Origin of the sequence: Achromobacter sp. ES-001 (assembly GCF_019448355.1) — a bacterium.
Taxonomy (GTDB): domain Bacteria; phylum Pseudomonadota; class Gammaproteobacteria; order Burkholderiales; family Burkholderiaceae_B; genus Achromobacter; species Achromobacter spanius_B.
Genome location: NZ_CP079940.1, coordinates 1,718,445 through 1,774,320 on the forward strand (window position 1 = coordinate 1,718,445; position 55,876 = coordinate 1,774,320).

At 64.4% G+C, this 55,876-nt stretch carries 56 protein-coding genes and 1 tRNA gene (1 of these 57 running past the window's edge); 39 read left to right on the forward strand and 18 right to left on the reverse strand.

Annotation, left to right across the window (positions count from 1 at the left end):
* From nusA to typA, 5 genes are all read left to right on the forward strand, one after another.
* Positions 1–1,221 carry the 3' portion of a transcription termination factor NusA gene (nusA, locus tag KYT87_RS07655; RefSeq protein ID WP_006218270.1) on the forward strand. Its footprint begins 258 nt before the window's first position, so the window shows 1,221 of its 1,479 coding nt (coding positions 259–1,479); its start codon lies beyond the left edge, outside the window; the stop codon is at positions 1,219–1,221.
* 95 nt (positions 1,222–1,316) lie between these two features.
* A complete protein-coding gene (gene infB / locus KYT87_RS07660; RefSeq protein WP_219991956.1) occupies positions 1,317–4,370 on the forward strand; it encodes a translation initiation factor IF-2 in 3,054 nt (1,017 codons plus the stop codon).
* A gap of 23 nt (positions 4,371–4,393) precedes the next feature.
* Positions 4,394–4,795, forward strand: coding sequence for a 30S ribosome-binding factor RbfA (gene rbfA / locus KYT87_RS07665; RefSeq protein ID WP_006218273.1), 402 nt, complete (start codon positions 4,394–4,396; stop codon positions 4,793–4,795).
* Between the two features lie 38 nt (positions 4,796–4,833).
* Positions 4,834–5,586 (forward strand): tRNA pseudouridine(55) synthase TruB, encoded by a 753-nt coding sequence (truB, locus tag KYT87_RS07670; protein WP_046802776.1) that lies wholly within the window; start codon positions 4,834–4,836, stop codon positions 5,584–5,586.
* On the forward strand, positions 5,583–7,406 hold the full coding sequence (gene typA, locus KYT87_RS07675) for a translational GTPase TypA (protein ID WP_046802777.1): 1,824 nt from the start codon (positions 5,583–5,585) through the stop codon (positions 7,404–7,406). The genes truB and typA overlap by 4 nt, the downstream gene beginning before the upstream one ends.
* Positions 7,407–7,523: 117 nt before the next feature.
* On the opposite strand, the gene KYT87_RS07680 is transcribed toward typA, so the two are convergent.
* On the reverse strand, positions 7,524–7,922 hold the full coding sequence (locus tag KYT87_RS07680; protein WP_046802778.1) for a 4-oxalocrotonate tautomerase: 399 nt from the start codon (positions 7,920–7,922) through the stop codon (positions 7,524–7,526).
* A gap of 106 nt (positions 7,923–8,028) precedes the next feature.
* Here KYT87_RS07680 and KYT87_RS07685 point away from each other — a divergent pair, with 106 nt between their 5' ends.
* On the forward strand, positions 8,029–8,892 hold the full coding sequence (locus KYT87_RS07685; protein WP_046802779.1) for a LysR family transcriptional regulator: 864 nt from the start codon (positions 8,029–8,031) through the stop codon (positions 8,890–8,892).
* Between the two features lie 134 nt (positions 8,893–9,026).
* Here the strand turns inward: KYT87_RS07685 and KYT87_RS07690 are convergent, their stop codons facing one another.
* Entirely contained in the window at positions 9,027–9,653 is a 627-nt protein-coding gene (locus KYT87_RS07690; RefSeq protein ID WP_046802883.1) for a TIGR00730 family Rossman fold protein, read from the reverse strand.
* A 52-nt stretch (positions 9,654–9,705) separates the two neighbouring features.
* Here KYT87_RS07690 and polA point away from each other — a divergent pair, with 52 nt between their 5' ends.
* From polA to KYT87_RS07705, 3 genes are all read left to right on the forward strand, one after another.
* Positions 9,706–12,423, forward strand: a complete 2,718-nt coding sequence (gene polA, locus KYT87_RS07695) for a DNA polymerase I (RefSeq protein WP_219991957.1) — start codon at positions 9,706–9,708, stop codon at positions 12,421–12,423.
* Positions 12,424–12,540: 117 nt separating this feature from the next.
* Positions 12,541–13,380: a ZIP family metal transporter gene (locus KYT87_RS07700; RefSeq protein ID WP_046802781.1), complete on the forward strand. Its 840-nt coding sequence runs from the start codon at positions 12,541–12,543 to the stop codon at positions 13,378–13,380.
* 64 nt (positions 13,381–13,444) lie between these two features.
* Positions 13,445–14,233, forward strand: a complete 789-nt coding sequence (locus KYT87_RS07705; RefSeq protein WP_104143184.1) for a dienelactone hydrolase family protein — start codon at positions 13,445–13,447, stop codon at positions 14,231–14,233.
* 159 nt (positions 14,234–14,392) lie between these two features.
* On the opposite strand, the gene KYT87_RS07710 is transcribed toward KYT87_RS07705, so the two are convergent.
* Complete coding sequence (locus tag KYT87_RS07710) at positions 14,393–16,054, reverse strand: Na/Pi cotransporter family protein (RefSeq protein ID WP_046802783.1); 1,662 nt, start codon at positions 16,052–16,054, stop codon at positions 14,393–14,395.
* A gap of 175 nt (positions 16,055–16,229) precedes the next feature.
* Between KYT87_RS07710 and KYT87_RS07715 the strand changes: the two genes are divergently transcribed.
* The gene (locus tag KYT87_RS07715; RefSeq protein ID WP_046802884.1) at positions 16,230–17,621 is read left to right on the forward strand and encodes an L-serine ammonia-lyase; all 1,392 of its coding nucleotides are present in this window, start codon (positions 16,230–16,232) and stop codon (positions 17,619–17,621) included.
* Between the two features lie 88 nt (positions 17,622–17,709).
* Here KYT87_RS07715 and htpX read toward each other — a convergent pair whose 3' ends face one another.
* Positions 17,710–18,591 (reverse strand): protease HtpX, encoded by an 882-nt coding sequence (gene htpX / locus KYT87_RS07720; protein ID WP_046802784.1) that lies wholly within the window; start codon positions 18,589–18,591, stop codon positions 17,710–17,712.
* 153 nt (positions 18,592–18,744) lie between these two features.
* Between htpX and KYT87_RS07725 the strand changes: the two genes are divergently transcribed.
* Positions 18,745–19,599 carry a DMT family transporter gene (locus tag KYT87_RS07725; RefSeq protein WP_046802785.1) on the forward strand — a complete coding sequence of 285 codons (855 nt, stop codon included), beginning with the start codon at positions 18,745–18,747 and terminating at the stop codon, positions 19,597–19,599.
* Positions 19,600–19,628: 29 nt separating this feature from the next.
* Positions 19,629–20,480 (forward strand): sulfurtransferase, encoded by an 852-nt coding sequence (locus tag KYT87_RS07730; protein ID WP_219991958.1) that lies wholly within the window; start codon positions 19,629–19,631, stop codon positions 20,478–20,480.
* An 84-nt stretch (positions 20,481–20,564) separates the two neighbouring features.
* Here KYT87_RS07730 and KYT87_RS07735 read toward each other — a convergent pair whose 3' ends face one another.
* Both KYT87_RS07735 and KYT87_RS07740 read right to left on the reverse strand, forming a co-directional pair.
* Positions 20,565–21,134 carry a phosphonate degradation HD-domain oxygenase gene (locus KYT87_RS07735; RefSeq protein ID WP_006218288.1) on the reverse strand — a complete coding sequence of 190 codons (570 nt, stop codon included), beginning with the start codon at positions 21,132–21,134 and terminating at the stop codon, positions 20,565–20,567.
* Positions 21,135–21,188: 54 nt separating this feature from the next.
* Positions 21,189–22,052: a LysR family transcriptional regulator gene (locus KYT87_RS07740; protein ID WP_046802885.1), complete on the reverse strand. Its 864-nt coding sequence runs from the start codon at positions 22,050–22,052 to the stop codon at positions 21,189–21,191.
* Between the two features lie 148 nt (positions 22,053–22,200).
* On the opposite strand from KYT87_RS07740, the gene KYT87_RS07745 reads away from it, so the two are divergent.
* The 5 genes from KYT87_RS07745 to KYT87_RS07765 all read left to right on the forward strand — a co-directional run bounded on the left by KYT87_RS07745 (position 22,201) and on the right by KYT87_RS07765 (position 28,266).
* A complete protein-coding gene (locus KYT87_RS07745) occupies positions 22,201–23,355 on the forward strand; it encodes a putative 2-aminoethylphosphonate ABC transporter ATP-binding protein (protein ID WP_255593999.1) in 1,155 nt (384 codons plus the stop codon).
* Positions 23,356–23,362: 7 nt separating this feature from the next.
* Positions 23,363–25,117: a putative 2-aminoethylphosphonate ABC transporter permease subunit gene (locus tag KYT87_RS07750; RefSeq protein WP_370638754.1), complete on the forward strand. Its 1,755-nt coding sequence runs from the start codon at positions 23,363–23,365 to the stop codon at positions 25,115–25,117.
* Positions 25,118–25,132: 15 nt separating this feature from the next.
* The gene (phnX, locus tag KYT87_RS07755) at positions 25,133–25,963 is read left to right on the forward strand and encodes a phosphonoacetaldehyde hydrolase (RefSeq protein WP_120154468.1); all 831 of its coding nucleotides are present in this window, start codon (positions 25,133–25,135) and stop codon (positions 25,961–25,963) included.
* Positions 25,964–26,099: 136 nt separating this feature from the next.
* Positions 26,100–27,122, forward strand: a complete 1,023-nt coding sequence (locus KYT87_RS07760; protein ID WP_219991960.1) for a putative 2-aminoethylphosphonate ABC transporter substrate-binding protein — start codon at positions 26,100–26,102, stop codon at positions 27,120–27,122.
* 13 nt (positions 27,123–27,135) lie between these two features.
* Positions 27,136–28,266, forward strand: coding sequence for a TIGR03364 family FAD-dependent oxidoreductase (locus KYT87_RS07765; protein ID WP_219991961.1), 1,131 nt, complete (start codon positions 27,136–27,138; stop codon positions 28,264–28,266).
* A gap of 160 nt (positions 28,267–28,426) precedes the next feature.
* Here KYT87_RS07765 and KYT87_RS07770 read toward each other — a convergent pair whose 3' ends face one another.
* The 3 genes from KYT87_RS07770 to KYT87_RS07780 form a co-directional block, all read right to left on the reverse strand.
* Positions 28,427–29,572, reverse strand: coding sequence for an aromatic ring-hydroxylating dioxygenase subunit alpha (locus tag KYT87_RS07770; protein ID WP_046802791.1), 1,146 nt, complete (start codon positions 29,570–29,572; stop codon positions 28,427–28,429).
* A gap of 318 nt (positions 29,573–29,890) precedes the next feature.
* Positions 29,891–30,901 (reverse strand): acyltransferase, encoded by a 1,011-nt coding sequence (locus KYT87_RS07775; RefSeq protein ID WP_219991962.1) that lies wholly within the window; start codon positions 30,899–30,901, stop codon positions 29,891–29,893.
* Positions 30,902–31,130: 229 nt separating this feature from the next.
* Positions 31,131–32,099, reverse strand: a complete 969-nt coding sequence (locus KYT87_RS07780) for a tripartite tricarboxylate transporter substrate binding protein (protein WP_046802794.1) — start codon at positions 32,097–32,099, stop codon at positions 31,131–31,133.
* Between the two features lie 169 nt (positions 32,100–32,268).
* On the opposite strand from KYT87_RS07780, the gene KYT87_RS07785 reads away from it, so the two are divergent.
* The 12 genes from KYT87_RS07785 to KYT87_RS07840 all read left to right on the forward strand — a co-directional run bounded on the left by KYT87_RS07785 (position 32,269) and on the right by KYT87_RS07840 (position 42,509).
* Complete coding sequence (locus tag KYT87_RS07785; RefSeq protein WP_219991963.1) at positions 32,269–33,123, forward strand: IclR family transcriptional regulator; 855 nt, start codon at positions 32,269–32,271, stop codon at positions 33,121–33,123.
* Between the two features lie 82 nt (positions 33,124–33,205).
* A complete protein-coding gene (locus KYT87_RS07790; RefSeq protein ID WP_046802796.1) occupies positions 33,206–33,472 on the forward strand; it encodes an exodeoxyribonuclease VII small subunit in 267 nt (88 codons plus the stop codon).
* A gap of 7 nt (positions 33,473–33,479) precedes the next feature.
* Positions 33,480–34,391, forward strand: a complete 912-nt coding sequence (locus tag KYT87_RS07795) for a polyprenyl synthetase family protein (RefSeq protein WP_219991964.1) — start codon at positions 33,480–33,482, stop codon at positions 34,389–34,391.
* Positions 34,392–34,444: 53 nt separating this feature from the next.
* Entirely contained in the window at positions 34,445–36,313 is a 1,869-nt protein-coding gene (dxs, locus tag KYT87_RS07800) for a 1-deoxy-D-xylulose-5-phosphate synthase (RefSeq protein ID WP_104143192.1), read from the forward strand.
* 295 nt (positions 36,314–36,608) lie between these two features.
* The gene (folE2, locus tag KYT87_RS07805; RefSeq protein WP_046802799.1) at positions 36,609–37,406 is read left to right on the forward strand and encodes a GTP cyclohydrolase FolE2; all 798 of its coding nucleotides are present in this window, start codon (positions 36,609–36,611) and stop codon (positions 37,404–37,406) included.
* Positions 37,407–37,413: 7 nt separating this feature from the next.
* A complete protein-coding gene (locus KYT87_RS07810; protein ID WP_046802800.1) occupies positions 37,414–38,337 on the forward strand; it encodes a DUF817 domain-containing protein in 924 nt (307 codons plus the stop codon).
* Positions 38,338–38,552: 215 nt separating this feature from the next.
* The gene (gene rpsF, locus KYT87_RS07815; protein WP_006218306.1) at positions 38,553–38,927 is read left to right on the forward strand and encodes a 30S ribosomal protein S6; all 375 of its coding nucleotides are present in this window, start codon (positions 38,553–38,555) and stop codon (positions 38,925–38,927) included.
* A 51-nt stretch (positions 38,928–38,978) separates the two neighbouring features.
* Positions 38,979–39,302 (forward strand): primosomal replication protein N, encoded by a 324-nt coding sequence (gene priB / locus KYT87_RS07820; RefSeq protein WP_046802801.1) that lies wholly within the window; start codon positions 38,979–38,981, stop codon positions 39,300–39,302.
* A gap of 118 nt (positions 39,303–39,420) precedes the next feature.
* Entirely contained in the window at positions 39,421–39,693 is a 273-nt protein-coding gene (gene rpsR / locus KYT87_RS07825) for a 30S ribosomal protein S18 (protein ID WP_006218308.1), read from the forward strand.
* A gap of 15 nt (positions 39,694–39,708) precedes the next feature.
* Complete coding sequence (rplI, locus tag KYT87_RS07830; protein WP_046802802.1) at positions 39,709–40,164, forward strand: 50S ribosomal protein L9; 456 nt, start codon at positions 39,709–39,711, stop codon at positions 40,162–40,164.
* A 126-nt stretch (positions 40,165–40,290) separates the two neighbouring features.
* Positions 40,291–41,130 (forward strand): hypothetical protein, encoded by an 840-nt coding sequence (locus tag KYT87_RS07835; RefSeq protein WP_120154478.1) that lies wholly within the window; start codon positions 40,291–40,293, stop codon positions 41,128–41,130.
* The gene (locus KYT87_RS07840; RefSeq protein ID WP_006218311.1) at positions 41,127–42,509 is read left to right on the forward strand and encodes a replicative DNA helicase; all 1,383 of its coding nucleotides are present in this window, start codon (positions 41,127–41,129) and stop codon (positions 42,507–42,509) included. Before KYT87_RS07835 ends, KYT87_RS07840 begins: the two co-directional genes overlap by 4 nt.
* Before the next feature lie 121 nt (positions 42,510–42,630).
* Here KYT87_RS07840 and KYT87_RS07845 read toward each other — a convergent pair whose 3' ends face one another.
* The 5 genes from KYT87_RS07845 to KYT87_RS07865 form a co-directional block, all read right to left on the reverse strand.
* Positions 42,631–43,608: a bile acid:sodium symporter family protein gene (locus KYT87_RS07845; protein WP_046802804.1), complete on the reverse strand. Its 978-nt coding sequence runs from the start codon at positions 43,606–43,608 to the stop codon at positions 42,631–42,633.
* Between the two features lie 207 nt (positions 43,609–43,815).
* Complete coding sequence (pdxA, locus tag KYT87_RS07850; RefSeq protein WP_120154480.1) at positions 43,816–44,796, reverse strand: 4-hydroxythreonine-4-phosphate dehydrogenase PdxA; 981 nt, start codon at positions 44,794–44,796, stop codon at positions 43,816–43,818.
* Positions 44,793–45,101, reverse strand: a complete 309-nt coding sequence (locus tag KYT87_RS07855) for a hypothetical protein (protein WP_052945921.1) — start codon at positions 45,099–45,101, stop codon at positions 44,793–44,795. Before KYT87_RS07855 ends, pdxA begins: the two co-directional genes overlap by 4 nt.
* A gap of 104 nt (positions 45,102–45,205) precedes the next feature.
* Positions 45,206–45,664: an Lrp/AsnC family transcriptional regulator gene (locus tag KYT87_RS07860; RefSeq protein ID WP_046802807.1), complete on the reverse strand. Its 459-nt coding sequence runs from the start codon at positions 45,662–45,664 to the stop codon at positions 45,206–45,208.
* Positions 45,665–45,741: 77 nt separating this feature from the next.
* On the reverse strand, positions 45,742–46,347 hold the full coding sequence (locus tag KYT87_RS07865; RefSeq protein ID WP_219991965.1) for a hypothetical protein: 606 nt from the start codon (positions 46,345–46,347) through the stop codon (positions 45,742–45,744).
* A gap of 183 nt (positions 46,348–46,530) precedes the next feature.
* On the opposite strand from KYT87_RS07865, the gene KYT87_RS07870 reads away from it, so the two are divergent.
* Both KYT87_RS07870 and KYT87_RS07875 read left to right on the forward strand, forming a co-directional pair.
* Positions 46,531–46,776, forward strand: coding sequence for a hypothetical protein (locus KYT87_RS07870; RefSeq protein ID WP_046802809.1), 246 nt, complete (start codon positions 46,531–46,533; stop codon positions 46,774–46,776).
* Positions 46,777–47,012: 236 nt separating this feature from the next.
* Positions 47,013–47,285, forward strand: coding sequence for a hypothetical protein (locus KYT87_RS07875; protein WP_255594000.1), 273 nt, complete (start codon positions 47,013–47,015; stop codon positions 47,283–47,285).
* A 9-nt stretch (positions 47,286–47,294) separates the two neighbouring features.
* Here the strand turns inward: KYT87_RS07875 and KYT87_RS07880 are convergent, their stop codons facing one another.
* Both KYT87_RS07880 and KYT87_RS07885 read right to left on the reverse strand, forming a co-directional pair.
* The gene (locus tag KYT87_RS07880; RefSeq protein ID WP_046802810.1) at positions 47,295–47,858 is read right to left on the reverse strand and encodes a DedA family protein; all 564 of its coding nucleotides are present in this window, start codon (positions 47,856–47,858) and stop codon (positions 47,295–47,297) included.
* Positions 47,855–49,294 (reverse strand): PLP-dependent aminotransferase family protein, encoded by a 1,440-nt coding sequence (locus KYT87_RS07885; protein ID WP_219991966.1) that lies wholly within the window; start codon positions 49,292–49,294, stop codon positions 47,855–47,857. The genes KYT87_RS07880 and KYT87_RS07885 overlap by 4 nt, the downstream gene beginning before the upstream one ends.
* A 157-nt stretch (positions 49,295–49,451) precedes the next feature.
* On the opposite strand from KYT87_RS07885, the gene KYT87_RS07890 reads away from it, so the two are divergent.
* The 4 genes from KYT87_RS07890 (at position 49,452) to KYT87_RS07905 (ending at position 52,103) form a co-directional block, all read left to right on the forward strand.
* Positions 49,452–49,853, forward strand: a complete 402-nt coding sequence (locus tag KYT87_RS07890; RefSeq protein ID WP_104143195.1) for a hypothetical protein — start codon at positions 49,452–49,454, stop codon at positions 49,851–49,853.
* A gap of 24 nt (positions 49,854–49,877) precedes the next feature.
* Positions 49,878–49,954 (forward strand) — tRNA-Met (locus KYT87_RS07895).
* A 248-nt stretch (positions 49,955–50,202) separates the two neighbouring features.
* The gene (locus KYT87_RS07900; protein ID WP_046802813.1) at positions 50,203–50,547 is read left to right on the forward strand and encodes a hypothetical protein; all 345 of its coding nucleotides are present in this window, start codon (positions 50,203–50,205) and stop codon (positions 50,545–50,547) included.
* Positions 50,548–50,915: 368 nt separating this feature from the next.
* Positions 50,916–52,103 (forward strand): TIGR03862 family flavoprotein, encoded by a 1,188-nt coding sequence (locus KYT87_RS07905; protein ID WP_255594156.1) that lies wholly within the window; start codon positions 50,916–50,918, stop codon positions 52,101–52,103.
* A gap of 28 nt (positions 52,104–52,131) precedes the next feature.
* Here KYT87_RS07905 and KYT87_RS07910 read toward each other — a convergent pair whose 3' ends face one another.
* Positions 52,132–52,539, reverse strand: coding sequence for a hypothetical protein (locus KYT87_RS07910; RefSeq protein WP_104143198.1), 408 nt, complete (start codon positions 52,537–52,539; stop codon positions 52,132–52,134).
* 13 nt (positions 52,540–52,552) lie between these two features.
* Positions 52,553–52,912, reverse strand: a complete 360-nt coding sequence (locus tag KYT87_RS07915) for a hypothetical protein (protein ID WP_046802815.1) — start codon at positions 52,910–52,912, stop codon at positions 52,553–52,555.
* A 274-nt stretch (positions 52,913–53,186) separates the two neighbouring features.
* Between KYT87_RS07915 and KYT87_RS07920 the strand changes: the two genes are divergently transcribed.
* The 4 genes from KYT87_RS07920 (at position 53,187) to KYT87_RS07935 (ending at position 55,748) form a co-directional block, all read left to right on the forward strand.
* Positions 53,187–53,315, forward strand: a complete 129-nt coding sequence (locus KYT87_RS07920) for an entericidin A/B family lipoprotein (RefSeq protein ID WP_039883990.1) — start codon at positions 53,187–53,189, stop codon at positions 53,313–53,315.
* A gap of 128 nt (positions 53,316–53,443) precedes the next feature.
* Entirely contained in the window at positions 53,444–53,875 is a 432-nt protein-coding gene (locus KYT87_RS07925; RefSeq protein WP_046802816.1) for a BPTD_2524 family lipoprotein, read from the forward strand.
* Between the two features lie 3 nt (positions 53,876–53,878).
* Positions 53,879–54,289 carry a hypothetical protein gene (locus KYT87_RS07930; RefSeq protein WP_046802817.1) on the forward strand — a complete coding sequence of 137 codons (411 nt, stop codon included), beginning with the start codon at positions 53,879–53,881 and terminating at the stop codon, positions 54,287–54,289.
* Between the two features lie 166 nt (positions 54,290–54,455).
* Positions 54,456–55,748, forward strand: a complete 1,293-nt coding sequence (locus tag KYT87_RS07935; protein WP_046802818.1) for an aspartate carbamoyltransferase — start codon at positions 54,456–54,458, stop codon at positions 55,746–55,748.
* Positions 55,749–55,876 lie beyond the last annotated feature (128 nt).

Here is a 55,876-nt window from a genome sequence, read left to right on the forward strand (position 1 = left end):
GTTCCTGATATTCAGGAAGGCGAATACATCGAAGAGCCGCTTGAGCCCATCGAATTCGGCCGTATCGGCGCGCAGGCGGCCAAGCAGGCCATCTTGCAAAAGATCCGGGACGCTGAACGCGAACAGGTGCTGAACGACTTCCTGGACCGTGGCGAAACCATCGTGTCCGGCACGATCAAGCGCATGGACAAGGGCGACGCCATTGTCGAAACCGGCAAGATCGAAGCGCGCCTGCCGCGTTCCGAAATGATCCCGAAGGAAAACCTCCGGGTTGCCGACCGTGTCCGCGCCTACGTGTTGCGTGTTGACCACGCCGCGCGTGGTCAACAGGTGATCCTGTCGCGCACCTCGCCCGAGTTCATTCGCCAGCTGTTCGAGAACGAAGTGCCCGAAATCGAACAGGGTCTGCTCGAGATCAAGGCTGCCGCTCGCGACGCGGGTGTGCGTGCCAAGATCGCCGTGGTGGCATACGATAAGCGTATCGACCCGATCGGCACCTGCGTCGGCATGCGCGGTTCGCGCGTCACCGCGGTTCGTAACGAGCTGGGTGGTGAACAGGTCGACATCGTGTTGTGGTCTGAAGACCCCGCGCAGTTTGTCATTGGCGCCTTGGCGCCGGCCAACGTCGAATCGATCGTCGTTGACGAAGACAAGCATGCGATGGACGTCGTGGTTGACGAAGAAAACCTGCCCAAGGCCATCGGCGCCAAGGGTCAGAACGTGCGCCTGGCGTCCGAGCTGACGGGCTGGCAGATCAACATCATGACGCCGGAAGAAAGCCTGAATCGCCAGGAAGTCGAGCGTTCGGGTCTGCGCACCACGTTCATGAGCAAGTTGGACGTTGATGAGGAAGTCGCCGACATCCTGATCGACGAAGGTTTTACCGGTATCGAGGAAATCGCTTACGTACCCATGCAGGAACTGCTGGAAATCGAAGCGTTTGACGAAGACACCATCAATGAATTGCGCGCCCGTGCCCGCAATGCGCTGCTGACTGAGGCAATTGCCCAGGAAGAGCGTCTTGAGACCGCACAGGATTTGCTTGAACTCGAAGGCATGACGCAAGAACTGGCTGCAAAGCTGGCCGAGCGTCAAGTGCATACGCGTGATGATCTGGCCGAATTGGCAACGGACGAACTGGCGGAAATCGCCGGCTTGACCGAGCAGGAAGCCAGCGACCTCATCATGCGTGCCCGTGCCCATTGGTTCGACGAAGAATAACCAAAAGGACACGGGTCTGCGGTGGGTAGTGCTGGATTCATCCACCGCAAGTTCACGTTGTTTGTAATAGCTGCATATAGGGAAGAGAGAGCCTAATGTCGAGTAACACCGTCGCCCAGTTCGCTACCGAGCTGAAAATGCCTGCCAATGTGCTGCTGGATCAGCTGCGCTCGGCTGGTGTTGACCTCAAATCGGTTGACGATTCCGTCACCGACAGCGACAAGGCGAAATTGCTCGAATCGCTGCGTCGCGCCCATGGCGCGACCGAAGGCAAGAAGATCACCTTGACGCGCCGCCAGACGTCCGAGATCCGGCAGGCTGATGCCACCGGCCGCTCGCGCACGATCCAGGTTGAAGTGCGCAAGAAGCGCGTGTTCGTCAAGCGTGATCCCTCCGAAATCGCCCTTGAGCAAGCCGCGTCCTCGCGTGCCGAAGATGAAGTTGCGATCGAAGAAGAGCAGCAGGTGTCCGCGCCGGCTGCACCCGAGGCTCCTGCTGTGGTCGAGCCCCGCGAGACCACTGCCGACAAGGCCGAGGCTTCGGCCCCTGCCGCGGCACAAGAGCCCGTTGCTGTAGAAGCGCCCGCGCCGGTTGAAGCGCCCGCGCCTGTTGAACCCGTCGCGGCCGAAGTGCCCGCCCCCGTCGAGGCGCAAGCCGCCGAAGTCCAGGCCCAGCCTGAACCCGAACCGACGCCGGCGCCTGCTCCTGCCGAGCCCGTGGCCGAAGAGGCCAAGCCCGAAGTTAAGACTGAATCCACCGAGCCCAAGGCTGAAGAAGCCAAGCCGGAACCCGTTGTGCTAGCCAATAAGTCCGATACACCTTCCCCCGAGGCCACTGCGCCGATCGCCCAGGCGCAGCCTGCCGCGAAGTCCGAACCCGTGAAAACCGCCGCGCCCGCGCCGGCCGCGCCCCCCGTCAAGGTGGGCAACCGTGCCGACAACCGCCGCGCCGGCCCGCCCCTTGCTGCGTCCGCTACGTCGGGTGGCCGCGATGAGGCGCGCCGTGCCGCCGAGGCCGAAGCCGCCGCGCTGCGCGAGATGCTGAATCGTCCGCGCAAGGTGCTGCGTGCTCCCGAACCGGAGGCCCCCGCTGCCGCCGCTGCCGCGCCGATTTCCGGCACGCTGCACAAGCCGGCCGGCAAGCCGGGTGCCACGCCTGGCGCCAAGAAGGACGCCAAGCCCGCCGCTCCTGGCGCGAAAAAGACCATCAAGACCGCCGAAGTTGCTTCGACCTGGTCGGATGACGCCTCGCGCAAGAAGCCCGCCGACAAGCCGGCCGCCCCGGCCAGCCGTGATGGCTGGCGTGCAGGTGGCAAGGGTGGTGGCAAGGGCGGCGGCCGTGGTGGCCGCAACCAGCAGAACGACCGCCGCAACGAGCCCGCACCGCAGGAATTCATTGCACGCGAAGTTCACGTGCCGGAAACCATCAGCGTGGCCGACCTGGCTCACAAGATGTCCGTGAAGGCCGCCGAAGTCATCAAGCATCTGATGAAGCTGGGCCAGATGGTCACCATCAACCAGGTGCTGGACCAGGAAACGGCCATGATCGTGGTCGAGGAACTGGGCCACGTGGCCATCGCCGCCAAGCTGGACGATCCGGAAGCATTCCTGGACGAATCCGCCACGGTGTCCGAAGCCGAACAACTGCCGCGCGCTCCGGTCGTGACCGTCATGGGCCACGTCGACCACGGCAAGACCTCGCTGCTGGATTACATCCGCCGCGCCAAGGTTGCCGCGGGCGAAGCCGGCGGCATTACGCAACACATTGGCGCCTACCACGTTCAAACCGAACGCGGCATGGTGACCTTCCTTGACACCCCGGGCCACGAGGCGTTCACCGCCATGCGTGCCCGCGGCGCCAAGGCGACCGACATCGTGATTCTGGTGGTTGCCGCCGACGACGGCGTGATGCCGCAAACGCGTGAAGCCATCCACCACGCCAAGGCCGCGGGCGTGCCCATGGTTGTGGCCGTGACCAAGATCGACAAGCCGTCGGCCAACCCGGAACGCGTCAAGCAGGAACTGGTTGCCGAACAGGTCGTGCCGGAAGAATACGGTGGTGACGTGCCCTTCGTGGGCGTGTCGGCCAAGACCGGCGAAGGCATTGACGATCTGCTGGAAAACCTGCTGTTGCAAGCCGAAGTGCTGGAATTGAAGGCTCCGGAAGACGCACCCGCCAAGGGTCTGGTCATCGAAGCCCGTCTGGACAAGGGCCGTGGCCCGGTCGCGACGATCCTGGTGCAAAGCGGCACGCTCAAGCGCGGCGACGTCGTGCTGGCCGGTGCAAGCTTTGGCCGCGTGCGCGCCATGCTGGACGAAAACGGCAAGCCGATCCAATCGGCGGGCCCGTCCATCCCGGTGGAAATTCAGGGTCTGACCGAAGTTCCCGCCGCCGGCGACGAACTGATGGCGCTGTCCGACGAACGCAAGGCGCGCGAAATCGCGCTGTTCCGCCAAGGCAAGTTCCGCGACGTCAAGCTGGCACGCCAACAGGCCGCCAAGCTGGAATCGATGTTCGACAACCTGGGCGAGGGCACGCAAACGCTTACCCTTATCGTCAAGACCGACGTGCAGGGTTCGCAGGAAGCGTTGGTTCAGTCGCTGGTCAAGCTGTCGACCGACGAAGTCCGTGTGCAAGTGGTGCACGCGGCCGTGGGCGGCATCTCGGAAACCGACATCAACCTGGCTATTGCCTCGAACGCGGTCGTGATCGGCTTTAACGTGCGTGCGGAAGCAAGCGCCAAGAAGCTGGCCGAGAACAACGGCATCGACGTGCGCTACTACAACATCATCTATGACGCCGTGGATGAAGTTAAGGCGGCCATGTCGGGCATGTTGGCGCCCGAGAAGAAGGAAGAAATCATCGGCCTGGTCGAGATCCGTGAGGTCTACAGCATCTCGCGCCTTGGCAACATCGCTGGTTGTATGGTGCTTGACGGCATCGTCCGCCGCGATTCCCAGGTACGCCTGCTGCGCAACAACGTGGTTCACTGGACGGGGCATCTTGAATCGCTGCGCCGCTTCAAGGACGACGTCAAGGAAGTCAAGTCGGGCTTCGATTGCGGTCTTACGCTGCGCGGCAACAACGACATCCAGGTGGGTGACCAGCTGGAAGTCTTTGAAATCAAGGAAATCGCGCGTACGCTGTAAAGCGTCGCGAGGCATTATTGCTAATGAGCCGTCACAAGTCCAAAGCCATCCCCGGCCGCAATTTGCGGCTGGCCGACCAGATCCAGAAGGATCTGGCCGAGATCATCCAGCGCGAGATCGATATGTCTCGCGCCGGGCTGATCACGCTCTCTGGTGTGGAATTGTCGACCGACTACGCGCATGCCAAGGTGTGGTTCACGGTTTTGGGCGCCGAGCCCGAAGCCGCCACCGCCTTGCTGAACGAAAAAGCCGGTTGGCTGCATTCCCAGCTTTACAAGCTGCTGCACATTCACACTGTCCCCACTTTGCGCTTCTTCCACGACGAGCAGATTGCCCGTGGCATCGAAATGTCGATCCTCATCGACCGCGCAAATCGGCCCGGCCCGCACTCGGGCGTGCCTGACGAACCTGAAGACCAGTCCTGATCGGGCTGTCGTCACTGCTTTTCAACCGGATTCCGACGATGGCTAAACGACGCGGGCTTTTGCTCGACGGTGTGCTGTTGCTCGACAAACCCGTAGGTTTGTCGAGCAACCACGCCTTGCAACGCGCCAAGCGTTCCATGGACGCGGCGAAAGCCGGTCATACGGGCACGCTGGATCCCTTCGCCACCGGCTTGCTGGTGTGCTGCATGGGACGCGCAACCAAGATTTCCGGCGCGATGCTTAACGCTGACAAGGCGTATCGCGCTACGCTGCAATTTGGCAGCGAAACCGATTCTGGCGACCTGACCGGCAATGTCGTGTCCACCGCCGAACCGGGCTTTACCGTTGACGAACAGGCGCTGCGCGACGCGCTGTCACGTTTCTCGGGCACGATCGAGCAGATTCCGCCGATGTACTCCGCGCTCAAGCGCGATGGCAAACCGCTGTACGAGTACGCGCGCGCCGGCATCGAGCTGGAACGGGCCCCGCGCCAGATCACGATTCACCGCATCGAGCTGTTGTCCCTTTCGGGAACGCAGGCAGAGATCGATGTGGCTTGCAGTAAAGGCACATACATCCGAACACTGGCCCAGGACATCGGGCGCGTGCTGGGCTGTTTCGCCCACCTGACGGCGCTGCGGCGCACGCATGTCGGGCCATTTTCTCTGGAACGCGCCGTTGAGCTGGAAGCCTTGCAGGCCATGCCAGACCCCAAGCAGGCATTGCTTGCACTGAACGAATTGCCGGAGGGCTTGCTGCCCTCCACCCTGACCTTAAAGGACTCGCTATGACTCGCGCCTTGCGCAACGTCGCCATCATCGCCCACGTGGACCACGGTAAAACAACCCTGGTCGACCAGCTGCTGCGCCAATCCGGCACCTTCCGCGAAAACCAGGCGCTGACCGAACGGGTCATGGACTCGAACGACCTGGAAAAAGAACGCGGCATCACGATTCTGGCCAAGAACTGTGCCGTTGAATACGAAGGCACGCACATCAACATCGTCGACACCCCGGGCCACGCTGACTTCGGTGGCGAAGTCGAACGCGTGCTGTCCATGGTTGACGGCGTGCTGCTGCTGGTTGACGCCGTTGAAGGCCCGATGCCGCAGACCATTTTCGTGACCCGCAAGGCGCTGGCCCTGGGCCTGAAGCCGATCGTGGTCGTCAACAAAGTTGACCGCCCGGGCGCCCGTACCGACTTCGTCATCAACGCCACGTTCGACCTGTTCGACAAGCTGGGCGCGACGGAAGAACAGCTGGACTTCCCGGTGGTGTACGCCTCGGGCTTGTCCGGCTACGCCGGCCTGACCCCGGACGTGCGCGAAGGCAACATGCGCCCGTTGTTCGAAGCCATTCTGCAGCACGTGCCGCAGCGTGACGACGATCCCAACGGCCCGCTGCAGATGCAAATCATCTCGCTGGACTACAACAGCTACGTCGGCAAGATCGGCGTGGGCCGCATCAACCGTGGTCGCATGCGCCCCGGCATGGAAGTGGCTTACAAGTTTGGCCCCGACGGCCAAGGCGGCAAGGGCCGCATCAACCAGGTCCAGAAGTTCCATGGCCTGGAGCGCGTTGTGGTTGAAGAAGCCGAAGCCGGCGACATCGTGCTGATCAACGGCATCGAAGAACTGGGCATTGGTTGCACCGTGACCGACGTGATCACGCAGGAAGCCCTGCCGATGCTGCGCATCGACGAGCCGACGCTGACCATGAACTTCATGGTTAATACGTCGCCGCTGGCCGGCCGCGAAGGCAAGTTCGTGACCAGCCGCCAAGTGCGCGACCGCCTGGACCGCGAACTGAAGTCCAACGTGGCGCTGCGTGTGCGCGACACGGGCGACGACACGGTGTTTGAAGTGTCGGGCCGTGGCGAACTGCACCTGACGATTCTGCTGGAAACGATGCGTCGCGAAGGCTACGAGCTGGCCGTGTCGCGTCCGCGCGTGGTGTTCAAGGACATCGACGGCGTGAAGTGCGAGCCGTTCGAATCGTTGACCATCGACGTTGAAGATGCCCACCAGGGTGGCGTCATGGAAGAGCTGGGCCGCCGCAAGGGCGACCTGCAAGACATGCAGCCGGACGGCCGTGGCCGTACGCGTCTGGAATACCTGATCCCGGCCCGTGGCCTGATCGGCTTCCAGAACGAATTCCTGACGCTGACGCGCGGCACGGGTTTGATGAGCCACATCTTCCACGAATACGCCCCGGTCAAGGAAGGTTCGATCGGCGAGCGTCGCAACGGCGTGCTGATCAGCCAGGACCAAGGCGATGCCGTGGCCTACGCGCTGTGGAAGCTGCAGGATCGCGGCCGCATGTTCGTGAGCCCGGGTGATGCGCTGTATGAAGGCATGATCATCGGCATTCACAGCCGTGACAACGACCTGGTCGTGAACCCGATCAAGGGCAAGCAGCTGACCAACGTGCGCGCCTCGGGTACCGACGAAGCCGTGCGCCTGGTGCCGCCGATTCAGATGTCGCTGGAATACGCCGTGGAATTCATCGACGACGACGAGCTCGTTGAAATCACGCCGAAGTCGATCCGTCTGCGCAAGCGCCATCTGCTGGAAAACGAACGCAAGCGCGCCGCGCGCGAAGCCTCCGTCTAAGGCGAGCCCCCGGGGATATTCCTCCCTGGCGGTTCGGCAGCAAAAAGCCGCGCACCTGTTGGTGCGCGGCTTTTTTTCATGCGTGCGTCGGCCCGCTGCGGGGCCGCCGCCGGAGGACTACACCCCGCTTTGCTGATGCCGGTATTCCTGCGTGGCGCCGCCGTATCCATAGGCTGCTGCCCGCGCGTCGATCACGTGTACGTACGAGCATTCGTGCAGCTCGCCCAATATCTGCTGGAAGGACGCATAGATCTCTTTGATATAGCGCGCCTTTTCGGCCTTGGTGTTGGTTTCGTCCGTGACGCTGATGTCCAGGTGGAAGGCGTTCTTGCCCAGTTCCGATAGCGGCTTGCCGCCGATGAACCAGAGATCGTGCGGAATGTGCTGCAACGTAATGGCGATGACAGGCAGCTTCTTGCCCAGCACGGACTGTGTCAGCCCGGCCACCGAGTCGACCACGCGACGATTGATGGCGGGGTCCGATTGACCGGAAATGTGTATGACGATATGGGGCATGACTGGCTCCTGTGTGTAAGGGTACAAGGCCAGTGTAGGGAAGCGTTTGACATCGGAAAAGCGGGAAATTACGATCCCACCCATCGACTTATCCGTTGGATACGCTATGTCTGGATTTGACCTTGACCAGTTGCGCACGCTGGTCGCCGTGCTTGATGCCGGCAGCCTGACGGCGGCGGCGCCCAAGGTTTTTCTGTCGCAGTCATCGGTCAGCGAACAGATGCGCAAGCTGGAAGAGCGCGCCGGCCAGGCGCTGCTGATACGCGCCAAAACCGGCGTGACGGCCACGCCGGCGGGCGAGCGGCTGCTGCGTCACGCCCGCGCCATTCTTGCGCTTAGTGACGAGGCCTATCGCGATTTACGCGGCGTGGCGCTGCGCGGCGAATTGCGGCTGTTCATCACGGATTACTTTCGCCCCGGCGATGTGGCGCGCATGCTGCGGCGCTTGAACGAACAGTATCCGCAGGTGCGCTTGCACGTGACGATCATGAAAAGCGGCGCGATCGAGGCTGCCTACGAACGAGGTGAAATCGACGTGGGCATATCGATGTCGATCCAGGAACGCGGCGCGCCACGGGCCAGGGCCCAGGGTGCATTGCTGCGCCGCGAGCCGCTGCTATGGATGGCGGCGGAAGGCGCCGCGGCGCCCGCTGGCGAGCCCTTGCCGCTGCTGGTCTTGCCCGAGACATGCGCATTGCGCCAGTACGTAGAGCGTCAGTTGACGCGGCGCGCCGTGCCCTACGCGGTGGCGCATGTGGCATCCGGCGTGGCGGGCTTGCAGCTGGCTATTTCGGCGGGCCTGGGGGTGGCCTGCCTGAACGAGTCGGCGCTGGCGCCCGGCATCGCGCGGTTGCACGCGCCCGGCCTGCCGACGCTGCCGTCGGTGGAATTTCGGCTATTGCCCGCCCGCCCCGGAGAGAGCGAGTTCATCGGCCTGGCGCGCGAAGCCATCGTCAAAGCCATGGCGTGAGGCGATGGGCTGAGATGACGACCCGAGATGCTGGCGTGAAGCCATGCGCTTGAAACGGCGGCCTGGGGCGGCCGCCGCATCATGCTTGAAGTCGAGCCCAGGGCTCAGGCCGGAGCTCAGGCCAAGCCTCAGGCTCAGGCGGGCAGGGACGGCGCGTATTGTGCTTCGGAAGTGACTTTGTCATGGAATTCCACGACGCGGCGCACCACTTTGACGGGGTCGTCCTCGATGATGAAAAGGTCAAGGTCGTGCGCGCCGATCATGCCGTTACCCAGCACCTGATCGCCCAGCCACTCGACCATGCCCGACCAGTATTCGCTGCCCACCAGCACGATGGGCGCGGGCGGCACTTTGCCTGTCTGGATCAGCGTCAGCGCTTCGAAGAGCTCGTCCAGCGTGCCAAAGCCGCCCGGCATCGCCACGTAGGCGAAGCTGTGCATGAAGAACGTGGCCTTGCGCGAGAAGAAATACTCGAATGACAGGCTGATGGTTTGGTATTCGTTGTTGTGCGCTTCGTGCGGCAGGCTGATATTCAGCCCGATGCTGGTGCCGCCTGCTTCGAAGGCTCCCTTGTTGGCGGCCTCCATGATGCCGGGGCCGCCCCCTGCAATGACCGCGAACCCGGCGCCGGCCAAGGCGGCCGAAATGGCAACGGTGGTTTCATAGTGGGGGGAGTTGCGGCTGACGCGTGCGCTGCCGAAGACACTGACTGCGGGCCCGATGTTCGCGAGCTTATCTGCCGCCGTCCGTATCTCTGACATAATCAGCGGAATTTGTTTGCCGGCGGGTGTTTCCATATCTGCCTTTGTAACCATGAAAAAAACCTTATTACTGGTCGACGGTTCAAGCTACTTGTACCGCGCTTTCCACGCTATGCCTGATTTGCGCAACGCGCAAGGCGAACCCACGGGTGCGCTGTACGGCGTGGTCAATATGCTGCGCAAGCTTGTATCTGATCATAAGGCAGAGTATGCCGCATGTATTTTCGATGCTCGCGGCAAGACTTTCCGAGACGATCTGTATCCCGAATACAAGTCGCATCGCCCGCCCATGCCGGAAGACCTGGCCGCGCAGATCGAACCCATCCACCGCGCGGTGCGCGCGCTGGGCTGGCCGGTGCTGGCCATCGAAGGGGTAGAAGCCGACGACGTGATCGGCACGCTGGCCAAGCGCGCCGCCGAACACGATGTGCACACCATCGTCTCGACGGGCGACAAGGACCTGGCGCAGCTGGTCAACAGCCACGTCACCCTGGTCAACACCATGACCGGCGAAGTGCTGGACGAACCCGGTGTGGTCAACAAGTTTGGCGTGCCGCCCGACCGCATCGTCGACTACCTGATGCTGGTGGGCGATACCGTCGACAACGTGCCGGGCGTGACCAAGGTCGGCCCAAAGACGGCCGTGAAGTGGTTGTCCGAATTCGGCTCGATCGACAAGCTGATCGAAGGCGCCGACAGCATCAAGGGCGTGGCCGGCAACAACCTGCGCGAGGCCATCCCCAACTTTCCCCTGACCCGCCAATTGCTGACGGTGAAGTACGACTGCGACCTGACCGGCCATGTCGAAAGCGTGGACGACCTGAAGCCGCGCGAGCGCGACGACGCCACGTTGACCGAGCTGTACGAGCGCTACGGCTTCCGTACCTGGCTGCGCGACCTGACCGGGGATGCCGAGCGCGTGCCCGCGGGCGATGCGCGCATCGCGGTGGATGTGCCGGAGGCGCCCGTCGAGCTGGACTACCGCATCATTTCCGACTGGGCCGAATTCGACGCCTGGTTCGAGCGGCTGCAACACGCGTCCCTGGTGGCGCTGGACACTGAAACCACGTCGCTGGACCAGATGCAGGCACGGCTGGTGGGCTTGTCCTTGGCGGTAGAGCCGGGCGTTGCCTGCTACATCCCCGTGGCGCATCGCGGGCCGGACGGCGCCACGCAGTTGCCCAAGGCCGAGGTGCTGGCGCGCCTGAAGCCGTGGCTGGAAGATGCGTCGCGCGCCAAACTGCTGCATCACGCCAAGTACGACGCGCATGTGTTCGCCAACGAGGGCATTGCGCTGGCCGGCATCACCGACGACACGATGCTGCAAGCGTATGTGCTGGAATCGCATCGCGGCGTGGGGCTGAACGACCTGGCACAGCGCTATCTGGGCCGCAGCGGCGTGTCGTACGAAGACCTGTGCGGCAAGGGCGCCAAGCAGATCGGCTTTGACGAGGTGGCTGTCGACAAGGCGGGGCATTACGCCGCCGAAGACGCCGACTTCACCTTGCAATTGCACCGTGTGCTGCGGCCGATGGTGGCGGCTGACCAGGGGCTGGACCGCATCTACCAGCTTGAGATCAAGGTGTCGGCGGTGCTGACCACGATCGAACGCAACGGCGTGAAGGTGGACGCCGAAGAGCTGGGCCGCCAAAGCCACAAGCTGGGCCAGGAAATGCTGCGCCTGGAGCAAAAAGCCTATGAACTGGCCGGCCAGCCCTTCAATTTGAATTCGCCCAAGCAGTTGGGCGAAATCCTCTTTGAACGCATGCAGTTGCCGGTGGTGCGCAAGACCGCCAGCGGTGCACCGTCAACCGACGAAGACGTGCTGACCAAGCTGGCGCTGGACTACCCGCTGCCCCAGGTGCTGCTGGAATACCGGGGCCTGTCCAAGCTGAAGTCCACCTACACGGACAAGCTGCCGCGCATGATCAACCCGGCCACGGGCCGCGTGCACACGCGTTATTCGCAGGCGGCGGTCATCACGGGCCGCTTGGCGTCGTCCGATCCCAACTTGCAGAATATTCCCGTGCGCACCGAGGCGGGCCGCCGCGTGCGCGAAGCCTTCATTGCCGAGCAGGGCGTGCTGCTGTCGGCCGACTATTCGCAGATTGAACTGCGCATCATGGCGCACGTGTCCGATGACGCCAATCTGCAAAGCGCGTTCGCCGCCGGCGAAGACATTCACCGCGCCACGGCGGCCGAAGTGTTCGGCGTGGCCTTGGCGGACGTGTCGACCGACCAGCGTCGCGCGGCCAAAGCCATCAACTTTGGCCTGATCTACGGCATGGGGGTGTTCGGCCTGGCGTCCAACCTGGGCATCACCCGGGACGCCGCGCAAGCCTACATCGACCGCTATTTCGCCCGCTATCCCGGCGTGGCGATGTACATGGAAAATACCCGCAGGCTGGCGCGCGAACAGGGCTACGTCGAAACGGTTTTCGGTCGACGCCTGCAACTGCCCGAGATCCGTGGCGCCTCGGGGCCGCGTCGGCAAGGCGCCGAGCGGGCCGCCATCAACGCGCCCATGCAGGGCACGGCGGCCGACCTCATCAAGCTGGCCATGGTGGCTGTGCAAGATTGGCTGGAAGCCGAAAAACTGCAAACCCGCATGATCATGCAGGTACACGATGAACTGGTTCTGGAAGCGCCGGATGCCGAGATCGATGTGGTCAAGGAAGCGCTGCCTCGCCTGATGTGCTCGGTGGCCGAACTGCGCGTGCCGCTGGTCGCGGAAGTGGGCATGGGCAAGAACTGGGAACAGGCGCACTAAGCGCTGCGGGTTCTGCACGGATATTCCGATGGGCCGTCCTTGGACGGCCCATTTCCGATTTTGGGATTGCAACAATATAATGTTGCGCTTCCTCCCCGCCTATACTGCGTCCCCCAAATGTTGCTGCTCTGGGTCCTGCTTGCCACCATAACCGGCGGGCTTATTGCCGTCTTTGTCGCCAGCTGGCTGGCCTACAAGGTGTTCGCCCAATACCTGCATCACATGGTGAGCCTGTCGGTGGGCGTGCTGCTGTCGGTGGCGCTATTGCATCTGCTGCCCGAGGCCTTCGAGGGCGCGGTCGGCAACGCCCATGCCTTGTTCGGCCTGATGCTGGCGTCGCTGATCGGCTTTTTCGTGTTGGAAAAGATTGCGCTGCTGCGTCATAGCCATCACCACGAGGGCGACGGGCATCACCACCACAAAGGCCACGACCACCACGAAGCGGGGCGCGGCGGCGTGCTGATCCTGATTGGAAGTTCGCTGCACAATCTGTGCGACGGGGTGCTGGTGGCGGCGGCGTTCCTGACGGACCCGCTGCTGGGCGTGCTGACGGCGGCGTCGATCATCGTGCACGAAGTGCCGCACAAGCTTAGCGATTTTGTCGTGCTGCTCAATGCCGGGTTGCCGCGTCGCCGTGCGTTTTCGTTGATCCTGTTCACCAGCTTGTGTTCAGCCGTGGGCGGCATAATAGGGTACTTTGTGCTGCAGCAGGCGCAGGACTGGGTGCCGTATATCTTGGTGGTTGCCGCAAGCAGCTTCCTGTATATCTCGGTGGCCGACCTGATGCCGCAGATGCATGAACGGGTGTCCCTTTCGGATGCCGTCCCGCAGTTGTTGCTGGTGGGCCTGGGTGTCGCGCTGATCTACAGCGTGACCACGCTGATGCACCATGGGCACGAGCACGAGGCCGACGCCGGCACTGGCGCGCCCCATGCGGAGCACGCCCACACGCATTAGGGCGCGCGCGGACGGGATGCCTGCTTGTCGATCCGTCGATCAATCCCCCACAGGAGCGTCCCCCATGAGCTTTTCCGCCGCCGCCGGCAACGTTGCCCCCACCGTCATCCACACTGACACCGAAGGCCTGGTTCACGCTGACTTCAAGCTGCCCGTGGCAGACGGGTCCATCGCCGCCTATTACGCCGCGCCCGAAGGCCGCCAGGACCTGCCCATCGTCCTGGTGGTGCAGGAAATCTTCGGCGTGCACGAGCACATCAAAGATCTTTGCCGACGCATCGCCAAGGCCGGTTACCTGGCCGTGGCCGCGAACCTGTATGAACGCCAGGGCGACGCCTCCGTCTACACCGACATTCCGAAACTGATTGCTGAACTGGTCAGCAAGGTGCCGGATGAACAGGTGTTTTCCGACCTGGACGCCAGCGTGGCCTGGGCGGCGGAGAACGGCGGCGACCCCAAGCGCGTGGCCATCACGGGCTTTTGCTGGGGCGGTCGCCTGACGTGGATGTACGCGGCTCACAACCCGGACGTGAAGGCCGCCGTGGCCTGGTACGGCAAGCTCAGCGTGGGCCACGGCCCGCTGATCAAGCGCGTGGCGTTCGATGTGGTCAACGAGCTGCATGCGCCGGTGCTGGGCCTGTACGGCGGCAAGGACGCCAGCATCCCGCTGGCCGATATCGAGACCATGAAGACCAAGCTGGCGGCCGGTAACGCGGCGGCCAGGCAGTCGGAATTCGTGGTGTACCCGGACGCGGACCACGCGTTCCTGGCGGACTACCGAGCCAGCTACCAGCCTGAAGCGGCCAAGGACGGCTGGAGCCGGATGCTGGCGTGGTTCCAGCGCTATCTGTAATGTGCGCCGGGGGCAGGGTCAGTTTGCGCTGTCCTGACTAAAGCGCGGGGCCGGGCGGGGGAACCGCCCGCCGTCCGCTGCAACACACCTGGGTCGGTGGGCTTCCGTCTAATGCGCGCTTGCGCGCGCGGTTGCCGCTTTCCCGGACCCCGCTTTCGCTTAGTTGCCCGCTTCGCGCAAACGGCTGGGCAGAAGCTCGCCGTGGCGGGCCAGCAGCGGATACGCCGCGGCGCCCACCAAGTGAGAGTTGATTCCCTTCATATCCCGCAGGATGTCCAGGTACAGCGCGCCGACTTCGGCCGCGTCCACCTGGCCTGACTTGATCTTTTGCAGGTGCGTGTCGGCGGCCTGCGTTTCGATGGTGCGGAAACGCGCCTTTTCGCCGGCCAGCGCCCGCGCCTGGCGCAGATCGTCGTTGACGAACAGGGCAGCGGCCTGCCGCTGGTTTGCGATCAACTGGCCCAGCGTGTCATCCAGGCTGGCGCGCTGTTCGGGCGAGAACGTCCAGCCCTGTTTGCGCAGCTTGGCCACGTGGCTCAAGAGCCCGTGGTGGGCGATATCGCCCGCGTGGCCGATGTTGCTGGCAAAGGCCAGGATATCGTCCATGCGTTGGATGTCGTCACGCGTCATGTTTTCCTGGTCCAGCGTGGCCAGGTAGGTCGTGATGGCGTTTTCCAGCTTGTCCAGCGCGGCATCCAGCTGCCGTGCCTGCACCATGCGGTGGCGGTTGTCGCGCTTGAAGCCGGCGCGCGCATACAGCAGCAGCGTCTGCACCATGTCGGCCATGCGCAGCGCTTCGCGGGCGGCGTTGCCCAGCGCCACGGCGGGCACGTCATGCGCCCATTCATCCAGATATTGCGGCCGGGAAGGGTCGTTGGGGTCGGCGCGCTTGGGCAGCCAGCGTGTCAGCAGGGCCGCGTAGGGCGACAGCAACGGCAGGAACAGGATGGCGATGACCGCGTTGAACAGCGTGTGGAAATTGGCCACGGCGCGGGCCGGGTCGCTGGCCATGTCGCTCATCAGGGGTTGCAGCACGGGCAGCAGGATCAGGCCGGCCAGCACGCCCAGCACGCGGGTCAGCAGGTTGCCCAGCGGCAGGCGGCGCGCGGCGGGATCGTCGCCCGTGACGCCTTCGATCATCGGGTTGATGGCCGTGCCCAGGTTGGCGCCCAGCACCAGCGCAAAGGCCACGTGCGGCGCCACCATGTGATGGCTTGCCAGCGACATCACCAGCACCACGACGGCCACGCTGGAGTGCGCGGCCCAGGTGAACGCGGCCGACAGCAAGACGGCGGCAACGGGCTGGGTCGACAAGGCGTCCAGAATCATGCCCAGCATGGGCGCCGTCTGGAACGGCTCGAACAATTCAACCAGCTGATGCAGGGAAAGCAGCAGCAGGCCCAGGCCGATGAACACCCGGCCCAGGTCGCGCGTGCGGCCGGGGGGATATCGGCGGAACATCCAGACGCCCGCCAGGATAAGGATAGGCGCCAGCGAGGTCAGGTCGAATGACAGCAACTGCACGATCAGCGTCGTGCCGACGTTGGCCCCCAGCATGGCGGCCAGCGCGGGCACCAGGCCCACCACGCCGCCCGCTGCGAACCCCGTGATCATCAGCCCCGTCGCGGTGCTGCTTTGCAGGGCGGCGGTAATGCCCAGGCCGGCGGCAAAGGCGCGCAGGCGCGTGCCCAGGGCCCGGCCCAGCGCGGCGCCCAAGGCCGCGCCGAACGCGCGCTGGACGCCCGTTTGGACCATGTGCACGCCCCAAAGCAGCAGGGCGACGTAGCCGGCGAAGTCAAGCAGGGTAATAAGTCCAGACATCCAGGGGTGTTCCCGTTCTTTTTATGACAAGTAATAATTCTGTAATGATCGCATGCCTGACCGGGTGACGGAACCGGTGGCGGCGATACAGCATACGCCCCGCCGTCCATTCCTGCGCGCGGGGGTGGCAACGCGTATCATTGCCTGACTATTCTTTGATGTATTGGAGTATCGCGTGGCCGTTTCCGTATTCGATCTGTTCAAGATAGGCATAGGCCCGTCTAGTTCCCATACGGTGGGTCCGATGCGGGCCGCCTTGCTGTTCGCGCAAGGCCTGGAACGCGATGGCCTGATGTCGCGCGTGGCGTATGTCCGCGCCGAGCTCTACGGGTCGCTGGGCGCGACCGGCAAGGGGCACGGTACCGACAAGGGCGTGCTGCTGGGTCTGATGGGCGAAGCGCCCGACACGGTCGACCCCGCCGCCATTGCCGGCATGATCGCCTCGGTGCGCGCCAGCCGCCAGTTGCCGCTGCTGGGCCGTTACCCGGTCGCCTTCATCGAGAAAGAACACATGGTGTTCTATCGTCGCGAAGCCATGGCCGAGCACCCCAACGGCATGAAATTCCACGCCGTCGACGCCAATGGCGAGTCGCTGCGCGAATCGCGGTACCTGTCGGTGGGCGGTGGCTTCGTCGTGACCGCCGGCGCCTCGAACAGCCAGGTGATCGCCGCGCACAATCAGCTGCCGTACCCGTTCCGCTCGGGCCGCGAACTGCTGACGATGTGCCGCGAAAGCGGCCTCACCGTGGCGCAGCTGATGATGAAGAACGAGCTGACCTGGCGCGAGGCCGCCGAGACGGACAGCGGCCTGGACCGCATCTGGCAGGTCATGCAGGACTGCGTGGCGCGCGGTTGCGGCATCGACTACCCGGAAGCCGACGGCGAATTGCCCGGCCCCTTGCGCGTGCGTCGCCGCGCGCCGGAGCTTTACCGCAATCTGACCCAGCGCGCAGAGCGCACCTTGTCCGACCCGCTGTCGGTCATGGATTGGGTCAACCTGTATGCCATGGCGGTCAACGAAGAGAACGCGGCGGGCGGCCGTGTCGTCACGGCGCCCACCAATGGCGCGGCCGGCATCATCCCCGCCGTGCTGCACTATTACGATCGCTTCGTGCCCGGCGCCAGCCGCGAGGGCGTACGCGAGTTCCTCTTGACCGCCGCGGCGATCGGCCTGCTGTACAAGTACAACGCATCGCTGTCGGGGGCCGAAGTGGGCTGCCAGGGCGAAGTCGGTGTGGCCTGTTCGATGGCCGCCGGCGGCTTGGCCGCGGCGCAGGGCGGCACGGTGGAACAGGTTGAGAACGCCGCCGAGATCGGCATGGAACACAACCTGGGCCTGACGTGCGACCCCGTTGGCGGGCTGGTGCAGATTCCCTGCATCGAACGCAACGCCATGGCGTCCATCAAGGCCGTCAACGCCGCGCGCATGGCCTTGCGCGGCGACGGCCAGCACTACGTGTCGCTGGATTCCGTCATCAAGACCATGCGCGAAACCGGCGCCGACATGAAGACGAAGTACAAGGAAACGGCGCGCGGCGGCTTGGCGGTGAACATCGTCGAGTGCTGATGCCCGAGCGCTGAAGCCTCAATAGAAAAAGCCCCTGGGGTTGCTGACCCCAGGGGCTTTTTGCTGCCTGCTTGAACCGGGCGGGCGATCAGACCACGCGGGCGTTCTGCAAGGCGGCGATGCGCGACGGGATGGGCGGGTGCGAGGCGAACATGGCCGCCAGGCCGCCGCGGCCGGTGATGCCCGAGGCCTCGAACGACTTGGGCAGGTCGCCCGGTTCCAGGCCGCCCAGCCGAGCCAGCGCGCGGATCATAGGTTCGCGCGCGCCCATCAGGTGGGCAGAGCCGGCGTCGGCGCGGTATTCGCGCTGGCGCGAGAACCAGGCCACGATGATCGAGGCCAGCACGCCGAAGATGATTTCACAGACCAGCACGGTGATGTAGTAGCCCGGGCCGATGCCGCGTTCGTTCTTGAACACGACGCGGTCGATGAAGTAACCCACGACGCGGGCCAGAAACACCACGAAGGTGTTCACGACGCCCTGGATGAGCGTCAGCGTGACCATGTCGCCGTTGGCGATGTGGGCCACTTCGTGCGCCAGCACGGCCGCCACTTCTTCTTCGCTCATGCTTTCCAGCAAGCCCGTCGACACGGCGACCAGCGAGTCGTTCTTGAACGCGCCGGTGGCGAAGGCGTTCGGCGCGCCTTCATAGATGGCCACTTCGGGGCGGCCGATACCCGCGCGGTCGGCCAGTTGGTGAACGGTGTCGACCAGCCAGGCTTCGCGTTGATTGCGGGGGGCGTTCGGGTCCAGCACTTGGGCCCCGGTGCTCCATTTGGCCATCGGCTTGCTGATCAGCAGCGAGATGATCGCGCCGGTAAAGCCCACGACCACCGAGAAGATCAGCAGGGCGTTCAGGTTCAGGCCGTTGGCGGTGATGTAGCGGTCTACGCCCAGGATGCGCAGCGTGGCCGACAGCACGAGCATGACGGCCAGGTTGGTGATGACGAACAAGACAATGCGTTTCATGTTTTTTGTGTTCCTCTGCGAGCGGGAAATACCCGGGTTCGACATGGCGGCGGCCCGCCAGTTCCCCGACTCGCCGGCACCGCTCCCGGTGGGCAAGAGTATAGTATCGCTTTCCCCTATTTCCCCTCACTTTTCCCTTAGCGTAGACCCCCAATGCAGGCTCTCTGGATGTTGTTGGCGTCCGCCATGTTCGCCATCATGGGGTCGTTCGTGAAGTTCGGCACGGAACACGGCGCGTCGCTGCCGCAGATCGTGCTTTTTCGCGGGCTGCCTTCCGTCCTACTTTTGCTGCTGTGGGCGCGCGCTGGGCGGCAATCCATCGTTCCGACCAGCTGGAAGTTGCACCTGTGGCGCAACCTGTCCGGCGTCACGTCGATGTGGCTGGGTTTCTTCGCCATCTCGCATCTGCCGCTGGCCACCGCGACCAGCCTGAACTACACCGCGCCGCTGTTCATCGCCTGTTGGATGCTGGGGTGGGGCGGCGCGCAGCGCGACCCGGTCCGCATCCTGGCGGTGGCGTTGGGCTTTCTGGGCGTGATCGCCGTGCTGCGGCCCAGTATCAACGAAGACCAGTGGCTGGCCGCCGTCATGGGCATGGGCGCGGGCGCCATGTCGGCCATCGCGATGATGCAGATCCGCCAGCTGGGCCGCATCGGCGAACCCGAATGGCGCACCGTGCTGTTTTTCTCCGTGGCGGTCTGCGTGTCCAGCATCGCCGGCTTGTGGTTCGAAGGCTGGGGCCACGCCGACTGGCAGGGCTACGCGTCGCTGTTCGGCGTGGGCGTGGCCGGCATGTTCGGCCAGCTTGCCATGACCCGGGCCTTTGGCATGGGGTCGGCGCTGCTGACGGCGGCGCTGCAATACAGCACCATTATTTTCGCGGCCTTGCTGGGCATGGGCTTCTGGGGCGACCATCTGGACGCCCTGGCCTGGGCCGGCATGGGCTTGATCATTTCCGCGGGCCTGCTGTCGGTGTGGCGCACCATGCGCGACCCGAAGCCGACCTGACCCGCCCCCTTCGATCAGGAGCACCCCGAATGACGACCACACTGATTTCTGCCGCCGACCTGGCCGCGCGCCTCGATTCGCCCGACGTGCGCGTATTCGATGTGCGACATGACCTGACCAACCACGCCGCCGGCCGCCAGGCCTACGACGCCGGACACATCCCGGGCGCCCGTCACCTGGACCACGAAACCGAGCTGGCGGCACCGCGCACCGGCAAGAACGGCCGGCATCCGTTGCCGTCGCGCGCCGAATTCGGCGGCCTGATGGCGGCTCATGGCGTGACGCCGCAAACGCTGGTCGTGGCGTACGACGCCAGCGGCGGCATGTACGCCGCGCACCTGTGGTGGATGTTGCGCTGGTTGGGCCATGAACGCGTGGCCGTGCTGGACGGCGGTTGGCAGGCGTGGGTGGCGGCCGGTTTGCCGACCACGACCGACGCCGCGCCCGAGGTCAAAGCCGGCCAGCCGGTAGAGCCCGGGCAATCGCTGGCCGGGTCGGTCAACGCCCAAGCCGTGCTGGACAACATCGCCCAGCCGGCCTTTACCGTGATCGACGCGCGCGCGGCCAACCGCTATCGCGGCGAAGTCGAGCCCATGGACCCGGTGGCCGGCCACATCCCGGGCGCGCTGAACCGTCCCAACGGCGAAAACCTGCAAGCCGATGGCCGCTTCAAGTCACCCGAGCAGCTGCGCGCCGAATTCGCCGACCTGCTGGGTGACCGCGACCCCAAGGCCGTGGTGCATCAGTGCGGCTCGGGCATCACCGCGTGCCATAACCTGTTGTCGATGGAAATCGCCGGCCTGTCCGGCTCGCGGCTGTACCCGGGTTCATGGAGCGAATGGTGCAGCGACCCGTCACGCCCGGTGGCGAAGGGCGCCTGAAGCCTCAGGCGCCTGGCCCGCGCACTCGGAAGCGCGGGTTGCGGCGCCCTTGTTGCGTGCGGGCCGGCGCTGCGCCCCGGTTCGCTACCAGATCGCGGCCAGCTTTACGCGGCCCGATACGCTTTCCGCGATTTCCAGAAAGTGATCCAGCGGCGGGGTGGCCAGGCCGGGAACCTTGGCCATGTCGTCCCAGCGTCTTAGCCGAATCGCGTCCGGCGCGCCCGGCATGCTGGCGAAATCCACCGCCTGGCTCGCATCAAAACTGCCGCCCTGTAATGCCAGGCTGCGCTTGGAATCCTCGGAGAGCGACGCTTCATATTGCGGCTCCACGTAGCACAGGTAACGCTTGGCTTCGACGTGCAGCCGGATCGGATCCAGCACCGCCGAACTGAACAGCCCGCGCAGGAACGGCAGCACGAAATACTGGTGTTTGTCGTCGATACCGCGCAGGGTCGGGGTGCCCGGCCGGTCTGCGATCAGGTGCCCCAGGTCGTGCAGCAGGCTGGCGGTGATCAGGTGTGCGCTGGCGCCGTGGCGCTCGGCCAGCGATGCCGTTTGCAGCGCGTGGCGCAAATGGCTGACGGATTCACCGTGATATGACCGGTGTCCGCGTTCCAGAAAAATCTGCTCGATGTCTTGCAAGGTCAAGGCCATGGTTGTCTCCTGATTGGCCGCAAGGGGGAGGGGGCGGGCAGTGACCCAGTCGGGTCAGCCGGCTGCCGGCGCCATCTCCAGGAAGCGCGCGATCAGCTGCACCGGTTGGCGCTCGCGCAGGCAGTACAGGTATTCATTCATCACGATGTCGGCGCCGTCGATGTCCAGGGCGGCCAGATCGGGATGGGACGGAATCTCGCGCGACGGGATCAGGCTGATCCCCAGGCCGCACAGGATGGCTTGCCGGATCGATTCCCGGCTGCCGATCTCCAGCGTGCGCCGCACCGTGACGCCCGCGGCTTGCAGGGCGTCTTCGGTCAGTTGGCGCGTCATCGAACCGGGCTCGCGCACCAGCAGCGCGTGCTCGGCAAGGTCGGCCAGCCGCACTCGGCCGCGGCGGGCCAGCGGATGGTCGCGGTGGGTGACCACGCGGATCGGGTCGGCCGCGATCATCCGCCGATACAGGTGCTTGTCATCCATCAGAAAAGACGACGTGGCAATCTCGATGCGGTAATCGTGCAGCGCTTGCAGCATCGACTGCGAATTGCCGATCGTGACCGTCAGATCAATGCCGGGGTAGCGCTGGTTGTATCGGCGCACCGTGTCCATGATGTAGAACGGGCCGGTGGCGCCGACACGCAGGTTGCCTTCGCGCAGGTCGCTGGCGTCGCGCAGCCGGAAGTCGATCTCGGTTTCCTGCTGGACCAGCTTTTCCACCATGGGCATCAGATTCTGTCCGGCATCCGACAGGCGCATGCCGCGCCCTTGGCGATGGAACAGTTCGATGCCGTAGCGAGATTCCAGCTGACGCAGCTGCCCCGTCACGGTGGGTTGGCTGACGCCCAACTGGGCGGCGGCCTTGGTGACGGTGCCGCAGCGGGCCACGGCGTAGAAAGATTTGAGTTCGGCGACAAGCACGATGACGGGGGGCGGGAAAGGGACGCAATGCGCAAGACCGCCAGTACACCAAAATAATTTGATGTTTTTATTACTGCATTTGCGCGAAGTGTCATAAACGCTCAATACGCGGCTTCCATACTGCCTTCGTTCCCAGACCGGAGGCAGCATGCCCCAAGCCGATAACGACCTTTTCCCCGCCGGGCCGCCCCAAGGCGGGCTGGACCCCATTGCGGGCAAAGAGCCCCAGCAAGGGGCAAAGCGTGGCGGCTTTCTGACCGTGCGAAACCTGGTCAAGACGTTTGGCAGCCACAAGGCGCTGGCCGACGTTTCGCTGGATATCCGTGCCGGAGAACTGGTGTGCCTGCTAGGCCCCTCCGGTTGCGGCAAAACGACGCTGCTGCGCGCGATTGCCGGACTGGAGCGCCAGGACAGCGGCACCATCGTGCTGTCGGGCCGCGATATTTCCCATGCCGAACCGCAAGAGCGCGACTACGGCATCCTGTTCCAATCCTATGCGCTGTTTCCCAACCTCACGGTCGCCCAGAACGTGGCGTACGGCCTGAGCGGCAAGCGCGCGCATCGCAAGCACGTGGCCCACCGTGTCGAGGAAATGCTGACGCTGGTGGGGCTGGCCGGCGCCGCCGACAAGTATCCGGGGCAGATCTCGGGCGGGCAGCAGCAGCGCGTGGCGTTGGCGCGCGCGTTGGCCCCGTCGCCGTCCCTGTTGCTGTTGGACGAACCGATGTCCGCGCTGGACGCCCGCGTGCGCGAGCATCTGCGTATTGAGTTGCGCGCCTTGCAAAAGCGCCTGTCCATTACGACGCTGATGGTCACACACGACCAGGAAGAGGCCATGGTGATGGCCGACCGTATCGCCGTCATGAACGGCGGCGTGATCGAACAGTACGGCACGCCGCGCGAGCTGTACCGCCAGCCGGGATCCGCCTTCATCGCCGATTTCGTGGGCGAGGCGAACTGGCTGCCGTTCGAACGCGTGGATGCGCACCGCGCCCGCGTCGGCCGCCAGGAACTGGCGGTGGACGACACGCTGGATGGCCGATTCGGCAAGCTGTTCGTCCGGCCCGAGGCGGTGCGCGTCAGCATGGCGCGCCCGGAAGAGCCCAATTCGATGCTGGCCGACGTGCTGGACGGCGTGTTCCTGGGCCGTGGTTACCGCCTGGCGTTGCGGCTGGAAGGCGTGCCCGGGTCCACCGTGCATTCCATCGTGTCCCCCGAAATCGGAGACGCCCTGTTGGGTCCTCATGCTGCCAGCCGCTGCTGGGTGGAGCTGCCGCGCCATGCGATTCGCGCCTACGCTTGATTCCCCCATGACCGGTTCTCCCTCCGTGGCGGAAACGCCGTCGGCTTCGGCTTCGCCCGTGGCCTTGGGCCGCCGCCCCATGCCCGCCTGGATCGGCTCGTTGGGCCTGACCGTCGGGCAGGGCGCGTTGCTGCTGTTCCTCGTGCTGTTCCTGGCGTTGCCGCTGGCGGCCATCCTGGCCAAGTCCGTGACGGACAACGACGGCGCCTGGGCTGGCCTGTCGGTGCTTACCGGCATCATCGGCGCAGACGGCTTTCTGGCGATGGTCGGCCGCAGCCTGACGGTGGGCCTGGTGACGATGTTGCTGGTGGTGCCGTGCGCCTACGGATTTGCCTATGGACTGACGCGTACCCGCCTGCCCGGCAAGGGCCTGTTGCGCACCATCGCCTTGCTGCCGCTGCTGGCGCCCTCGCTGCTGCCCGGTATCGCCCTGGTCTACCTGCTGGGCAATCAGGGTCTGCTCAAGGGCCTGACCGGCGGCGCCACCATCTACGGCTTCTGGGGCATCGTCGTCGGCGAGGCGTTCTACACCTTCCCGCATGCGCTGATGATTTTGTTGACCGGCCTGACGCTGGCCGACGGGCGCCTGTATGACGCGGCGCGCGCCATGGGCGCCGGCCCGTGGCGCACCTTCCTGACCGTGACCCTGCCCGGCACGCGCTACGCCGTGTTCTCGGCCTGCTGCGTGGTGTTCACGCTGACTGTCACCGATTTTGGCGTACCCAAGGTGGTGGGCGGCGACTACAACGTGCTGGCGATGGAAGCCTACAAGGCGGTGGTCGGCCAGCAGAACTTTCCGAAGGGCGCGGCCATCGGCATCCTGCTGTTGCTGCCCGCCTTGCTGACCTTCGTGCTGGACCGGCGCCTGCGGGCCCGCCAGGGCGCGCAGATGAGCGGCCGCGCGCAGGCCTATGCGGCAAATCCGAACCGCCGCCGTGATGCTGCTTTCCTGGCGCTGGCCGGCGTGATGGCCGCGTTCCTGCTGCTGATCATCGGCGTGGCGGTGTGGGCGTCGTTCGTGAAGATGTGGCCCTACAACCTGTCCATGTCGCTGCGGTCCTACGACTTCGACAACATGGACGGCGGTGGCTGGCTGGCGTGGCGCAACAGCTTGCAGCTGGCGTTCTTCACCGCCGTGATCGGCACGGCCGTGGTCTTCGTGGGCGCCTGGATGATGGAAAAAGTACCGGCGCGCGGCCAACTGGGGCGCGGCCTGCGGGGGGCGGTCAGCATGCTGGCGCTGATGCCGATGGCCGTGCCCGGCCTGGTGCTGGGCCTGGGCTACATCTTCTTTTTCAATAGCCTGATGAATCCGCTGAACCTGCTGTACGGCACCATGCCGCTGCTGATTCTGTGCACGGTCGTCCACTTCTACACCAGCGCGCACCTCACGGCCGCCACCGCACTGAACGCGCTGGACCCGGAATTCGAAGCCGCGTCCGCGTCGCTGAAGGTGCCGCGCATGACGACGTTCCTGCGCGTCACCCTGCCGATGTGCTTGCCTGCCGCGCTGGACGTCGCCCGCTATTTGTTTGTATCCGCCATGACGACGGTGTCGGCCGTGGTGTTTCTGTACAGCCCGTCCACGGTGCTGGCCGCCGTTGCCGTCCTTAACATGGACGACGCCGGCTTCATCGGCCCGGCCGCCGCCATGTGCACGGTAATCATGGCCAGCTCCGCCGTCGCGGCCCTGCTGCTGCATCTGGCCAGCCGCGCGCTGGTGTCGCGCAGCCAGGCCTGGCGCCGCCCCGTGGCCCTTTGAACGATTGATCCCAGGATGACCCTTATGACTGTTTCTTCCTTACCCGTGCAGCTGGAAGCCGTAATCTTCGACTGGGCCGGCACGCTGGTCGACTTCGGATCATTTGCCCCCACCAAGGTGTTCGTCGATGCGTTCTCGCAGTTCGGCATGGACGTGTCGCTGAAAGAGGCGCGCGGCCCCATGGGCATGGGCAAGTGGGACCACATCCGCGCGCTGTGCAACCAGCCGGCCATCGCCGCCCAGTATCAGGCCCAGTTCGGCCGCGTGCCCAGCGACGACGATGTGACGGCCATCTATGAACGCTTCCTGCCGATGCAGATGGAAAAGGTGGCCCAGTATTCGGCGGCCATCCCCGGCGCGGCCGAGCTGTTGCGCGCGCTGCGCCGTAAAGGCCTGAAGATCGGCTCTTGCTCGGGCTACCCGGACAGCGTGATGCGCCGCGTGGTCGAACGCGCCGCGTCCGAAGGGCTGGAGCCCGATTGCATCGTGGCCAGCGACGACGTGCCGCGCGCGCGTCCGGCGCCGGCCATGGCGTTGAAGAACGTGGTGGAACTGGGCCTGTCGGACGTGGCCGCGTGCGTCAAGGTCGACGACACCGCGCCAGGCATCGAGGAAGGGCGCCGCGCCGGCATGTGGTCGGTGGGCCTGCTGCTGTCCGGCAACGCCGCCGGCCTGACCCTGGACGAATACCTGAGCCTGGACGAGGCGGGCCGCGACCTGGCCCGCGCCGACGCCAGCCGCGAGCTTGCCACCGCCGCGCCGCATTACCTGATCGATACGGTGGCGGATCTGCCGGCCGTCATCATCGACATCGAAGCCCGTCTGGCACGAGGCCAACGCCCCTGAATTAGCTTCCCCTTACCGGCACTGCCGGCCCTGCATTCCCTTTGTGTGCGCCTTTGTACCGCAGCCGGCATCTGCCGGCAGTGGGGGCGACGTTCACCTTTTTTGCGCGTTTTTCCGCATATTCACGGAGTTCTTCATGAATCGCTACAAGCTGCTTGCACTGGCCGCCGCCCTGACGGGCGTGATGGGCGCCGCGTCCGCCGAGACCACGCTGACGGTCTATACCGCGCTGGAAGCCGATCAGATCAAGGTCTACCAGGCCGCGTTTGAGAAGGCCAACCCCGACATCAAGATCCAGTGGGTGCGCGATTCCACCGGCATCATCGCGGCCAAGCTGCTGGCCGAAAAAAGCAACCCCAAAGCCGACGTGATCTGGGGCCTGGCCGGGACGGCGCTGGGCCTGATGGACAAGGAAGGCATGTTGCAGCCGTACGCCCCGAAGGGCCTGGACCAGATCGCCGCCAACATGCGCGACGCCAAGGCCGAGCCGTCGTGGGTGGGCATGGACGGCTACGCGGCCGCGATCTGCTTTAACACCATCGAAGCCGAAAAACAGAAGCTGCCCAAGCCCACGTCGTGGCAAGACCTGACCAAGCCGGTGTACGCGGGCAAGATCGTCATGCCGAACCCGGCGTCCTCGGGCACGGGCTTCCTGGATGTCAGCGCCTGGTTGCAGATCTTTGGCGAAGACAAGGGCTGGGCCTACATGGATGCCCTGCACAAGAACATCGGATCGTACACGCACTCGGGCTCGAAGCCTTGCAACATGGCGGCCGCCGGCGAATTCCCCATCGGCGTGTCGTTCGACTATCGCGCGGCCAAGCTCAAGGCCGACGGCGCGCCGGTTGAGGCCGTGTTCCCGTCGGAAGGCCTGGGTTGGGAAGTCGAAGCCACCGCCATCATGAAGGGCACCAAGAACCTGGACGCGGCCCGCAAGCTGGCTGACTTCTCGGCCAGCCGCGAAGCCAACGAACTGTACAAGGCCAACTTCGCGGTGCTGGCGATTCCGTCCATCGCCACGGTCAACCCGAACCTGCCGGCCGACCTGACCAAGCGCATGATCAAGAACGACTTTGTGTGGGCCGCGACCAACCGCGAACGCATCATCGCCGAGTGGACGCGCCGCTACGACGGCAAGTCGGAACCCAAGAAGAAGTAAGGCACGGCCCGCAATGAAAACATACGACGTAATCGTGGTGGGCGCGGGCATGCTTGGCATCGCCCACGCCTGGGCGGCCGCCAAGCGCGGCCTGTCGGTGGCGGTGATCGAACGCAGCCGCCAGGCGCATGGCGCCACCATCCGCAACTTCGGCCAGGTCATTGTGACCGGCCAGGCGCCCGGCATGATGCTGTCGCATGCCCAGCAGGCGCGCGAGCTGTGGCTGGATCTGGCCGCCAAGGCGGGCTTTCATGTGCGGGCCAACGGCGCGCTGGTGCTGGCGCGAAATATCGACGAGGCCAGCGTGTTGCAGGAATTCGCGGACACGCGTTTGATGCAGGAAGGCTACCGTGCCGAGCTGCTGTCGGCGCGTCAGGTGGCTGGCCTGTATGGCGGTCAGCTGGCGCATCACTGCCTGGCGCTGCGCGGGCATGACGACCTGCAAATCTATTCGCGCGATGCGCTACCGGCCATCACGCGATACCTGGCCGAGTCGCTGGGCGTGACGTTTATCACCGGCACCCTGGCGCGCGCGGTCGAGAACGGGTTGGTGGGCACCACCGCCGGCGATTTTCAGGGCAAGCATGCGTTCGTGTGCCCCGGTCATGATTACCTGACGCTGCTGCCCGAACGCTTTGCGCCGATGAACCTGGAAGTCACGCGCTTGCAAATGCTGCGCGCGGCGTTCGAGACGAACCCCATCGCCCTGGACCTCCCGGTGTTGACGGGTTTGTCCTGCGTGCACTACGGCGCGTTCTCGGACTTGCCCACGGCGCATGCGCTGCGCCAGGTCATCCAGGAACGTACGCCGATGCTGCTGGAAAATGGCATACACCTGTTGATCAGCCCTACGCCCAACGGCGAACTCATCATTGGCGATTCGCATCGTTATGGGACGGACGCGTTCCCGTTCAACGACGAAGCGGTCGACAACACGATGCTGGACCTGGCCTCGCAGGCGCTCGGTGCGCGCTTGCGTGTGCTGGAGCGCTGGCAGGGGGTTTACGGCGCGCACGGGCCGGCGCCATTTTCCGTGATGCCGGTGGACGTGGCCACCACCGTCGCGGTCATGCATTCGGGTGTGGGCATGACGGTGGGCCTGGCCATCGGCGAACGCACGGTGGCCCAGGTGATGGGACGTTAACGGCGCTGATCGGATCACGGTCGGGCAGTCGTCGACCCTGATCCGATTGCCCTTGCGGCAAAAGAAAAAGGGCTTTGCGTTGTGTGACGCAAAGCCCTTTTTGTATGGCGGGTATGGCGGGTATGGCGGGTATGGCCTGTATGGAAGAAGGCCAGGGTGCCTACAAGTCCTGCATGATCCGGCGATACCACTCGTGGAAGTGCTGCATGCCGTCTTCCATGGGCGATTGGTAGGGGCCGGCTTCGTTCACGCCGCGCAACATCAAGGCCTTGCGGCCCGCGTCCATGCGCTCGGCGATCTCGTCGTCTTCAATGGCCGTTTCCATGTAGGCGGCGCGCTGGGCCTCGACGAATTCGCGTTCGAACGCCGAGATTTCCTCGGGGTAGTAGAACTCGACGACGTTCACCGTTTCCTGCGGGCTTTTCGGGTACAGCGTGGACAGCACCAGCACGTGCGGATAGAGCTCGATCATGTGGGTCGGGAAGTACGTGACCCAGACCGCGCCGAAATCCGGAGCGTCGCCTTCGCGGAACGACAACAGTCGGTCGTGCCATTGCTTGTACACATCCGAACCCGGTTGCGCCAACGCGTTGTGCACGCCCACTTTTTGAAGGCTGTACCAGTCGTTGAATTCCCAGGTCAGATCGTCGCAGGTGACGAAGCGGCCCAGGCCCGGGTGAAACGGGCCAACGTGGTAGTCCTCAAGGTAGACCTCGATGAAGGTCTTCCAGTTGTAGTTGCACTGATGCACCTCGACATGGTCCAGCACGTAGTCGCCGAAGTTGAATTCCGGGCGCGAGAACAGCGGCGCCATGTCGGAAGCCGGATCGCGCGGGCCTTCGAAGAGCAAGCCGTGGCAATCGCGCAGGCGAAACTTCTGCAAGTTCATGCAGGGCGTGGTCTCGAACTGAGGCGCGCCCAACAACTCGCCTTGGTTGTTGTACGTCCAACGGTGCAGGGGGCAAACGATGTTGCCACCGGTTGCCTTCAGGTTTCCGTGCGTATTGCAGTTGCCGGCCACATTGCCGGCTTCGCCGCCCAGCATCAAAGCCTGACGGTGGCGGCAGACATTTGAGATGAGTTCAACGCCTTGCTGGTTGCGAACCAGCACGCGTCCCCCGCTTTCCTGTACCAACGACCGCCAATCCCCGATTTCAGGCACCAATTTCTGATGGCCGACATATTGCGAGGATTGCTTGAAAATGAGTTCTTGCTCGCGGGCAAAGAGGGCTTCGTCAAAATATGCACTGACGGGTAGCTGGGTGCGAGCTGGCACGACATGTGCCATCCGACCGATGTCGGTCATGATTCCCTCCGCTCGGATAAAAAAGCCAGGACGGTTTGAGCTCTGCCAAGCGCTTTTGTTCAAGCCCAGCAGTTTTAATGACCGGATCCGAAAATTGCGTCGAAAAACGGTCTGAAAACTGCTTGGAGCTCAACCGTGAGCTTGGCTACGTACGTGCTGGCGCGAAGAAAAATCGGTGTCTGGCCGATCAAATAAGCCGTGAATTGTACCCCAAGGGCCTCCCTGCCGCCCGGGAAGATGGACGGGGCTAAATCCAGCGTTGGCGGGGCCTGCCGGCCCCGTTCCATCGTCCGATTAACCCTTCAAGGCGTAGGTCTTTCAGACGAGCTTGCGCGTGGCCGGATGACGCCTTAACAGCCAGCTGCTGGCCGCCGACAGCGCAAACACGGCAACGGTCAGCAAGGGCACGGCCCAGGCGTCGCGCGGGTTGCCCGAGATGGCGCCCGCGCGCCGCGCCACGTCCAGGAACACGGGGTGGATCAGGTACACGCCGAACGTCAAGGGCGCCAGCGCGGACAGGCGCGGCAGCCAGGGCGAAGACACGATCCACTGGAAGGCGGCCAGCGACATGAACGGCACTGTCAGGCTGAAGTAATCATAAAAGTACGTATCCAGCGCGTGGCCGTCGGACATCACGGTGACGCCAAACGCCGTGGCCGCAACGCTGCCCGCAAGGACCAGGCCCGGCCGGGGGATGCGCAAGTCGCCATCAAAAATCAACCGGCCCGCCACGAAATAACCCAGATACGGCAGGAACCAGGTCAGGAAGAACCCGTGCGGGGCGCCCAGCGCGCGGCGGTACAGCGCGTCAAGAATGGCCACGCCCAGAATACCCACCACCCATAGCGACCGGCCGCGCGGCGTGCTGCGTGCGTACAGCAGGCGGGCCAGCGGGGCAAACAGGTACAGCCCCACGATCATGTACAGGTACCACAGGTGGTAATAGGGTTCGCCCTGCGCCACCTTGCGGGGCCAGAACGAAAAGTCCACCCGGCCGTCGTCCCACCAATCCAGCCCGGTGCGCCAGGCCAGATAGAACAAGGTCCAGAACAGCAGGGGCGCACAGATGCGCGCCATGCGGCGGCTGTAGAACTTGCGGGCGTCGTGGGGTTTGTTCGGGTCCAGCAGCAAGGCGCCGCTGACCATGACGAAAACAGGCACGCACCAGCGCGCCGCCGAGTCGTACAGATTGGCGGCCAGCCACGCGCCGCCGCCATACGCGGCAGGGTCACTGACAATCAAGGCCGCGCTGTGCAGCAGGACGACGGCTACGGCCGCCAGCCAGCGGGCGGCGTCCAGTCGGGCATAACGGTCTTCGGGGGGGTGCATCGGGCTCCCGCTGGTGTTTTCGCATCCTCACCTTAGCAGTGAGCCCGGGTGCGCTTCTGTATCCAGCGGTTAGGCAAGGCATGAAAAACCGACAGGACCCGGGCGGGCGCTGTCGGTGCAAAGGGGGGTAGGCCCGGGGGCCCGGCAAGGTCCGGCGGCTTGGCCCACGCGCCAACGATTTGTCACGAAACCGTGGGCGGCGGGGCGGCCGCATCAGGGCATTGCCGCCTTACTGCAAGACGATGTTGGCTTGCTTGATCAACTGCGACACGATGGGCTGTTCGGTCTTGATCTGCTTGTCCAGCTCGGCGGCCGTGCCGGAACGCGGGTCGATGCCCATGTCCAGCATGCGCTTCTTGACGGCTTCGTCCTTCAGGGTTTCAGTCAGCGCGGCTTGCAGCTTTTCAAGCACCGGTGCGGGGGTGCCCTTGGGCGCCACGAAGCTGAACCAGGCCGTCATGTCGAAAGCGGGGTAGCCTTCTTCGGCCAGCGTTTGCAGCTTGGGCAGCGTGGCCAGGCGCGACGGGCTGGTGATGGCAAACACCTTGACCTTGCCCGCGTCCGCCTGCGGCATGCCGGTGGCGACCATGTCGAAGAACAAGTCCACGTCGCCGCTGATCAGGGCGGGCAGCGCCTGGGTCGCGCCCTTGAACGGCACGTGCAGGATGTCAATGCCGGCGCGTTCCTTGAACAGTTCACCCGCCAGATGGGACGAGGTGCCGGGGCCGAACGTGGCGAACGTCAGCTTGCCGGGGTTCTGCTTGGCATAAGCCACGACGTCTTGCGTGCTGTTGAACGGGCGCTTGGGGCTGGACAGCAGCACCAGGGGGCCCACGCCCACCATGCCGATGCGGGCAAAACCGTCCGGGTCGTAGGGCAGTTCCTTATACAGATAGCGGTTGGTGACCAGCGTCGAATTGGTGGCCATCAGGATGGTGTAGCCGTCCGGCTGCTCGCGCGACACGTAGGCCGCGCCGATGGACGTGCCGGCGCCCGCCTTGTTTTCCACGATCATCGGCTGGCCCAGCGTCTTGGCCATGCGCTCGGCCAGGATGCGGGTCAGCACGTCGGTGGCGCCACCGGCCGGGAAGGGCGAGATGACCTTGATCGGGCGGGTCGGATAGGTCTCGGCCTGGGCGCCCAGCGCGGCGGCGCTGAGCAAGACGGTGGCCAGCAGTTTGAGGCTCGTGCGAATCATGTTTTCCCCTTGAAATCGCGTGCATGAGTGGATCGCCGGGCCTGGCTTGGCTGCCGCGTCGCGTCACGCCGCGCGGTGGCTTGCCAGGTCTCCTTGGATGTTTTAAATTCCGTATATTGGAATTTAGTTTTGTCGTTCGAAATAAACTATAAAAACGAAGCGAATAGAAATGCAATCTTTTTCTGACTCCAAGCGCGTGGTGCACGCCGCCGTCAAACCGGACGAAACGCTGGAACTGAGCCAGCCGGCACGCCGCAAACGCACGGCCGGCGTGGGCGAGGGCGCCAATTCGCCGGACTTCATTACCGCCCTGGCGCGCGGCCTGGACGTCTTGCGGTGCTTTCGCCATGGCGTGACGGCGCTGGGGAACCTGGACCTGGCGCGCTTGACCGGCCTGCCCAAGCCCACCATCAGCCGTATCACCTACACGCTGACCGAACTGGGCTACCTGCGCTATCACCCCGACACCGGCAAGTATTCGCCCGGCTATGGCGTGCTGGCGCTGGGCTTCGGCTTGCTGGCCGGGCTGGAAGTGCGCGAACTGGCCAAGGCGTCCATGACGGAACTGGCGCGCGACACCGGCGGCGCCGTGGCCTTGGGCGCGTTCGACGGCGACGCGATGACCTACGTCGAAGCCATCCATGGATCCTCAGCGCTGTACCTGCGGTTGCCGGTTGGCTATCGCGCCAGCCTGGACAGCGCCATGGGCCGGGCCTACCTGGCCAGCTTGCCCGACACCGCTTGTCGGGAAGTGATGGCGCGCTTGGGTCCGGTGGCCCCGCCCGTGGCCGCCATCGATCGCGCCCGCGCTGAATTGCAGGAATTCGGCTGCTGTTTCGCGCTGGGCGAATGGCAATCCGGCATCAACGCCGTCGCCGTGCCGTTTACCTCGATCACCGGCGAAGGCGTCTTCGTGATGAGCTGCGGCGGGCCATTGAGCCTCTTGCCCGAACCCGAGCTGCGGTCCCGCGTCGGCCCCGCGTTACGGGCCGCGATTGCAGGACTGGCGGGGGCGTCGGCCTGATCCTTGCGGCGCATCCGGGTTCGCGTTGGCTATCTCGTACAATTCACAAATTGATCCACCCCTAGCGCCCTCGGAGACCCGTTTGGCCAACCCCACACAAGCCGATCCGCAGATCGATGACCGTCCCTTGCCCCAGGATTTTGAAACGGCCCTGGCCGAATTGGAATCGTTGGTTGCGGCCATGGAAGACGGCTCGTTGCCGCTTGAGCAGTCGCTGGCCGCTTACCGGCGCGGCGTGGCGCTGACGCGGGTCTGCCAGGAACGCTTGGCGCAGGCGGAACAGCAGGTCAAGGTATTGGAAGGCGACTTGCTGCGCCCGCTGGACCCGGCGGCGCTGGATGACGAATAAGAAACCGATGAAGACCACTCAACTCCCCTTCGCGGAGTGGTTGCAGGGGCGCGTGCGGCACGTTGAAGACGTGCTGGACGACCTGATGCCGCCCGCGGATGTGCTACCCGTCCGGTTGCACGAAGCGATGCGCTACGCCGTGCTGGGCGGTGGCAAGCGCGTACGCGCCGCCATGGTCTACGCCGCCGGGCAGGCCTGCCCGGTAAGCGGCAGTGTGCTGGCCATCGAGGCCTCGCTGGACCGCGCGGCCGCCGCTGTCGAATTGATCCACGCTTATTCGCTGGTGCATGACGACCTGCCGTGCATGGACGACGACACCTTGCGCCGTGGCCGGCCCACCACCCATGTGCAGTTCGACGAAGCCACCGCCATGCTGGCGGGCGACGCCTTGCAGCCGCTGGCGTTCGACATGCTGGCATCCATGCCCATCGCGCCCGCGCTGATCGTGCAGGCGACGCAGTCGCTGGCGCGCGCCGCTGGCAGCCAGGGCATGGCGGGCGGCCAGGCCATCGACCTGCTCAGCGTCGGCCATTCGTTGTCGCGCGATGAACTTCAGACCATGCACAGCATGAAGACCGGCGCCATGCTTGCGTGCAGCGTGGCGCTGGGCGGCATCGTGGCGGGCGCCAGCTCGGCCTCGCGCCAGGCGCTGGACGCGTACGCGCAGGCCATGGGCTTGGCGTTCCAGGTGGTGGACGATATTCTGGACGTTACCGCCGACACGGCCAGCCTGGGCAAGACGCCCGGCAAGGACGCGGCGGAAAACAAGCCGACGTACGTCTCGCTCCTGGGCCTGTCCGAGGCGCGCGAGTTCGCCGAGCAATTGCGTGTGGCCGCGCTGGCGGCGCTGGAGCCCCTGGGCGATGCCGGGTTGCGCCTGGCGCAACTGGCCGATTTCATCGTCCTTCGAGACCGCTGATCCGTGACAAGCCCGGCCTGAGTCCAGGTCGGGTCAACGAACCCCAAAAAAGCATGACGACTGATTTATTGGACCGCATTCAATCCCCGGCAGACCTCAAGCGCCTGGATCGTCGCGAGCTGAAAAAGCTTGCCGACGAACTGCGCGGCTTCGTGCTGGAGTCGGTATCCAAAACGGGCGGGCACCTGTCGTCCAACCTGGGCACGGTCGAGCTCACGCTGGCCCTGCACCAGGTGTTCGACACGCCGCATGACCGCATCGTCTGGGACGTGGGCCACCAGTCCTACCCGCACAAGATCCTGACCGGCCGCCGCGCCGGCATGGCGCAGTTGCGGCAACAAGGCGGAATTTCGGGCTTTCCCAAGCGCAGCGAATCCGAATACGACGCCTTCGGCACGGCGCACTCGTCCACGTCGATCTCGGCGGCGCTGGGCATGGCGGTGGCCTCGCGCAATGCGGGCGTGCAGCGCCAGCACATCGCCATCATTGGCGACGGCGCGATGTCGGCGGGCATGGCTTTCGAAGCCATGAACAACGCGGGCGTCACGCCCAACATCAACCTGCTGGTGATCCTGAACGACAACGACATGTCGATCTCGCCGCCGGTGGGGGCGCTGAACCGCTACCTGGCGCGCCTGATGTCGGGCCGCTTCTACGCCACCGCCAAGAACGTGGGCCGCGCCGTCTTGCAGCACGTGCCGCCCGTGCTTGAACTGGCGCGCCGCTTTGAAGAGCACGCCAAGGGCATGGTCACGCCGGCCACGCTGTTCGAGGAATTCGGCTTCAATTACGTCGGCCCCATCGACGGCCATGACCTGGACGCGCTGGTGCCCACCTTGCAGAACCTGAAGGCGCTGCAAGGCCTGCAATTCCTGCACGTGGTCACCAAGAAAGGGCAGGGCTACAAACTGGCCGAGGCGGACCCGGTGCTCTATCACGGCCCGGGCAAGTTCGATCCCGCCGTCGGTATCCTGCAATCGAAGGCGCCGGGCAAGCGCACGTTCACGCAGGTCTTCGGGCAGTGGTTGTGCGACACGGCCGAGCAGGATACGCGCCTGGTCGCCATCACCCCCGCCATGCGCGAAGGCAGCGGGCTGGTCGAATTTGAAAAGCGGTTTCCGCTGCGCTATTTCGACGTCGGCATCGCCGAGCAGCACGCCGTGACGTTCGCGGCGGGCGTGGCCTGTGAAGGGCAAAAGCCCGTCGTGGCCATCTACTCGACCTTCATGCAGCGTGGCTACGACCAGTTCATCCACGACGTGGCGCTGCAAAACCTGGACGTGACGTTCGCCTTGGACCGCGCCGGTATCGTCGGCGCGGATGGCGCCACCCATGCCGGCAATTACGACACCGCTTTTCTGCGTTGCGTGCCCAACATGGTGGTGGCCACGCCGTCCGACGAAAGCGAAACCCGCTTGCTGCTGTCGACCTGTTATCAACATCCCGGCCCGGCGTCCGTGCGCTATCCGCGCGGCGCGGGTTGCGGCGCGGTCGAGGCCCCTGGCCTGGATACGGTGGAGCTGGGCCGGGGCGTGGTGCGGCGCGAGGGCAAGAAAATCGCCATCCTGGGTTTCGGCACGCTGGTGCAAGCGGCGTTGGCCGCAGCCGGCAAGCTGGACGCCACGGTGGCGGACATGCGCTTCGTCAAGCCGATCGACAAAGCCCTGATTCTTGACCTGGCCGGCCGCCACGATGCGTTCGTCACGATCGAGGACGCGTCCATCATGGGCGGCGCGGGCAGCGCGGTGCTGGAAGTGTTGAGCGCTGCTGGCGTGCAGATTCCGGTCCTGCAACTGGGCTTGCCGGATGTCTTTATTGACCATGGCGAACAGTCGGCCCTGCTGGCCGGCATCGGTTTGGATGCCGCCGGTATCGAGCAGTCGATCCGTAACCGCTACGCCGAGTTGCTGGCGAAAGACTAAGGCGGTGGCACTTAGCCGGTTTCACTTGGCCGGCCAAGTGCAACTGGCCGTGATCGTCCCACTCGGCGGTCGACCCACTTGGCGCTTGATCCAGCCGGTGGTCGACCCAGCCGTACTTTCCGGCCATGACCTCGCCGCCATTGCCCGGAATCTGGAACAGTCTGTTCCGCCGTCACCGACCTACCCATAGAAGGGTTTTCCCAGGCGTAGGCAAGGCTTTGGGCGATAATGGCCCCCTCTTCAAGTTTCCTAGGCGCGTCCGCAAGCGATCGATCGCCTAGACAGGTACGCTGACATGAATTCTCCGATCGACCCCGCCCTGGTAATGCCCGATGTCCAAAGTTCGGCGGACACCCGGCACATCCCGATTCAGCGCGTGGGCATTCGTGGCGTGCGCCATCCCATGCTGGTGGAAGGCGGTGATGGGGCGCCCCAGGGCACCGTCGCCAACTGGACGCTGACCGTTGCGCTGCCGCCCGAAGAAAAAGGGACGCACATGTCCCGTTTCGTGGCGCTGCTGGAAAAGTACCGCAGCACGCCCATGACGCCGGCCCGGTTCCGCGCCATGGCGGCCGACATGCTGCCGTTGCTGCACGCCGAAAGCGGTGACATCACCGCCGCGTTTCCGTATTTCATCAACAAATCCGCCCCCATTTCGGGCGTGCAAAGCCTGTTGGACTACGAAGTTCAGTGGATCGCGCGCGCCAAGGGTAATGCGGTCGAATTCGAGCTGGTCGTCCAGGTGCCGGTGACCAGCCTGTGCCCGTGCTCGAAGGCCATCTCGGAGTACGGCGCGCATAACCAGCGTTCGCATGTGACTGTGTCGGCCATTCTTAGCGACGACATCAGCATGGACGGCGTGATCCGCCTGATCGAAGAAGAAGGCTCGTGCGAACTGTGGGGCCTGCTCAAGCGGCCTGACGAGAAGTACGTGACCGAACGCGCTTACGACAATCCCAAGTTCGTCGAAGACCTGGTGCGTGACGTGGCCGCGCGCTTGACGGCGCACCCGGGCATCGCGCGGTATCGCGTTGAAGCCGAGAACTTCGAATCGATACACAACCACTCGGCCTACGCCGTCGTGGAAGGCTGAGCCCACCGTGCATCATCCGGCGGCCACCGATTGGCCGCTTATCGCAAGGCTGCAAGCCTGGGAATCGCGGCTGGCCAATAACCTGGCTGGCCGCGGCCGTTTGGGCGTGGCGTTCTACGAGTTTTTCCGCTTCGGGGTCAAGCAAGCCTGGGCCTGCCTGTTCGGCGGGTTGATGTGCGCGCTGTTGCTGGGCACGCACTGGTGGTACCCCAAGGATGCGCTGCTGGCGCGCTACGATTTCCTGACGCTTGCGGCGCTGGGTATCCAGGCCGTCTTGTTGGCGCTGCGCATGGAAACCTGGAGCGAAGCCCGCGTGATCCTGATGTTCCACGTAGTGGGCACCGGCATGGAAATCTTCAAGACGGCGGCCGGGTCCTGGATCTACCCCGAGGCCAGCGTGCTGCGCATCGGCGGCGTGCCGCTGTTCACGGGCTTCATGTATGCCGCAGTGGGCAGTTATCTGGCGCGCGTCTGGCGCCTGTTCGATTTCCGTTTTCGCGCGCATCCCCCGCTGGTGGCCACCGTGGCTTTGTCAGCGCTGATCTATGTGAACTTCTTCTCGCACCATTTCGTCATGGATTTCCGGTGGTTGCTGTTTGCGCTGACCGCCGTGCTGTTTGCCCGCACCTGGGTGTATTTCCGCATCTGGCGCGTCTATCGCCGCATGCCGTTGCTGCTGGGGTTCGTGCTGGTGGCCTTGTTCATCTGGTTTGCCGAAAACATCGGTACGTTCGCCAATGCCTGGCGCTATCCAAACCAGTCCCACGCGTGGCAATGGGTGTCCATCGCCAAGCTGGGGTCGTGGTTCCTGTTGATGATCATCAGCTACGTGATGGTCAGCGTGGTTAATCGGCCCAGGGAAGTCGCTGTTGCCGATCTGCCGCAAGCGGCGGGGCAGGGCGGCGAAAACGCCCCGTCCCTGATTTCCTGACGCCCCAGTCGCTTGCGAACCGATGCTCAATCGGTAATAATCGAGGGCTTTCTTGCTCGACCGCCCATGGTTTTTGGGTAGCGGGCTGCCCCTTGCCGGGCTGATGTCTTCTGTGTACCACCACAGTCTTCTGTGAACCACTACACAACCACCCATGATGGAAAGCGCGGGTGCAAGACGCCAGGCCGGCAGGACATCCTCAAGGAGTTTTACTCATGCGTCACTACGAAGTAGTGTTTATCGTTCACCCCGACCAAAGCGAGCAAGTGCCCGCCATGGTCGAACGCTACCAAGCGCTGGTTACGGGCCAAGGCGGCTCGGTTCATCGCCTGGAAGACTGGGGTCGCCGCCAACTGGCCTACCCGATCCAGAAGCTCGTCAAGGCTCACTACGTCTGCCTGAACATCGAGTGCGGCCAAGCCACGCTGGATGAGCTGGAACACTCGTTCCGCTACAACGACGCCGTTCTGCGCCACCTGGTCATCAAGACCAAGAAGGCCCAGACCACGCCCTCGATCATGATGAAGTCGGTTGAGCGTGAAGAAGCCCGTAAGGCTTCGGCTGAGGCTGTCGCGGTTCAGCCCGAATAAGCAGGGCTCACGCAGAGCTCAACTTATGAAGTCCCCTTGGTGCCTGGCAGGATGAATCAGCTGGAACTTAGCGCGCGCGTTCTTGAATGCGAGCCTTTGCGCCACACTCCCGCCGGCCTGCCCGCACTGGAAATGGTGCTGGCACACGAGTCCGAAGTTATCGAAGCCGGCCATCCGCGCCGTGTTGAATTGACGATTACGGCCGTGGCACTGGGCGATCTGGCGTTGCTGTTGAAGAACACCGCGTTAGGGTCTGAATTGCTGGTGCAGGGGTTTTTGGCTCCCGCCCGCAAGGACTCGGTGAAGATCAAGCTGCATTTGCAGCAGGCACGCAAGATCAGCGGTAGCGCAGGACGCGATCCGCAGGTGGCTTGAACAGGTTGAGCAAAGGGTGCGAGAGCGCCTTCTGAATACGGATAGGTTATGGGGAGCTGGGCCCGGTTTCTAAAAACCCCGGGTAAAACCCGCCCCCTCAAACATAGAGGCACATATCATGGCTTTCTTCGGAAAACGCAAAGAAAAACGCAAATTCACGCAGCAGAACCCGCTTTTCAAGCGTCGTAAGTTCTGCCGCTTTACCGCAGCCGGCGTCGAAGAGATCGACTACAAGGATCTGGACACCCTGCGCGACTTCGTGCAAGAAAACGGCAAGATCATCCCGGCTCGCCTGACCGGCACCAAGGCAATCTACCAGCGCCAGCTGGACACGGCCATCAAGCGCGCGCGCTTCCTGGCTCTGTTGCCTTACACCGACAACCACAACTAATCCGGGGCACTGAAAATGCAAGTTATTCTGCTCGAAAAAGTCGTCAACCTGGGCAACCTGGGTGAAGTCGTTCGTGTGCGTGACGGTTACGCCCGCAACTTCCTGATCCCCCAGCGCAAGGCCCGTCGTGCTACCGATGCCGCCCTGAAGGAATTCGAAGCTCGCCGCGCCGAACTCGAAAAGGCCCAGGCTGAAAAGCTGGCCGCCGCCCAAGCTCTGGGCGAGCGCATCTCCGGCTACCAGCTGAAGATTGCCCAGAAGGCTGGTGTTGACGGCCGTCTGTTCGGCTCGGTCACCAATGCCGACATCGCCGAAGCCCTGAAGAAGGCCGGTTTCGAAGGCGTTGAAAAGGCGCAAGTGCGTCTGCCCAACGGCCAGCTGAAGTCGGTTGGCGAGTTCCCGATCCAGGTCGCCCTGCACGCCGACGTTGTCGTCGACGTCACGGTTCTGGTGGAAGGCGAACTGTCCTAAGCCGTACCCGCGGTAAAAAGAAGCCGGCCCGCGCGCCGGCTTTTTTTCTTTTTGACCGGCCGTCGTTGCGTTCCGCCTTGTCGGCATTACGCATCGCGCGCCATCTTGCCCAGCTCAGAGGACCTCTTGACCCACCCGCCCGTCCATCACAACGCGCCGCCCGGCCTGCGCGCTTGGCTCGACAGCGTCGACGCCTTGCGCGAACCTTCGGTGCGCGACGTGACGATCGATGGCGTGCGCTGCATCGTCAAGCGCCGGCGGCCCAGTTTTGGGCGTGGCGTCAGCTATGCGCTGCGCTATGTGCGCGCCTTTCTGCTGGGCGTGGGCTGCAAGCTGTTCCTGGGTGAATTTCCGCGCCCCGGCGTGTTGCTGCGCAATGGCCTGACGCATGAAGCCCAGCGTCTGTCGATGCTGCTGGAGGCCGGTTGCCGTGTGCCCGAAGTGTGGTGGCAGGAACAGGGGCTGTTGGTGCTGGAATACGTGGGCGACGACCTGGCTGATCTGATTCGCAACGAAGACGCGACCTCGCAGCTGTGGCTGACCCGCGCGGCGGCCGCCGATCTGGCGGCCTTCCACGCGCGTGGCATGTGGCACGGCGGCGCGCAGATTCGTAACGTCACCCTGCAGGACGGCGAGCTGTGGCGCATCGACTTCGAAGAGAACATCGGGTCGACGCTGTCGCGTCCGCTGGCCCAGGCGTACGACCTTTTCCAGATGTTGTCCTCGCTGGTGTCTTTGCGTAAATTGCCCGATGACGTTGCCGTCACGCTGGGTACACTGGCGCTCGACGTGTATCTGGACAGCAATCCCGATGCCGCCGTCAAAGCGCGCCTGACCCGTCTGGCCCGCATTCTTTGCAGTGTCGCGGCGCCTTTGCGTCCCTTGTTGCGGCGGCTTCCGTCGCGCGATGTGCAAGGGTTTTTTCGCGTTGCGGACATCCTGCAGCCGTTACTATTGAAGTCATGAATACACCTGCCGATCCCCAGCTTGAATACCTGCGCGTTCCCCCCCATTCCATCGAGGCGGAGCAGTCGGTTCTGGGCGGCCTGCTGCTGGACAACACCGCGTGGGACCGCATCGCCGACGTGCTGGTCGAAGAAGACTTCTACCGCCACGACCACCGGCTGATCTGGCACCACATCGCCCGGCTGATCGGCCTGGCGCGTCCCGCCGACGTCATCACCGTCAATGAATCGCTGATCAGTGCCGGCAAGGCCGAGGACTCGGGCGGCCTGGCCTACCTGAACGCGCTGGCGCACAACACGCCGTCGGCCGCCAACATCCGCCGCTACGCCGAAATCGTGCGCGAGCGCGCCATGCTTCGCAAGCTGGTGTCCATCGCCGACGAGATCTCGTCGGCCGCCCTGAACCCTCAGGGCAAGGAAGCGCGCCAGCTGCTGGACGAAGCCGAATCCAAGGTGTTCAAGATCGCCCAGGAAGGCTCGCGCGGCGCCGCCGGCTTCCAGGAAATCCAGCCGCTGCTGACCCAGGTAGTGGAACGCATCGACGAGCTCTACCATCGCGAAGGCAGCTCGGACGTGACCGGCGTGCCCACCGGCTTTACCGACCTGGACAAGATGACGTCCGGCATGCAGGGCGGCGACCTCATCATCGTGGCCGGCCGCCCGTCCATGGGCAAGACCTCGTTCTCGATGAACATTGGCGAACACGTCGCGATTGAGCAGGGCCTGCCCGTGGCGGTGTTTTCCATGGAAATGGGCGCCGTGCAGCTGGCGATGCGTATGTTGGGTTCGGTCGGCCTGCTGGACCAGCATCGGATGCGTACCGGCAAGCTGATCGCCGACGACTGGCCGCGTGTGACGCACGCGGTGCAGCTGATGCAGGATGCGCAGGTGTACATCGACGAAACGCCCGCGCTCAGCCCCATGGAAGTGCGCGCGCGTACGCGCCGCCTGGCGCGCCAATGCGGCCAGCTTGGGCTCATCATCATCGACTACCTGCAACTGATGTCGGGTAACGGCTCGGGCGAAAACCGTGCCACCGAAGTGTCGGAAATCAGCCGCTCGCTCAAGGGCCTGGCCAAGGAACTGAACTGCCCGCTGATTGCGCTGTCGCAGCTGAACCGAAGCCTGGAACAACGCCCCAACAAACGCCCCGTGATGAGCGATCTGCGCGAATCGGGCGCTATCGAACAGGATGCCGACGTGATCCTGTTCATCTATCGCGACGAAGTCTACAACCCGGATTCGCCCGACAAGGGCACGGCCGAAATCATCATCGGCAAGCAGCGTAACGGCCCCATCGGCACGGTGCGACTGACATTCCAGGGTTCGAGCACGCGCTTTTTGAACTTCTCGGGCGCGCAGCCGCGAGACATGTACTGACCGGGTACTGATCCTGTACTGACCGCCATCAAGACTGCCTTGGTCGCGGCCCAAAAAAAACCGCGCCCCGTTTCATGGGGCGCGGTTTTTTTAACCCTGAGCGCAATAGCAATCGCGGCGATCAGCCTTCGATTTCAGGACGCTTGCCATAGCGCGCGGCCAACACGCCGCACACCATCAGCTGGATCTGGTGGAACAGCATCAAGGGCAGCACGATGGCGCCCACGGCGTGGCCGGCGAACAGCACCTGCGCCATCGGAATGCCGCTGGCCAGGCTCTTTTTCGAACCGCAGAAGAGCAGGGTGATGCGGTCTTCCACATTGAAGCCGAACATCTTGCCGGCCAGCGCCGACAGGCCCAGGGCAAGCGCCAGGATGACCGCGCAGCACACCACCAGGCCGGCAAGTGCCGGGATGGGCGTGGTGCTCCACAGGCCTTCGTTGATGGCCTCGGAAAAGGCGGTATACACCACCAGCAGGATCGAACCCTGGTCGACGAACTTCAGCATGGCCTTGCGCTTGTGCACCCAGGCGCCGATCCAGCGCCGCGCGAACTGGCCCAGCACGAAGGGCAGCAACAGTTGCAGCATGATCTTGCCGACCGCGTCGAACGAAATCGGCGCGCTGCCGGCATTGGCCACGACCGTGCCCACGAGCAGCGGCGTCAGGAAGATGCCCAGCAGGCTGGAGGCCGACGCGCTGCACACCGCCGCGGGCACGTTGCCGCGCGCCATCGACGTGAAGGCGATGGCCGATTGCACCGTGGCGGGCAGGCAGCACAAGAACAGGATGCCCAGATACAGCTCGGGCGTGACCAAGGGTTCCAGCACCGGCTTGAGCGCCAGGCCCAGCAAGGGAAACATCAGGAACGTGGCAGAGAAAATCGTCAGGTGCAGCTTCCAATGCGTCAGGCCGGCGATGATGGCCTCGCGCGACAGGCGCGCGCCGTGCAGGAAGAACAGCAGGCCGACCGCGATGTTTGTGATCCAGCCAAATATCACCACGCCTTGACCGTGCGCGGGCACGATGCTGGCGATGATGACGGTGCAGATCAGGTAGAGGGTGAAGCGGTCGGGCAGAAGGCGGACTAGGCGTGACATGGATGGATAGAGAGGAGCAGACGAAAGCGGGAACAACGCGCTGCGAACCAGGCGGCAAGGCAAGCGGCAAGCCAAGCGGCAAGCCAAACGGCAAGCCAAACGGCAAGCCAAGCGAAAACCCCGCGGCGAATCAAGCCTGGGCAGTCGGCGGCGCATGGGATGCGTCGGAAACGGGGCGTATTGTAGTCCCCGTCGCCGTCGTGCGCCTCAGGGTGTCATTGCCAGCGCCAGGTCGAACGCGGCGACCAGCGAGGCGTGGTCGGCCACACCCCGGCCGGCAATGTCGAAGGCGGTGCCGTGGTCGACACTGGTGCGCACGAAGGGCAAGCCCACCGTGACATTCACGCCGTGGTCCAGCCCCAGGTACTTGACCGGGATCAGGCCCTGGTCGTGGTACTGCGCGACCACGATGTCGAATTCGCCCCGGCGGGCGCGCATGAAGATGGTGTCGCCTGGCCAGGGGCCGCTGGCGTCGATGCCTTCGGCGCGCGCGCGGGCGATTGCCGGTTCAATGATGTCGACGTCCTCGCGGCCAAACTTGCCGCCTTCGCCGGCGTGCGGGTTCAGGCCCGCCACCGCCACGCGCGGCGCGGCGATGCCCATCTGGCGGCACGCGCGGTCGGCCAGCCGCATGGCGGTCAGCTCGGCGTCGGGCGTGATGCGCGCGATGACGTCGGCCAGCGCCACATGTATGGTCACCAGCAGGACGCGCAGCTCGTCGTTGGCCAGCATCATGGCGAAGTCCTGCGTGGCCGAGCGGTCGGCCAGGATTTCGGTGTGGCCGGGGTAGTCGATGCCGGCCTCGTGCATGGACTTTTTGTTCAGCGGCGCGGTGACGATTGCGCGGATGCGCCCGGCCTGCGCGTCGTCGATCGCGGCGCAGACGTAGTCGTAGGCGCCGCGTCCCGCCGCTGCGCTGATCTGCCCCAGTGGCAGATCGTCAGGCAGGGCCGGACTACAGGCGATGACATGGATGCGCGCCGCATCGGGTCCGGCCTGGCTGACATCGCGAACTTCGACAACGTCCAGGCGTGCGCCCAGCTGGGCAACCGCGCGGCGCAGCGCGCCCGCATCGCCGTACACCACACAGGGGGCGCTCAGGCCTTGCGCGATCGCCTTGACGACGATTTCAGGGCCGATGCCGGCGGCATCGCCCATGGTGATGCCCACGGGCAATGCGGCGTTCACGATGCCTTGTCCTTGGGCGGCTCGACCACGCCGCATTCGAACGTGACCGTGGCGCGCTTGGAGCCCAGGCCCGTGGCGTGGTTTGACGTCACCTTCGGCTTTTGCAGCTTGCGGCCGATGTCCTGGCAATACTGATCGGCGCGTTGCAGCGTCTGGTTCTTCAGTTCTACCCACGTCAGCAACTGCGTGCCCGAACTATAGGTAACGCTGTAAGTGTCTTTGCCGACGGAGGTGACCTCGCTCATGCTGGAGCAGGCGGCTAGCAAGGTCAGCAGGGCGGCGGCGGGGGCAAGGCGTGCAAGCATGGGGCATCCAGAAAACGCGATATCCGCCATTACAACACCATGTCGGTCCGCGAGAAAAGACGGCCGACCGGTCCGGGCGGGGCAGCAGACGCCCGCGGGCACGTTCAGGGGGCGGCCACGGCGCTCCGGCGGTCGACCTTGCGGCTAAGGACGATGGACGTCTGCGTTTGTTTGACGCCGTCGATCAGGCCTATGCGGTCCAGCAGCTCGTCCAGCTGCTCGTGGGTTTCACAGCGCAGGAAAATCAGGTAGTCATAGGGCCCGCTGACGGACGAAACCTCTTCCACTTCCGGCATCCGTTCCAGTTCGCGGATCACGGCGGCCGGTGTCTTGGGCAGCACGCTGATGAAGCAATAGGCGCGCACGGCGGCTTCTTCCAGCCGGCGACCCAGGCGCACGCCGTAGCCCGACACGATGTGCTCGCGTTCCAGCCGCGCGATGCGGGCGACCACGGTGGTGCGCGCCAAACCCAGCTTGCGCGCCAGGATTGCGGCGGGTTCGCGCGCATTGGCCGAGAGCAGGCTGAGCAATTGCCGGTCGATGTCGTCGAGTCGTTCGTTCATGCAAAAGGCGTGCGGCAAATAGCGAAGAGCCGACGGTACAGGCGCGGGCCCGCCCGCGTCAATGCGATGACGCGTTGCTAGCCGTCCGATTCCGGGGGAATGCCGCCGTGGTAGATGCGGCCATCGAATTCGAATCGGGTGATGTTCTTGTGGGCCGCGTCGAAAATGCGATCGCGGCTGGCGTCGGTCAGGCCGTCGTGGTCGGCGAAGCGGAAGCGGCAAAGGTCGATGTCGCTGTCATAGAACACCGAATTGACGTAGCGGCTGACGTCGGCTTCATGCGCAAAGTGCGCGAATTCGCGCAGCTGCTCCATTTCGTGGAAGGCGCCGTTGCGGCTGACCAGCAACATGCCGAATTTGCGTTCCTCGTCGGGCACTGGCTCCGGCGCGGGGGGCGTGCTGGCTGACAAGGCTTCGTCATAGTCGAAGCGGGCGCCGGCGTCGTGCATGGCGTCCAGCACGCGTTGCCATTGCGCTTCATCCAGCGACAGGCGCGCCATCATGAAGAACAGGCGTTGCCGGCCTAGCGTGCGCGGCTCGGGGCCGCCCAGGAAACTTGGCCACGGCGTTGCGGCATCCAGCCCGGCCAACTCGGCCATGCGCGCGTCACTGAATCCCAGCCTGTCCTGCAAGCGCTGCAAGGATTGGGCATCTGGCGGTGCATAGTTCTGGATCGTCTTCATACGCGCGCTCCGGTGGCCCCGTGCGCCGTGGATGGCGCCCGGCGGCGTGCGCCGCGGTGCTTGAGCGGCTACGCTTTATGCTAGCGCGGGCCCTGGCGCTTGCCTAGCGCGGCCCAGGCGTACGGGGGCGGTGGGGGGCATGCTAGGATTTGCGCCGATCATTACTGCCAGGAGGCTTCAGCCATGGATACTCAAGAACAAATCGCCGTTATCGTCCACACCATTTCGCACCAGGGCGGCCGCATTGACGCGTTGAATTCGACGCTGCTGTCGATGCTGCATCTGGCCAAGGCATCGCCGGGCCTGCGCGAGGCCATCGAGGCGCAACTGGAACAGAACTACTCCAGCCTGCTGGCTCGTTCCGAAAACCCCCAGTATGTGGCGGGCTTCGAAAGCGTGCGCGACATGATCATTGCCGCGTTGAAATAAGCGCCTGGGGGCGGGCGCCAGGGTCTGTCTTGGCAAGGGCTGTTCTGCGTCGCATCGACCGGAAAGTTACCCACAGCTTCTGTGGACAAGCCTTGGGATAGTCCGGGCATAGATTCGCATTTGCCTTTAAATACAAAGGCTTGGACAGGGCGGTCAAAGGTGGCTCCATTTGCGCGTTTCAAGCGCGCGATTGTGTGGTGTCCACACGGCCGCCAAGCCGGGTAATATGCGGCCCCATGCGGAATCAGTATCGATTGGAACATCCGGGCAGCGCCATGTTGGCGCGTGTCTCGGAAGCGGCAAAGCTGGCGGCGTTCGACCCCGGCAAACTCTCACCCGAAGCGCGCGAGAGCTGGGAGCGCATGGGCCATGGCTTTAAGGCGTGGCACGACTTCGACCAACGCCATCCCATCCTGCGCCGCCTGGCGCTGCTGCCCTTCATCGGCGGCTGGTACCGCAAGGCCCGCCGCCGTCACGTGCTGCGCGCCAGCGGCAGGTTATTCAGCTGACGACGGCGGTCAACGACGGCGCCGCGCCAGCAGGTGATAGGCCAGGCCGATCACCACCCCGATCGCCAGGGCCACGGCCAGCTTGGTCTCTACGCCATGCAGGCGCCCCAGCAGCGATTCAATCGTCTGGCCGAACGCATAGCCCACCAGGCTGAAGCAGACCGCCCAGATGACGGCGGCAATGGCATTGAGCACCAGAAAGCGCAGCGGCGGCACGCGGGACATGCCCAGCGCCACCGGGCCGACGGTACGCAAGCCATACAGAAATCGCAGGCTGAGGATGAATCCGTGCGGGTAGCGGTCGATGGCGGCAAGCGCCCTTTCAAAGGCGGGTTTTTCGCGGATGCGCCGCACGTAGCGGTGATCGCGATAGCGGCGGCCCAGGAAAAACAATAACTGGTCCGCGATGAACGACCCGGCAAACGCGCACAGCATCACGTACGGCAGGTGCATCAGATGCTGGTGCGCCAGAAAGCCGGCGAATACCACGACGCTCTCGCCTTCCAGGAACGTGCCGGCCAGCACGGCCCACAGCCCGTAATCGACAATGAACTGGTGCAGGGACGCATTCATGTGGCGCCTTCACCGACAATGCGCGCCAGGGTCAGCAAGGCGCGCGAGATGTCGGGCGTGGTGCGCTGGCCGCAGCTGATCCGCAGGAAGTGGTTGTAGCGCGTGCTGTTGGAAAACATGGCGCCGGGCGCGACCCGGATGCCTTGGCGCAACGCGGCTTCGAACACATCCATGCCGGACCGGCCGTCTGGCATTTCCACCCACAGCAGCATCCCGCCTTGCGGCACGCTTAGCCGCGTACCGCGCGGAAAGTGCGCGGCAATGGCTTCGGCTGTCTGGTCGCGCTGCGTTTTTAAATGTCGCCGCAACCGTGCCAGGTGGCGGTCATAGGCGCGCGACCCCAGGTATTCGGCAACGGCGATCTGCGCCAGCGGTTCATTCGGCCGGCTTTGTGCGTACTTGAGCATGGCGATGCGCGCCTTCCAGCGTCCGCCCAGCAACCAGCCCAGCCGCATGCCCGGCGCCAAGGTTTTGTGCATCGACGAACAATAGATGACGTTGCCGGTGGCGTCCCAAGACTTGGCGGCCGCCAGCGGCGCGTCGTCATCGGTCAAGGCGCCGTAGGTGTCGTCTTCGATCAGCGGCACCTGCTGGCGCTCGCACAGCGCGACCAGACGCGCCTTTTCCGCGTCGGGCATGACGCAGCCCAAGGGGTTCTGGAAATTGGGCACCACCACCACCGCGCGAATATTGCCGTGCGTCTGAAACGCCAGGTCCAGGGCCTCGATGGACAGGCCATGTTGCGGGCTGGTGGGGATTTCCAGCGCCCGCATGCCCAGGCTTTCCAGGATTTGCAGCAGGCCGAAATAGGTGGGCGATTCGACGGCGATGGTGTCGCCGGGTCGGGCCACCGCGCGCAGCGCCAGGTTCAACGCTTCAATGCAGCCGTGCGTGACGATGACGTCATCCGGCGTGGCATTGATGCCGTTGGCCAGGGCGCGGCGCGCCAGCACCGTGCGCAAATCGGGATGGCCTTGCGGGGGCACCGGGCTGACCAGCACATGGGGCGACACGCGCAGCGCGCGCGTCATTGCCTGCTTCAAGGCATCCATCGGATACGCCTCGGGCACCGCCGCCGCCAGCGCAAAGTTGGCGCTGACGGGATGGGCCTCGCATTTGGCGATGAAGTCCGAGACGCGATCGTGGATGCCGACATATTGCGCGGCGCCCAGCGCTTGGCGGATGTCGGGCTCGCTAACGGGGGGAATGCTGTTGCGGCGCGCCTGCAAGACGAAATAGCCCGAGCGGGGCCGGGCTTCGATCAAGCCGTCGTCTTCCAACCGGCGGCAGGCCTGCAAGGCGGTAGACAAGCTGACATGGTGCGTGCGCACCAGCGTGCGCACGGAGGGCATGCGCTGCTCGGGCGCCAGGACGCCCGTCTGGATGGCGCGCCGGTAGTGGTTCGCCAAGCGTAGGTACAGCGGTTGTGCATCCATGTGCCGATCATGCTCCGGGTGGTTGGACTGAAGGAAGGCACAGATTCGAGAAAAGTACACCATAACAGCGGCGAAATCGAGCATCTGCATCGGTACAGAAAGCGGCGCTGTGTGGCTGTTGCGCGAAGCAGGGCGGGCGTAGCCTGTCATTGTCCGATTGGAGAACATCATGCACCCCGACCTTGCTTCCCCCACCCCCTCCCAAGCCCCCTCTCGCCGTGTCGAAATCGCCTCGGGCGCCAGCCGCGCATTCGTCCTGAAGGCGGGGGCAACGCTGGTCTGCGTGTCTGGCAGCGTACGGGTCGAACAAGTGGCGGCGGGCGCGGAAGCCGCGGGCTGCCTGCATCTGCCGCGTTCGGTGCGCGTCAATGCCGGTGAAGCGCATGGCATGGCCGAAGGCGGGGTGGTACGCGTGACGGCGATTCAGGCCGCGGATGTGATCTGCGTCGACCTGCCCGGTCCAATTGCTCGCTTTTTGAACGCTATGACAAAAATATTTCGCCGTAAAACGGCCAAATCCGCGAATAATCGGCTGGGTGCGCTGCACAAGATTTCATAATGGTGTATGATTCATCACATCAGACGCGGGGTGGAGCAGTCTGGCAGCTCGTCGGGCTCATAACCCGAAGGTCGTAGGTTCAAATCCTGCCCCCGCAACCAGTTTCAAGAAAAAGCCGCGATGCATATCGCGGCTTTTTTTCGTCTGCGCTTTTCGTCTGCGCTTTTCGTCTGCACTTTTCGTCTGCGCTTTTCGTCCGCGCCGCTTGTCTGTTCTTTTCACGTTCACTTGCCCTGGGTCAATCCTTTGTTCCAGTCCGGAGTTTCCCGGATGTGCCCGCCCGCACAGCGCCTCAACCCTGAGCTACCATGGGTCACGCGCGCTAGGTTGCCGCACAAGAGGAGGGTCCATGGGTACAGCAAAATACGATCATCCCGGATTTGTCGCCGACACAGGCGCTGAAGGCAAGTACCACGTCGGCATCTGGTGCCCGCACGGTTATCCCGCCCACATCCACATTGGCCGGCCTGCGGAACGCGGTGATCCCCAAGCGCTGTTGCGCCTGCGCATCCCGGATGGCGTCTTCCAGTCCTTGCCCGATGATCCCGAAACCCTGTGCCGCCGCGCGCTGGGCCAAGCCATGGGCGCGGGCTTGCTGCGAACCGTGGCCGTGGACGGCGAATATCAGGAGCTACGTTTCGAGATGGACGCCGAGCCCTGGTCGGGGCCCATGCAAGCCGCGGGTAACGCCTGAGGGCGGAAGTTACCCACAGCGACTGTGGACAAGCCTTGGGATAGCCTTTGCGCATGTCCGAATTGTCCAGTGATAACAAAGGCTTGGCGCCTGCGGTCAATAAGTGGCCGGTGCCAGGCCTTTTTCTTTGCCCGATAGCGGCGTCGCGCTGACTCCGCGCGCACTCGCAAGCCGGTCTGGCGCCAAGCGCCATGCGACAATCCTTCCCGCGTTTTGTCGTCTGCGACTCGTTCCTAATTTCCCATGCACTGTCTTCTATCTTCCCTTCCGCCCGCCATGATGGGCCGGCTGCCATGACGAACCTGCACCAGGAGGCGTCCTCCACCGCGCCGCGCGTCGCGGTCATTGGCGGTGGACCGGCGGGGCTGATGGCGGCGGAAGGCCTGGCCGCACACGGCTTGCAGGTCGATGTGTTTGACGCCATGCCCTCTGTCGGACGCAAGTTCCTGATGGCTGGACGCGGCGGGCTGAATCTGACGCATAGCGAAGGCCCGAGTGCATTCCTGGCGCGCTATGGCGCGCGCGCGGATTACGTCGCGCCCTGGCTGCAAGCCATGGACGCGACGGCGCTGCGCGAGTGGGCCCACGCACTTGGCATCGAAACGTTTGTGGGCTCGTCGGGCCGCGTATTCCCGCAAGAGATGAAGGCCGCGCCGCTGTTGCGCGCGTGGTTGGCGCGGTTGCGTGCCGGCGGCGTGCGTTTCCACATGCGGCACCGTTGGCTGGGCTGGCCGGAAGATCAGGCGATGTCCCCGCAAACGCTGCGCTTCGAGACGCCCGACGGGGTCCGGACGTGGGCGGCGGATGCGCTCGTGTTGGCGGTGGGCGGCGGAAGCTGGGCCAAGCTGGGATCGGATGGCGCCTGGGTGCCGGGATTGCAGGCGCACGGCGTGCCTGTTGCGCCACTGCGCCCGGCCAACTGTGGCTTCGACGTGGCGTGGTCCGCGCACTTTGTTGAGCGTTACGCGGGCCAGCCCGTCAAGTCGGTGTCCATGTCGTGCGCCGCGATGCCGACGCGGCAAGGCGAATTCGTGGTGTCCGCAAGCGGTATCGAAGGCAGCCTGGTGTATGCGCTGTCCGCGGCGTTGCGCGATGAAATCGACCGATCCGGCCGCGCGGTCGCGATGCTGGACCTGGCGCCCGACTGGACGCAGGACAAAGTCAACGCAGCCGTCATACATCCACGCGGTGCGCGCTCCATGTCCAGCCACCTGCAAAGCCGCATGGGTTTGACCGGCGTGAAGGCGGGCCTGCTGCGCGAATGCGCGACGGCGGAAGACTTCAAGGACCCGGCTCGGTTAGCCATGCGCATCAAGGCACTGCCGGTGATGCTGTTGCGGCCGCGTCCCATGGACGAAGCCATCAGCACGGCGGGCGGCGTGGCGTTTGATGCGGTGTCGGCGGGTCTGATGCTGGAATCGGCGCCCGGCGTGTTCTGCGCGGGCGAAATGCTGGACTGGGAAGCGCCGACGGGAGGCTATCTGCTGACCGCCTGCATGGCCAGTGGCGTGGTCGCCGCACTGGGCGTGCGCGCATACCTGGCTAGCCAGCGCTAAGGCTGGCCGCCCGCTCTTGGCGCTGCCTTCAAGACCCCGACGGGTAGGGAGACATGCCCACCGGCGCGCGCGGAGCCAGGTCGCCGACCACATGGCCGACCACCGGGGGCGCGCCTTCTTCGGGCTGCGTAATGATGCCGATCACGCGTGTGATGGCGCTGGCGGGAATGCCGGTGCCGTGCGCCGGATCTTGCACCAACTGCCAGACGGTGGCGTCGGCGGGGCCGGCGTCCGTCATGGTTTCGATGGAAGAATCCAGGCAGCTGCGCGCAAAGAAGGACCAGTCCGATGCGCTGCAAGGCAAGCCGTGTGCCGTGGCCAATCGCGCCAAGGCCAGAGGTGCATCCGCCTGGCTAGCGGCATGCTGGGCGGCCGAGCCCAGCGTGACGTCCAGGGACAGCAAGCGGAGAAACTCTACGACGTTGTCTGAATTCATTGTGGGTCTCCTGTCAGCCGGGGCTTTGTCCCAGCATCGACACTAGCGATTTCTTCAGGCGCGCCGAAAAGATCGGCACCGTGTGCGACACGCCATTGCGGTCGACGCCTTCTTTCAGTTCAACGGACTGCCCCAGGAAAATCTCGGGCGCGGCGTTGATGTCGTTGTAGCGGGCAAGCAGTTCATTGACATGGCTTTGTGCGTCGGCAAGGGTGCTGCTGTCGGCAAGCTTGCCCGCCGCGTGCGCCTGCAGAATACGGTGCAGATCGTCGATAAACAGCGCCAAAGCCGCTTGTCCGCGGCACTGCGGCTGTTCCCAGCCCCAGCCCTGTGGGCCGGCGCCAGCGTTCTGCGATACGGGTTTTTTGTTCATTTGCGAATCCTAATCCATTGCAGGCAAATACGCGACATCGCGCCGTGACGGGGTTGTCACGGCAGCGTAAGGGCGGTTACGGGGTTTGGTCCGGCCGGGTTACAAAGTGCGGCCAACGGCCCGCAGCCTGGCTGGCGGCCGAATTGTAGGCGCGAATTTGTAGGCCCGATGCGACACGTGCTGCAAGCTGGCTGTCAGGGCGTCCTGGTGGTGCGCAACTCTGTCCCTTTGCGGTATGCTGGCTTCGGTTTCCACGCCCAGACAGGAGATGTTTATGAAAAACAAAGTTGTTCTCGTCATGCTGCTTTCGATCGCCGCGCTTTCGGCGGGCTGCAATACTGTTGCGGGCGCCGGCAAGGATATTCAACGAGGCGGTGAGAAGATCGAAGGCGCTGCGAAGTAAGACCGCAACGCCGAGTTGCTGATGAGTCAGCCCAAGGCCACGCGCGAAATGCCCAGGCATTTCCCGCGTGGCCTTTTTGCGGCCGCTGGCATAATCGCAAAAGTCAGAATTTCAATGCGGGAAGAATCATGCGCAAGTCTGTATGGGTGGGTGTAACGCTGGCAGTGCTGTTGGCCGGCTGCGCGAGCAAGGGGGTTTACGAATCCGACGCCGTGCAAAAAGAGACCTTTAGCGTCGACACCAACTACCAGGCCGCCTTCCGCCGGGGCGGCGAATATGTGCGCACCTGCCACGTGAATGTGCAGCATCCGTATGGGGTGGCGTACGCGTGGCGCCACACCCTGGGCGAGAAGGGCGCGCCCGATGAAATCCAGGTCTACAAGGTGGGCGAACCCGCCAAGGTGCTGGAACTGATCTCCGCCGAGGCCGACGGCCCCGCCAAGTCCAAGGTCACGGTCACCGTGCTGGGACAGGGCCGCTGGGACGCGGCCGAAATCGCCGCCGCGCGCGCCTCGATTCAAAGCGCCACGCCGGCCTGCCGCGCCGGCAACGGCGGCTGATTCATGGACGCCCGCAACCCGCAACGTCGATCCTCGGGGATGTCTTTTGCGTTGCTCGCGGGCGGCTTCCGATTCTTGGGCTGGCTCAACGGTGCATCCGCGCTGGCGCTGGTCGCGTTCTCGCTGGGCATCGTGGGCGGCGACATCGCGGCGCCCGATCTGCAATTGCCGTTGGCACTGTTCCTGGCCGGCTTGTTGACCTCTTGCATGGGCCTGTTGTTCGGCTACCTGGCGCAGGTCAGCTTGTTGCGGCAGGGCGACATCGGCCACGTCACACGGGGCCACTGGCCGGCGCAGCTGCTGGCGATGATCTGCTATCTGTTGGGCGCATTGGCGTTCTGCGCGGGCTGCTGGTTTTCGCTGGGTCAGGTGGCGCCGGGGGCGCAGCAGAACACGTCCTACGCCAGCCGGTAGACCGTGGGGCCGCGTCCCCATCGGCCGCTGCCAAGGCGTGCTGCCCGGACGGCCGTGGCGCGGAAATAACAAGGGTAAACCCTTGTACGCAAAAATATTGGACTTGCACTTGTGTTGGGAATAATATGCGCGCTGCGTATATAAATCCTCTTTCTCGGGGCCCGTCATGACCATCTCCCAGCAAGCCTTCCTGCGCGACGCCATGCGACGCCTGAACCTTACGCGCGACGTGTTCGCGACGCGCATCGGTGTCAAACGCCGGGCGCTGGACACGTGGTTGCTGCCCGAGGGGTCGCAAGAATTTCGCGCCATGCCGGAAGTGGTGCAGCGCTTTGTCAGCGAGATCGTCCAAAACGGCGTGCTGCTGGAAAAATATACGCAAAGCGTACAAGACGGCCCCCTGCGTGAAAGGATCGCCGTGGAAGGCAAGAACCAGTTGCTGTCAGTGGACCAGTTCACCCGCGAATCGGTTGAAGACCTGTTCCGAGTGGCCGACATGATGCAGCCCATCGCGCGCCGCCAGAAAGTGTCGCGCGTGCTGGAAGGCGCCGTGCTGGGCAACCTGTTTTTCGAAGCCAGCACCCGCACCCGCGTCAGCTTCGGCTCGGCATTCTGCCGCTTGGGCGGTTCGGTGTGCGACACCACGGGCTTCACGTTTTCGTCGATGGCCAAGGGTGAGTCGATCTATGACACCAGCCGCGTCATGAGCGGCTATGTAGACGCCATGGTGATCCGCCACCCCGAGCAAGGTTCGGTTGCGGAATTCGCGCGCGCCACCAACATTCCGGTGGTGAACGGCGGCGACGGCCCGGGCGAACACCCCAGCCAGGCCCTGCTGGACCTGTACACGATCCTGACGGAATTTTCGCGCCTGGGTAAGTTGCTGGATGGCGCGCACATCGCCATGGTCGGCGACTTGAAGTACGGCCGTACCGTGCATTCGCTGATCAAGCTGATGGCGCTGTACAAGAACGTGAAGTTTTCGCTGGTGTCGCCCAAGGGGCTGGAGATGCCCAGCTACATCATTGAGCAGGCCAGCCGCAACGGCAACATCATCGAGCAGAAGACGTCGCTGGCTGAAGGCCTGGCGGGCGCGGATGTGATCTACGCGACGCGCGTGCAGAAAGAGCGCTTCGCCAACGAGGAAAACGAAGGCTACACGCCCGATTTCCAGATCAACCGCGCCATCATCGATGCGTATTGCAGCCCGGAAACCATCGTCATGCACCCGCTGCCGCGCGACAGCCGACCGGGCGCCAACGACCTGAGCGTGGACCTGAATCATGATCCGCGCCTGGCCATCTTCCGCCAGACGGACAACGGCATTCCGATCCGCATGGCGATCTTCGCGGTGCTGCTGGGCGTTGAAGGGCTGGTGCAGCATTCGCTGCGCGACGTCACGTGGCAGCATCCGTCGCACGTGGGCCCGGACGATTCGGTCTTCCACGGCCTGGAATAAGCGGCGTCATAAGCCGCGATACCGCCGCCGCGCGTGGGCCCCTCTAGGGGCCCACTTTCTTTTAGCGCATAATCCGCGCTGGTTTTTCGTCGCGTGTCGCTTTTGGCACGCGCGAAGTTTTTGGGGCG

Bases quoted from the DNA above. Each gene is read 5' to 3' on its own strand.
- rbfA (WP_006218273.1), top strand. From the start codon at position 4,394: ATGAGCCGTCACAAGTCCAAAGCCATCCCCGGCCGCAATTTGCGGCTG.
- KYT87_RS07900 (WP_046802813.1), top strand. From the start codon at position 50,203: ATGGGTACAGCAAAATACGATCATCCCGGATTTGTCGCCGACACAGGC.
- KYT87_RS07865 (WP_219991965.1), bottom strand. From the start codon at position 46,347: ATGAAGACGATCCAGAACTATGCACCGCCAGATGCCCAATCCTTGCAG.
- KYT87_RS07710 (WP_046802783.1), bottom strand. From the start codon at position 16,054: ATGTCTGGACTTATTACCCTGCTTGACTTCGCCGGCTACGTCGCCCTG.
- KYT87_RS07795 (WP_219991964.1), top strand. From the start codon at position 33,480: ATGAAGACCACTCAACTCCCCTTCGCGGAGTGGTTGCAGGGGCGCGTG.
- rpsR (WP_006218308.1), top strand. From the start codon at position 39,421: ATGGCTTTCTTCGGAAAACGCAAAGAAAAACGCAAATTCACGCAGCAG.
- KYT87_RS07885 (WP_219991966.1), bottom strand. From the start codon at position 49,294: ATGGATGCACAACCGCTGTACCTACGCTTGGCGAACCACTACCGGCGC.
- KYT87_RS07910 (WP_104143198.1), bottom strand. From the start codon at position 52,539: ATGAATTCAGACAACGTCGTAGAGTTTCTCCGCTTGCTGTCCCTGGAC.
- KYT87_RS07735 (WP_006218288.1), bottom strand. From the start codon at position 21,134: ATGGCCTTGACCTTGCAAGACATCGAGCAGATTTTTCTGGAACGCGGA.
- KYT87_RS07875 (WP_255594000.1), top strand. From the start codon at position 47,013: ATGCGGAATCAGTATCGATTGGAACATCCGGGCAGCGCCATGTTGGCG.
- KYT87_RS07690 (WP_046802883.1), bottom strand. From the start codon at position 9,653: ATGTCAGAGATACGGACGGCGGCAGATAAGCTCGCGAACATCGGGCCC.
- KYT87_RS07730 (WP_219991958.1), top strand. From the start codon at position 19,629: ATGACGACCACACTGATTTCTGCCGCCGACCTGGCCGCGCGCCTCGAT.
- KYT87_RS07705 (WP_104143184.1), top strand. From the start codon at position 13,445: ATGAGCTTTTCCGCCGCCGCCGGCAACGTTGCCCCCACCGTCATCCAC.
- KYT87_RS07860 (WP_046802807.1), bottom strand. From the start codon at position 45,664: ATGAACGAACGACTCGACGACATCGACCGGCAATTGCTCAGCCTGCTC.
- KYT87_RS07915 (WP_046802815.1), bottom strand. From the start codon at position 52,912: ATGAACAAAAAACCCGTATCGCAGAACGCTGGCGCCGGCCCACAGGGC.
- KYT87_RS07700 (WP_046802781.1), top strand. From the start codon at position 12,541: ATGTTGCTGCTCTGGGTCCTGCTTGCCACCATAACCGGCGGGCTTATT.
- KYT87_RS07765 (WP_219991961.1), top strand. From the start codon at position 27,136: ATGAAAACATACGACGTAATCGTGGTGGGCGCGGGCATGCTTGGCATC.
- KYT87_RS07750 (WP_370638754.1), top strand. From the start codon at position 23,363: ATGACCGGTTCTCCCTCCGTGGCGGAAACGCCGTCGGCTTCGGCTTCG.
- KYT87_RS07785 (WP_219991963.1), top strand. From the start codon at position 32,269: ATGCAATCTTTTTCTGACTCCAAGCGCGTGGTGCACGCCGCCGTCAAA.
- folE2 (WP_046802799.1), top strand. From the start codon at position 36,609: ATGAATTCTCCGATCGACCCCGCCCTGGTAATGCCCGATGTCCAAAGT.
- KYT87_RS07920 (WP_039883990.1), top strand. From the start codon at position 53,187: ATGAAAAACAAAGTTGTTCTCGTCATGCTGCTTTCGATCGCCGCGCTT.
- KYT87_RS07930 (WP_046802817.1), top strand. From the start codon at position 53,879: ATGGACGCCCGCAACCCGCAACGTCGATCCTCGGGGATGTCTTTTGCG.
- KYT87_RS07760 (WP_219991960.1), top strand. From the start codon at position 26,100: ATGAATCGCTACAAGCTGCTTGCACTGGCCGCCGCCCTGACGGGCGTG.
- KYT87_RS07725 (WP_046802785.1), top strand. From the start codon at position 18,745: ATGCAGGCTCTCTGGATGTTGTTGGCGTCCGCCATGTTCGCCATCATG.
- rplI (WP_046802802.1), top strand. From the start codon at position 39,709: ATGCAAGTTATTCTGCTCGAAAAAGTCGTCAACCTGGGCAACCTGGGT.
- KYT87_RS07775 (WP_219991962.1), bottom strand. From the start codon at position 30,901: ATGCACCCCCCCGAAGACCGTTATGCCCGACTGGACGCCGCCCGCTGG.
- KYT87_RS07880 (WP_046802810.1), bottom strand. From the start codon at position 47,858: ATGAATGCGTCCCTGCACCAGTTCATTGTCGATTACGGGCTGTGGGCC.
- KYT87_RS07780 (WP_046802794.1), bottom strand. From the start codon at position 32,099: ATGATTCGCACGAGCCTCAAACTGCTGGCCACCGTCTTGCTCAGCGCC.
- typA (WP_046802777.1), top strand. From the start codon at position 5,583: ATGACTCGCGCCTTGCGCAACGTCGCCATCATCGCCCACGTGGACCAC.
- truB (WP_046802776.1), top strand. From the start codon at position 4,834: ATGGCTAAACGACGCGGGCTTTTGCTCGACGGTGTGCTGTTGCTCGAC.
- priB (WP_046802801.1), top strand. From the start codon at position 38,979: ATGAATCAGCTGGAACTTAGCGCGCGCGTTCTTGAATGCGAGCCTTTG.
- polA (WP_219991957.1), top strand. From the start codon at position 9,706: ATGAAAAAAACCTTATTACTGGTCGACGGTTCAAGCTACTTGTACCGC.
- KYT87_RS07845 (WP_046802804.1), bottom strand. From the start codon at position 43,608: ATGTCACGCCTAGTCCGCCTTCTGCCCGACCGCTTCACCCTCTACCTG.
- infB (WP_219991956.1), top strand. From the start codon at position 1,317: ATGTCGAGTAACACCGTCGCCCAGTTCGCTACCGAGCTGAAAATGCCT.
- KYT87_RS07840 (WP_006218311.1), top strand. From the start codon at position 41,127: ATGAATACACCTGCCGATCCCCAGCTTGAATACCTGCGCGTTCCCCCC.
- KYT87_RS07870 (WP_046802809.1), top strand. From the start codon at position 46,531: ATGGATACTCAAGAACAAATCGCCGTTATCGTCCACACCATTTCGCAC.
- KYT87_RS07685 (WP_046802779.1), top strand. From the start codon at position 8,029: ATGTCTGGATTTGACCTTGACCAGTTGCGCACGCTGGTCGCCGTGCTT.
- KYT87_RS07855 (WP_052945921.1), bottom strand. From the start codon at position 45,101: ATGCTTGCACGCCTTGCCCCCGCCGCCGCCCTGCTGACCTTGCTAGCC.
- dxs (WP_104143192.1), top strand. From the start codon at position 34,445: ATGACGACTGATTTATTGGACCGCATTCAATCCCCGGCAGACCTCAAG.
- htpX (WP_046802784.1), bottom strand. From the start codon at position 18,591: ATGAAACGCATTGTCTTGTTCGTCATCACCAACCTGGCCGTCATGCTC.
- KYT87_RS07935 (WP_046802818.1), top strand. From the start codon at position 54,456: ATGACCATCTCCCAGCAAGCCTTCCTGCGCGACGCCATGCGACGCCTG.
- rpsF (WP_006218306.1), top strand. From the start codon at position 38,553: ATGCGTCACTACGAAGTAGTGTTTATCGTTCACCCCGACCAAAGCGAG.
- phnX (WP_120154468.1), top strand. From the start codon at position 25,133: ATGACCCTTATGACTGTTTCTTCCTTACCCGTGCAGCTGGAAGCCGTA.
- KYT87_RS07925 (WP_046802816.1), top strand. From the start codon at position 53,444: ATGCGCAAGTCTGTATGGGTGGGTGTAACGCTGGCAGTGCTGTTGGCC.
- KYT87_RS07745 (WP_255593999.1), top strand. From the start codon at position 22,201: ATGCCCCAAGCCGATAACGACCTTTTCCCCGCCGGGCCGCCCCAAGGC.
- KYT87_RS07680 (WP_046802778.1), bottom strand. From the start codon at position 7,922: ATGCCCCATATCGTCATACACATTTCCGGTCAATCGGACCCCGCCATC.
- KYT87_RS07770 (WP_046802791.1), bottom strand. From the start codon at position 29,572: ATGACCGACATCGGTCGGATGGCACATGTCGTGCCAGCTCGCACCCAG.
- KYT87_RS07905 (WP_255594156.1), top strand. From the start codon at position 50,916: ATGGCGGCGGAAGGCCTGGCCGCACACGGCTTGCAGGTCGATGTGTTT.